Here is a 57,671-nt window from a genome sequence, read left to right as displayed (position 1 = left end):
GATCAGTTTTTTCTGGACAGCGACTAATTCTGGGTCGCCAATTTCTACACCGAGGTCACCACGAGCAACCATAACAACATCAGAGGCAAGGATAACTTCATCCATGACTTGATCATTGGCTACGGCTTCTGCTCGTTCTACTTTAGCAACAATTTGGCACTCACAACCGGCATCGCGAGCCAAACGGCGTGCATAATCTAAATCTTCACCTGAACGAGGGAATGAAACGGCTAAATAGTCAACATTAATTTTTGCTGCGGTTTTTATATCTTCTTTGTCTTTATCTGTTAATGCCTCAGCAGAAAGGCCACCACCGAGCTTATTAATACCTTTATTGTTAGATAATTGACCGCCAACAGTAACTTCTGTAAATACTTGTAACCCTTTGACTTCGAGGACTTTTAATTGAACTCGCCCATCATCAAGAAGTAAAATATCGCCTGGAACCACATCAGCAGGTAAACCTTTATAGTCGATACCCACTTTATCTTGGCAGCCTTCACCTTTGCCTAAGTTGGCATCAAGAATGAATTTATCACCAATATTTAGGAAAACTTTACCATCTTTAAACGTGGAAACTCGAATTTTAGGACCTTGTAAATCGCCGAGGATCGCAACATGACGACCTAAACGAGCGGCAATCTCACGTACCTTATTAGCACGTAATTGATGGTCTTCTGGAGTTCCGTGGGAGAAGTTAAGGCGAACAACGTTGGCACCAGCATTGATAATTTTTTCAAGATTATTATCGCGATCGGTTGCTGGACCAAGAGTTGTAACAATTTTAGTTCTTCTAAGCCGTCTAGACATGTATTACTCCGTTGACCTGTAATGGTGTTGATAAAAGAGTGAAACCATTTCACTCCATTTCGAAACCTGTTTACTGCAAATAGGGATGCTGACACGAGCACAGCTATTATATACAGCCAATTTCTTAATGCTATCAGGTCTGCAAAACTATTAAAGCCTGAAAGCAAAGAAAAGCATTAAACCTGCCAATTTATTGTCTTTAGATGCTATCAAACCGCGAATCACGTAATGCTTCTTTGACGCGCTTCAAGTTATCTCTAAATTTTTCGCCTCTTCTTAACGTAAAACCTGTAGTTAATACATCAATTACGGCGAGCTGGGCCATTCTTGATACCATTGGCATATAGATATCCGTATCCTCAGGAACATCAATAATAATAGATAAGGAAGCGGCTAGGGAGAGTGGTGAGTTTTCTGAGGTAATTGCGATGACAGTAGCGTCGTTTTCTCGAGCTAAACGTGCCATGTCAACTAATGCTTTGGTTCTTCCCGTATGGGAAATGAGCACAATAACGTCTCCTTCAGTACTATTGATGCAGCTCATACGCTGCATGACAATATCATCGAAGTATATGACAGGAATATTAAAACGAAAAAATTTATTCATTGCGTCGTGAGCGACGGCCGCGGAAGCACCAAAGCCAAAAAAACTGATTTTCCGAGCTTGAGTTAATAAATCGACAGCACGGTTAATTACCCCAATATCCAGTGTGTGTTTTACATTATCTAACCCGGCCATAGCAGATTCAAATATCTTGTAAGTATAGGTATTTACTGTATCGGTCTCTTCTATATGGCGGTTTATGTAAGGCGTACCAGTGGCTAAATTTTGTGCTAATCGTAATTTAAAATCAGGGAATCCTTTCGTATCCATTTTTCGACAAAATCGGTTTACTGTTGGTTCACTAACATCGGCTAATTGCGCTAGAGTAGCGATGCTGAGATGAATGGCATTTTGTGGCATACTTAGAATGACTTCAGCCACCTTTTTTTCTGATTTACTTAAAAAATCGAGACTTGTTTTCATTTGTTCTAAAATATTCATATAGCAAAAGCGCCTATTTCATCGAAAGGAGAAATTTTTGAGTCATCACGTTATCCTGTTGTTGATTTTAAATTTCTTACTGTGATGCTGTAATAAAGAGTGAAAATATACTATGTATGGTAGGTAAGCTATCTGAATACAGGTGATAGATAGCAGCTTTTTGTGAAACTTTGACCCGTATCTAATTTTCAGATTAGTAAACATCCCACTTATTTTGTTATTTTTTTACGAAAGCTGTCTCCATTCAGTTAAATCGCATCTTTTTAATACACTAAAAATTATTCAGTGTGTAACATAAGATTAAATAGTCAGTGTGTTGTTTTTTTCATCATAAAAACTGTGATCGGTATCATGAACATTTACTGGGCACTAGCAACAGGGTACATTAGCGGAATTAGGGCTAATTTTAACAAAATTACAATAAGGCCTATCCTAGTTAGGCCTTACATTCCGCAAATTGAGGAGAACCAATATGGCGGTACATAATGCTGCTCAAGCTTGTGACTTAATTATTTTTGGCACCAAGGGAGACCTCGCTCGTCGTAAGCTGCTGCCATCGCTTTATCAATTAGAGAAAGCAGGTTACATTCACCCTGATACGCGTATTATTGGCGTTGGCCGTGCTGAATGGAGTCAAGATGATTATGTCCACTTTGTCAAAGAAGCGTTAGAGAAGTTCTTAAAAGAAGATCTCGATTCAGCCTTATGGGAAAAACTGAGCGCGCGCTTGGATTTTTGTAACTTAGACGTTAACCAGACTGAAAGTTTTGTGCGCTTAGCTGAAATGTTAAAACAAGATGCACAACCTGCCATCCATTACTTTGCAATGCCACCGAGTACTTTTGGTGCTATGTGTCAGGGCTTAGGCCATGCTAAATTAAATAAAAAGCCAAATCGTGTTGTCATGGAAAAACCATTGGGAACGGATTTAGCATCGTCACAAGAAATAAATAATGAAGTGGCCAAGTATTTTGATGAAAGCCAAGTCTATCGCATTGACCACTATCTGGGTAAAGAAACCGTTTTAAACTTACTCGCATTGCGTTTTGCAAACTCGTTATTTATCAATAACTGGGATAACCGCACTATCGATCATGTCCAAATCACGGTTGCCGAAGAAGTGGGAATCGAAGGTCGCTGGGGGTATTTCGACCAAGCTGGCCAAATGCGTGATATGGTACAAAATCACTTGTTGCAGATCTTAACGATGATTGCCATGTCGCCACCGGCAGACTTAACCACTGACCGTATTCGTGATGAAAAAGTGAAGGTCTTGCGTTCTTTACGTCGTATTGATCATACCAATGTGCGTGAAAAAGCTGTGCGTGGGCAATATACCTCTGGTTTTGTTCAAGGCAAAAAAGTGCCTGGATATTTAGAAGAAGAGGGTGCAAATAAGCAAAGTATGACCGAGTCATTCGTTGCTTTGCGTGTTGATATTGACGATTGGCGTTGGGCCGGTGTACCTTTCTATTTGCGTACGGGGAAACGCCTACCTGCTAAATGTTCAGAAGTTGTGGTTTATTTTAAAAAACCTGCGCTGAATATTTTCTCTGAAAGTTATAAAGACCTGCCTCAGAATAAATTAACTATTCGTTTGCAGCCTGATGAAGGGATTGATATTGAAATTATGAATAAGGCACCAGGCCTTGATCATAAACACCGTTTACAAACCACTAAACTGGATTTAAGTTTCTCTGAAACTTTCAATCAAACTCACCTTGCTGATGCTTATGAGCGTTTATTACTTGAAGCCATGCGTGGCATTCAAGCATTGTTTGTTCGCCGTGATGAAGTAGAAGAAGCATGGAAATTTGTTGATTCTATTATCGATGCATGGGCAATGGACAATGAAGCGCCTAAGCCATATCAAGCAGGAACTTGGGGGCCGATTGCATCTGTCGCGATGATTGCACGTGATGGCCGCTCATGGAATGAGTTTGAATAATATTATCAACACATAAAATATTATTTAGCGTATCGATTTAAATGGCGGGATGACCCGCCATTTTTCTATGTTTACGATATTTTTATCTTTATTACATAGTGAACTAAAGGATCAGTTCACTACGTCCTGTCGCTGCCATATGAATAATTGCTTGTTCGATGCGTAAACATGCCATTTTAGCGGCATCAGGAACGGATAGCCCCGCTAATAACTGGGCGGTGAGTTCTGCACCAAATAAATCCCCCGTTCCTTTTGGAGTGACAGGGTAACGTTTATGGCGGATCACGGCCACGTTATCTTTGGTAACACAAACCACTTCAATATTATCGTCATCAGGCTGGAAAGCGCTCGTGATGATTACCCACTGTGTATTTCCCTGCAATAAGCTACGGGCTGCGGCGGTGGCATCATCCAAGTTGTTGACTTGTTTACCACTTAAAGTCATGAGTTCGAACTTGTTTGGAATAATCCCTGTGGCTAAAGGAATAACTTTATCACGGTAAACTTCGGCAATTTCGGGTGGAATATAAAAACCACTATCTTCATCACCCATGACAGGGTCAACAATAACTGGTAGTGCTGTTCGTTCTTTACGGACTAGAGTTAACCAGTTAGCTAAGTCTTGGGCTTTCTCTGGGGAGCCTAGATAGCCAGTCAAAATAGCTCTCACTGAATCTAAGCTACCACGTTCAACAAAGCCGTTTAAATAACCACGAAACCATTCTCCAGGTAACTCACCGCCATAGCAAGTTGCATAATGAGGCGTATTGCTAAGTACAACAGTCGGTACTGCTGCAACACGTAAACCTTGTTTTGTTAGCGCGGGGACGGCAATGCTATTTCCAACACTGCCATAAATAACTTGTGACTGAATGGATACAACATCATAAGGCAGTGGCGTGGCATCTGCGGCATTTTGGAAACTATTGGAGGTAAGGCTAAAGGTGTTCATGGCTCTCTCTTCGGCATGTTGCAATCATATAGCTACTATAAGAAGCTTGTTCAATCAGGTTGTCAATGTTAAAAATCGAATAGAATATCTAAGGCGTGATGAGAGTATAAAAAGTGGTAAAAAGCGATTTTTTTATAAAATAATTCCACTGAAAAGTTTATTATTGACGCTTGCTTATTCGTGTAATAGCAGATAAACCAAGGGTTAATTAGTATATTGATGAATAATTATGCATATTTCTATTCAATATAAAAAATGTTTATATTCATTGACTTAATAAAATTGGCATGCTAAAAACAAGCTGAAATTAACTATCAACATGAGGGTTCGGAGTAAATTGGGTGGATGTCTACCTGATGAAAAGAATAAGATATCATGCTTAGCTCAACTAGCGGCAAGATCAGCAAGTCCCAAAAAAGAACGACACACAGGCTTTTCCTTTCAGCTATCCTTTCCAGTGAACACTACTGGTGTGGTGCATTATAGCGTCTCTCTCGATTATTCATTTCGCTGAATAAACTCAGCAACACGTTGTTATTTATTTGAATTTTCAACAACCGCTCAATAGTAATCTGTATATGCTGTCTGTACAAAAAACAGGCTATTACGCGGCTGTACATAGAGAGATATTATAATGATTTACTGGATATTTTTAGTATTAGCTATCATAACCGAAGTTATCGGTACCCTATCAATGAAACATGCGAGTGTAAGTGGTGATTTCACTGGTATGGTGGTGATGTATGTCATGATAGCAACATCGTACATTTTACTTGCTATTGCAGTTAAAAAAGTGGCATTAGGTGTCGCCTATGCACTATGGGAAGGTATCGGTATCCTTTTTATCACAACATTTAGTGTCATGTGGTTTGGAGAAACGCTGTCGCCAATGAAAATCGGTGGATTAGTATTACTGATCACCGGTATTGGGCTGATTAAATCAGGCACCAAAAAGGTCACTGTTCGTCAATCTGCACAGAAAGTAAAACAAGTTACACAAAACGCGGTCAATGCAGCCAAAACAAATGCTTTAGTTGGACGCGAAGCTAAGTCGGAGGCGTAATATGGCCAGTCATTTTGAATGGTGGCATGCTGCGTTTTTGATCCTAGCAGTCATATTAGAAATCGCCGCTAACATTTTGTTAAAAATGTCTAATGGGTTTAAACGATATTGGATTGGTATTCTTTCACTAGTTGCGGTACTCGGCGCCTTCAGTGCTCTAGCGCAAGCAGTAAAAGGAATCGAACTTTCAATTGCTTATGCATTATGGGGAGCATTCGGGATTATCGCGACAGTAGCAGCAGGTTGGATACTTTTTAATCAACGGTTAAATTATAAAGGTTGGGGGGGAATTGTGTTATTGCTACTAGGCATGGTTCTCATCAAGATGTCGTAATGCTCGTCATATTTTGCACTGTTGCGTTGTTGGCTGCATTCGTTAACTCTAGTCACATATTTATGTAATTGGTTATATTCTCAAATTATAGCTATTCAAAATAAAATGGGCGCTCATAACTGGCGCCCATTTTCATTAAGTTAAAATGTGCCTAGTTAATCAATTGCAGCAACAACCTTAATTTCAACTTTATATTCAGGTTTCATCAGTAATGCTTGGACAGTACAACGGACAGGCGCACTTCCAGCAACAACCCATGCATCCCATGCTTGGTTCATACCTGCAAAATCGGCTTTATCAGCGAGAAAAATAGTCGCATCAAGGATTTTACTTTTGTCTGAGCCAACACGCTCAAGCATGACATCAATCGCTGCAAGCGTGTTTGCTGTTTGGGCAACAATGTCAGCATCAAGGTTTTCAGGAACACTGGTGTAGTAAATTACATTATTGTGAATAACAGCTTCAGACCAACGATTATCTGGGTCAATGCGTTTGATAGTCATAATTATTCCTTATTATACATGTAGCTCAAGAATAACAGCTTGTAGGCGGGATGAAAATCAGTTGTTCAACGAAACAATAATTACCTCAGCAGGGTTAATAAACTCATGGTAAAGTGTGTGCCCTCATTATCACTCACAAATAGGTCTTGTAGTGCACGACGATTTTTCTGCAGATGGCTTTTTAGCTAGAACAATTCCCGGTTTCCAGCCTCGAGAAGCACAAGTTACTATGTCAAACGCAGTAACTGAGTCGATTGAGCAGCAGCATGTGCTGGTGGCGGAAGCCGGCACTGGAACAGGAAAAACTTATGCATATTTAGTTCCTGCATTACGCAGTGGAAAAAAAGTTATTGTTTCAACGGGCTCAAAGGCCTTACAAGATCAGCTGTATCACCGGGACTTACCAACAATTATTGAGGCCATGAATTACACTGGGCGGGCAGCCTTGTTAAAGGGGCGCTCAAATTATTTATGTCTAGAGCGATTAGACCAACAATCCCTCGGTGGTGGTAGTCTTGAGCCGGAAATATTGTCTGCTGTTGTGAGGCTACGCAGTTGGTCCATTGAATCTGAGCTAGGTGATACAAGTACTTGCCATGATATCGCTGAAGATAGCCCGGTTTGGCCGTTGGTAACCAGCACGAATGACAATTGTCTTGGCAGTGATTGCCCGCGTTATCAAGATTGTTTTGTTTTAAAAGCACGACGCAAAGCTTTAGAAGCGGATATTGTTGTTGTAAATCACCATTTATTTATGGCTGATAGAGTGGTAAAAGACACGGGGTTTGGCGAGTTAATCCCCCAAGCAGAAGTCATGATTTTTGATGAAGCGCACCAAATCCCGGATATAGCCAGCCAATATTTTGGCCAGCAACTGAGTAGTCGCCAATTGCTGGATCTAGCGCGCGATATGATTATGACCTATCGAACAGAGCTAAAAGACCAAGTTCAGCTGCAAAAAAGTGCCGATAGACTCACGCAAAGCACGTTAGACTTTCGGCTCAATTTGGGTGAAAACAGTTTTCGTGGCAATCTACGTGACTTACTGAAACGTCCTGAAGTACAAAGGGCGTTGACGCTCCTTGATGATTCTCTTGAACTTTGTTACGAAGTGATCAAAACCACGTTAGGTCGCTCACAGAGCTTAGACTCTATTTTTGAGCGCGTCACAATATACCGAAATCGTTTAAACCGTTTAAAAGATGTGACAATTGCGGGTTACAGCTATTGGTTTGAAAGTTATGGTCGCCATTTTTTATTGGCACTAACCCCCTTAACGGTTGCAGATAAATTCAGTGAAATGATTGCAAGTACGCCGGCCAGTTGGGTATTTACATCAGCGACGTTGTCAGTAAATGAGAAACTAAGCCATTTCACTGACCGTTTAGGTTTAGTTACTGCAAAAACGTTATTATTAGCCAGTCCATTTGATTATCAAAGCCAAACTTTATTATGCGTTCCCCGTTTTTTACCCGAACCCAATCAACGAGGTTTAGCACAAAAATTGGCAACAATGCTACGACCTATGATTGAAAAAAATCAGGGGCGCTGCTTCTTTTTATGTACCTCACATCTGATGATGCGCGAATTGGCGGAAGAATTTAAATCTTCATTGACATTGCCGGTCTTAATGCAGGGGGAAAGTAGTAAAAATAAACTATTGTCTCAGTTTATTTCAGCGGGGAATGCCGTGTTAGTCGCGACGAGTAGTTTCTGGGAAGGGGTTGATGTGCGAGGGGATGAACTCACTTGTGTCATTATCGATAAACTCCCATTTACGGCCCCAGATGACCCATTATTAAGAGCCCGCATCGAAGATTGTGAATTACGAGGTGGAGATCCTTTCTCTGATGTCCAATTACCCGATGCCGTTATTACTTTAAAGCAAGGTGTGGGGCGGTTAATTCGTGATACCAGTGACTATGGTGTCATCGTTATCTGTGATAACCGTTTAGTCACTCGTCCTTATGGTGAGGTTTTTTTACGTAGTCTTCCGCCATCACCGCGGACAAGAAGTATACAAAAAGCAATTGCATTTCTTGAAGAAAAAAGGAAGGAAGCCGATAAAGCAAGCTAAATCCCATCTTGTTTTTCTGCTATTCCTACAGTCGTTTGTGCTAATATAAACGGCATCTTTTAATCAAAAACTATTAATTTGCCGGAGTTTAGGCATGTCGAGTCGTATTCTTGCTGTTGATACAGCAACAGAAGCCTGTTCAGTCGCACTTTGGTGTGATGGTGATATTATTTCGCGTTTTGCTATTTCTCCTCGGGAGCACACACAAAAAGTTTTACCAATGGTTGAGGACGTTCTTGCAGAGGCAGGAATGGGGTTGAGCCAGTTAGATGCATTGGCTTTCGGGCGTGGTCCTGGCAGTTTCACGGGTGTTCGTATTGGTGTTGGGATCGCACAAGGGCTAGCATTAGGGGCTAATTTGCCCATGATTGGCGTCTCCTCTTTGATGACACTTGCTGAGGGCGCTTTTCGTATTGCGGGGCATAAACAGGTGTTAGTGGCTATTGATGCACGTATGTCAGAAATTTATTGTGCTCAATATCAGCGAACAGCTGAAGGTCAATGGTTAGGTGAAGACAGTGAGGCGGTTCTACTTCCCGATGATTTTACAAGTCAATTTACTAAACTTTCAGGGCTGTGGGGTTATGCAGGCACCGGATGGGAAGCTTATCCTTCATTGCTGGATAAAGCGCCAGTTACATTAACTAATAGTCATATTACGCTGCCGGATGCACAAGATATGTTACCTATTGCTGCCCAATTGTGGAAGCTGGGAAAAGTGGTTGCTGTTGAAAATGTCGAACCGACTTATTTACGTAATGAGGTGACATGGAAAAAATTGCCTGGCCGTGAATAAAACACAGAAAGTGAAGTTGAATTGGTTATATCACGCGATATAACCAATAATTCATATTAAACTCATCAAATATTGATTAATAAAAATACAAATCGAATCATTTAATAATTTCAGGTATTATTAGGTAGTAATAGAACTATTATGGCGATTTTTAACATATCGTGTTTTTGTTTGCTAAATGTTATTTAAATCTGTATTACCTGAATTTATAATATAGCTAATCGGAGGTGGTCTATGAATATTGAATTAAACTGCCGTAATGCACTTAAAGGCCTTTTTGTTGCAAGCGTATTAGCACTAACAGGGTGTGTTTCTATACCAGCTTCAATTCAAGGTTCGGTTCCAAACCCAACAGACAACTTAGCATCTGTACAAAATGCACCTGAAATGTATATAGGTCAGGAAGCGCGTTTTGGTGGGAAAGTCCTTGCCGTTGAAAATGAAACTACAAGAACACGTTTAGAAATTGCGGTGATGGCATTAAATAAATATGATGCAGCACCAGAACTTAATGCACCGTCTATTGGGCGCATTTACGCTTACCTAAATGGTTTCCGTGAACCAAGTGATTTTACTAACCGTTATATCACTGTAGTGGGGAAAATCACTGGAGAACAGCAAGGGAAAGTAGGGCAAGTTCCTTATAAATATGTCACGTTAGATGTCACTGGTTTCCAACGCTGGAATGTCGCACAAAGCGTCATGCTCCCTCCGTCTGGCCCTTGGGGTTATGGCTATTACGGTGACCCGTACTTTTATCATCACCCATGGGGTTATGGTTATGGATATGGTTACCCTGGAGGGCCAGTCCCCGTACAAACTTATTTAACGGAATAACGCTTACCATATTTTCTCTAAAGGCCCTGCTTATAACAGGGCCTTTTTATTAGCACAAAAAGAATATCCAAATAAGCGTTAATAGATAAAAGTATGCAATAAAAACATTAAGTAAAATTTAATTCCAATAAAAGTGACTTCGGTTAACGTAATAGGCTAAATCCCTTCTTAAGTGGCTCGATAATCACTCCTAAAATCACGTAACATCATGTATAATTGCGCAATCTTGTACAGATTTACATCTGTTTAACTAATTTAAGACAAACTAGGCGGCTTAGTCCGCCTAGTTTTTTCTTGAAGGAACAAAATTTATTTAGTGATAGACCTCTCAACCTTGACATTGTCTGTTTTTCAAACTGGTACGCTGAGTTAATAATTTGTTAAAAGAGATGTTGAGTATAATAACTTCACTAAATTCAGGAGTAACATTTTGGAAAAAATCTGGCTAAAAAATTACCCTGCGGATGTGCCGGAAGAAATCAATCCTGATAGCTTCGCTTCTCTAGCAGAGTTACTTGAAAATGCGGTCTCTCAATTTGCCGATCAACCTGCATTCATTAACATGGGCGCGGTGATGACTTATCGGAAACTTGAAGAGAGAAGCCGTGCTTTTGCTGCCTACTTACAAAATGGACTTGGCCTTAAAAAAGGGGACCGTGTCGCGTTAATGATGCCAAACCTATTACAATATCCGATAGCCTTGTTTGGGATATTACGAGCAGGTATGGTTGTCGTAAACGTTAACCCACTCTATACCCCGAGAGAATTAGAGCATCAATTAAATGATAGCGGTGCAACCGCGATTGTGATTGTGTCGAATTTTGCGCATACACTGGAAAAAATTGTATTCAATACCAAAGTAAAACACGTCATTTTAACTCGGATGGGTGACCAGCTTTCAAGGCCTAAAGCAACAATTGTTGATTTTGTTGTCAAATATGTAAAACGCTTAGTCCCTAAATATAACTTACCAGACGCCATCTCCTTTCGCCGTGCGATGCATTATGGCTATCGTATGCAATATATTAAACCGAATATCACTGGCGATGACTTGGCCTTTTTGCAATATACGGGTGGAACGACGGGTGTTGCTAAAGGGGCGATGTTAACTCATCGCAACATGTTAGCAAATATAGAGCAGGCAAGAGCCGCTTACGGGCCTGTATTGAAATTTGGCGCCGAATTTGTTGTCACGGCGTTACCGCTGTATCACGTTTTTGCATTGACAGTAAACTGCTTACTGTTTATCACGGTAGGGGGCGTCAATTTATTGATTACCAACCCTAGAGACGTCCCCGATACTGTAAAACAATTAGGACGTTATCCCGTGACTTCAATTACGGGGGTTAACACCTTATTTAATGCATGGCTACATAATGAAGAGTTCAAAAAATTGGATTTTTCACGTTTACGCCTTTCCGTTGGCGGCGGTATGCCTGTGCAAAAAGCCGTTGCAGAAAAATGGCAGAAGCTGACAGGGAAACATTTGCTCGAAGGGTATGGACTAACAGAATGTGCACCACTAGTAACAGGTAATCCTTATACTTTAACCAGTTATAGTGGAAGCATTGGTTTACCTGTTCCGTCTACAGATGTTAAATTTCTTGATGATGAAGGCAATGAAGTTGCTAATGGTGAGCCCGGTGAAATGTGGGTCAAGGGCCCTCAAGTCATGAAAGGCTATTGGAACCGGCCTGACTCCACCGCTGATACGATAGTGGATGGTTGGTTAGCGACAGGGGATATCGCTGAAATAGATAGCGAAGGGTATATCCGCATTGTTGATCGTAAAAAAGATATGATTATCGTTTCGGGCTTTAACGTCTATCCCAATGAAATCGAAGATGTTATTTCTGCACATCCTGATGTTATAGAGTGTGCTGCAATTGGCGTACCAAGTGAAAGTACCGGCGAAGCTGTTAAAGTCTTTGTTGTAACGAAAAATGCGAATTTAACCGGTGATGAGTTAAAAACCTTTTGCCGTCGTTCATTAACCGCGTATAAAGTCCCTAAGATATTTGAATTCCGTGATGAATTACCGAAATCTAATGTGGGTAAAATTCTGCGTAAAGACCTACGTGATGAAGAAAAATTGCAAAGAGAAAAATCACAAGTATGATTGTGGTTTAGTCTTAAACTATGAATAGATGACGCCGGTTTTAGCCGGCGTCATTGTGATGAAAATAAAAAAAGAGAAACTTGTTTTGAATTATCGTTTAGTAACTACAGATAGCGAATTAGCCCAAGTATGCCAAGAGGCGAGTAATGCACCATGGCTCGCTTTGGATACCGAGTTTGTTCGTACCCGAACATATTACCCACAACTAGGGTTGCTACAGCTATATGATGGAAAGCAAGTTTCGTTAATTGACCCATTATTAATGACGGATTTTAGCCCGTTCAAAGCACTTCTAACTAATCCTGAGCAACTTAAATTTTTACATGCGGGGAGTGAAGACCTTGAAGTGTTCATGCATGATTTTGATTGTGTTCCTGAGCCGATGATCGACACGCAAGTTGTGGCGGCATTTTTGGGTTACCCCATTTCTTGTGGCTTTGCGTCATTGGTTGCTGAGCATTTAGGCATTGAACTAGATAAAAGTGAATCACGGACAGACTGGCTCGCGCGCCCACTGAGTGAAAAACAATGTGATTATGCCGCTGCTGATGTGCTGTATTTACTACCATTAGCTGAAGTTTTGATGGAAAAAGTGACTGAAGCGGGCTATTTGGAAGATGCTAAAGATGAGTGTCAACGTGTTGTGGCTCGTCGGCAAAAAGCCTTAAAGCCAGAAAAAGCGTACATGAATATTCATAATGCATGGCAGCTACGTGATGAACAGCTGGCTTGTTTGCAATTATTAGCCCAATGGCGTTTAAACCAAGCTAAAGCCCGCGATATGGCAGTTAACTTTGTGGTAAAAGAAGAGCACCTGTGGAAGGTGGCCCGTTATCTACCGGGTTCGCTCGGTGAACTCGATGCGCTTGGTTTAACGGGGCAAGAAATTCGTTGCCATGGTAAGCGCTTATTATCAATTGTCGAACAAGCTAAACAACTCGATGAGAGCCAATACCCAGCTCCTGTGTCGAATATTACTGAACAGAGCCAATACAAAAGCGTATTTAAAGAAATTAAAGCGGTGGTCAAGGATATTGCTGAAAATGAAAAGTTTAATGCAGAACTATTGGCTTCTAGGCGGCAAATCAACCAGTTATTGTCTATTCATTGGGGGCTAAAATCGTCTACAACGCCACCTGAGCTATTGGCGGGCTGGAGAGGGCGGTTACTTGCAGAGCCCATCACAAAGTTATTAGCGAACATATAATGTATTCAGGTACAAGAAGAGTGCTTCTTGTACCTAATTTAAATATCTGAGTCTATTTTATTTATCTTTATCTCCATTATTCATTCAATAAGCTTATAAAAACATATATCTTATTTGTTTTTAAATATGTTTATTTGTTTTTAATTAAAAGCTGTAATTAGTCTTAAAAATTAAACTAATTCTTAATATAAAAAGTAATAAATAAAATCACTTATTACAGGGTTTTTAATTAACCAATTAAAAAATAAAAGGTTATTTTATTTTTATGGTCTAATAATAAAAAATTGAATTATATTTCTCTCATTTGTAAATAAAAATCATTTGCATATACTCAATATCGAACATTAAAGGAAAGAATAATCTTTTATTTAATGTGTTTCTTTAATAAACCAACCTAATTCAAACTTCTATTTAAGAGGATGAATAAATGAAAAAATTATCACTAATTACAGTCGCAGTATCTTTGTCTATATTTTCTGTTGGTGTTATGGCAGAAACGGAATCAGCGCAAAGCTTAAGTTACGATCTTGACCTAACAAATATTATTGTTGGTAAAACTCAATCAACCATGGGGCCACACGGTGGTAGTATTGGCGCACCGGGTATCGGTTATCGCTTTATGAGAAATGGAAAGACAATTTCGTTCTCTGGTTTAAAAAACTTAGTCACGCAAAAACCTGACAACGTGTATGTTTTGGAAAGTGGTGGTAGCCCGCACGGTGGAATGGGTAAGTTCCAATTTAGCCAGGTTGCAGATGCCGAGGTATATTTCGGTGATTGGTCACAAACTGGGGAAGCCGATGACGCAATGCACACGGTTTATTTCTCCGGTGAGAATGCAACGACAGAAGTGCCAACCAGTGGCCAAGCGACTTATACTATAGCGGGTATTAACCAATTTGCAGGTGAAGCAAAACAGACGGGTTGGTTTAATGCTGATTTTACAGATAAATCATATACAGGTTCATTAGAAGGAACGAATAGCCACTCCATGGCAGGGGATATTAAAGAAGACGGTAAATTTAGCGGTACTGCCATTGCCAATGGAACACACCATGGTAACAGTATGGGGCAACTCTTTGGTGATAATGCTGAACACGTGGCGGGTATTCTCTCTTATGTGGATAACCGTGAGTTAGATACGGCATTTGGTGGCCAGAAAGACGAATAATTACTGAACATGTAATTAGCTAAAAACAGTAGGCAAAAGTGATTTTGTCTACTGTTTTATTTTTGTCATTAAAATGGTAGCCTAATCATGTTAATTTTTAATAAAAAAACCTATTTTATATATTTGAGTTTATTATTACTTTTCTCTCTCCCTCTCCCTTCGGTATTGTCAGCTCAAGAGTTAAAAAGAGAGGTTATTGGTGATTTAAAGGATGTTAGTAACAAAAAATATCAATTGGAAATAAATAATGTTAAATATAGTGAAAAAAATATCGACGAACTTGGTTTTATTCTTTATGATCTCATTCAGAAAAAGGATTTCGATGAAATAAATGGAATTATTGATAATTACGTTAACCACAAAGACCACGATAAAGGATTGGTTAAATACATTCATTCTGAGAAGGCAATGTTAAATAAACAGTATGATTTAGCAATTAGCCTATATAATGAAATTTTGATTCACAAGCCTAATATGTTGTTGGTTGAGTTAAAACTTGCACAAGCACTGATTTATGTTAAGCATTATGAATCAGCATTGTCAATATATCAAAGTATAAAAACAAGATATAAAGGAAGAATATCAATTCGATTAACTGAATTTATTAAAAGTAAAATAATAGATTTAGAAAATAAAAATCATTGGCAAGGTACAATTAAGCTAGGTTCAAGTTATGATTTTAATTTAAATGAAGCATCAAATAACCGAGAGATGTACTGTTTTCGAAGTAAATGTATGAATAGTAGTAACCAGTCTATCGCTGGTGGAAAGTGGCATTATTATACTAGCTTATCAAAGCGTTTTCCTCTAGTAGGAAACAACTCAGCAGTACTGTCGTTAGGTATGGTTGGGGTGGAGCCAATGAAAACAGTCACGGTCAGAAAAACAAATATATATGTTACTGGGGGGTATCAATTCGATAATGCGAATACAACGTTCCATATACAGCCCACCCTTGAGGCTAAGTGGCACGATAACCTATACTATAATTTAAGTCTAGGAGGAAAAATAGCGACAGAATACACGTTAAATCATCGGGTAACCTTGTTAGGTAATATTGAATATAAAAATAAAACTTACCCTTATAAGTATAGTTTTAATAACGGCGATAAATGGGTTTATTCAGTTACTGGTACCTATTTAATAAACCCTCGATTAATGGTTTTTGGCAGTTTTTATGGAGCCAACAGGAAAAAACAATACGATAGTGATAGCTATGCACAATATGGGGTTAGAGCTGGTTTTTTAAAAGTAACCGAACTGTGTGACCTACTTATTGCAATAGGTTATAAGCAAACAAACTTTAAACGGTTTGATGCATTTTTGAATGTAAAAAGAAAAGATCATAATGGGTATTTAAATAGCCAATTAACGTTTGATAAAAATAAAATATTAACTTTTACACCTTCTATTTATTTTAATAGCCAAGTGAATAAGAGTACGGCAGATATTATTTATTCTTTTAAGCAAAGTGAAGTCGGTGTCAATTTCACCAAGAAATTTTAATTTTCACCGGAACAGATAATGAAAATCAAAACAGTGATAGCCATTAATATCGCGACAGGGTTATCTATTGGTAGTATTGCAAATTTAGTCTATGGACAACAAAGTGCAAATATTGGCTCTATTGTAGTTAATGATAAAGCAACAACTATCAAAGAGCGTGATAGAAAAGGGGCGGATGACCAATATGATAAAGACGAATCAAATATTTATATTAGTAAAGAAGAAATTGATCGTTATAAAGGCACTAACCCCGCAGACACCATTAACCATGCAGTAGGGGTATATAGTGGTGACGCCCGTAATAGCGGGGCAATAGACCCCAATGTACGAGGGATTCAGGGGCAAGGGCGTGTCCCGGTGACTGTAGATGGTACAGAGCAAGCTATCACTGTTTGGCGTGGTTATAATGGCGCGAATAATCGTAACTATATCGACCCGAATATGATTAGTAGCATTAAGGTAATGAAAAGTGCAACACTAGACCGCAATGTGCGTACATCGACGGGGGGAGGAGTTGCTATAACAACGCTAGGCATTGATGACGTTGTGGATAAATATGAAAAATTTGGTTTTGATATTAAATTAGAAACATCGAGTAACTCGACAAAACCGAGGGTTAATCAATTAAGCCACGGTATAGATTACCGTGATGATAAGCGGCTATTGAATACGTTAGACATGCAGAAGTTTCGTGGGATTTATTTTAAAGATCACGAAATGCTTGTTGATCCTCGTAGTAAAGGTAATGCTAATTTTTTTAATCTGCAAGATAACGCAGCGCGTATTGCCGTTGGGACACGGCAAGAAAAGTTTGATTTGATGCTAGCATACAGCTATCGCAACCAAGGTAATTATTTTGCTGGGCGCCGAGGGGCGGGTAAATTTTATGACGACATCATTACTTATGACCCTAATAACCCAAATAAAGCGATAGACCCATATATGCCTTTCGTAGCTAGGATTTATGGGCCAAATAAAGAGGTGGCGAATACATCAAATGAAATGTCGACATGGTTAGCTAAATTAAATTTAATGCTACCTAATTCACAGGACTTATCCCTTGGTTATATGCATACATCAAGTCATTATGGCGAAATCATGCCATCGCAAATTCGTTATCATGATTTAGAGGGAAAAATTCCACAATGGCCTTTAGCTAACTTGGCGTTAAATACTTTTTACGCCAATTATTCGTTCAAACCTGAGTCCATTGGTTGGATTGACTTTCGATTAGGCTATTGGTTGACAAAAACTAATTTAAACTCAAATACCGCAGGTGGCCAACCTAGGGAACCAGTGGAAAGGGATTGGAATTATGAATTTGGTCGAGATAAAAATGTAGCTAAAAATCCTGCTATCAATGGCACCTTAGTTGATGGGATTAAATTAAACCAACTAAACGATCGCTATGGTGTTTCATTATCCAATAAATTTCAAATTACACCTGAATTTAAAGTGACTTTAATGGGAAGCTTAATTGATGAAACTATTGGTAGCCGTGAAGATATCTTTAATTCGGATTCTAGCCCAAAGGGTAACATGTTCCGAGCTATCCCAAGGGAAGGTAAGCGTCAAGAATATAATGGGACTATTCGCTTTGATTGGCAGCCTACTGATTGGTTAAGTCTGAATGCAGGGGCTCAATATATTAGCTACTGGTCAAGAGATTTATTAAAAGAGAGGCGCATTGCGGCTAAAGATATAAATTATGCACCTTATAGCCATATAACGGCGAGAAATTTCCTATTATCCCGTTTATTAAGCGCTGAAGAATATCAAACAATAAAACAGTATATTGATGATAAAGGGAATACATATAATGATATAAAAGAAAAAAAACATGAGAGAAGAATTTTTATCGAGCAAGCATTAAAAATGAAAAAGGATTCGTTACGTGATGTTGGATTAATAGGGAAAAAGTTAGAATTTAGAATCACAGAAGTTAACCATATAGTGAAATGGAAAGTGGATGAAAATAACCGATTTACAGCCAAAAATAATCCATTTTATAATGGAGAGGTTGATTTAAAAGAAGAAAAAATAGACCCTGTCACCGGTTTAAAAGCCAAAAGATATCTCGTTGACCGCGATATTAATAACACTCAAGATGAAGTGAAGTATTCCAATAAACAAAAATTTAAAGCGCCAAAAAGAAATGAAGAATCAGCTTGGGCTCCGGCATTAGGGGCAACAATTTACTTAACAGAGAACGATCGAATATTTGGGCGTTATTTAGAAACCGTTAGGATGCCAAGTATCTTTGAAGACACTATTGGTTTTTCGGGGGGAAGAGAGCCGAATTACACACCACCGGTTTATTTGCCAGAACGCAGCCACACGATAGAACTGGGATATGTGCGTAATTTCCAAGATCTCGTTGCGGCAGAAAATCATGCTGACTTACGCATAAATTACTACAACACAGTAGTCACAAATGCCTTTGATAGGAACGATAGGTTAGTCTTTACGCAGGTTGATAAACATAACACGGCCGGTTTGGAACTATTGGCACGTTATGATAATGGCTGGGTATTTGGTGACTTAGGGGTAGATTATCGTTTAAAAAATGAAGTTTGTGATGAAGTGTCATTGATGGTAATGGATCCCTATAACAAATTTGGTGGCTCAGAGTGTACAACAGCAGGCTTCCCTGGCGGCTATTTGCGGACTCAATTGCAACCTAAGTACAGCATCCATGCCAACTTAGGTTTGCGCTTCTTAGATGAACGTTTAGAAGTGGGGAGTCGTTTGCGTTATCACAGCAAGGCAAAAAATGAAGATGAGGCGGAAATGATGGACAAATACCCGTACCAGTATGCACCATTAAACAATGACCCGATGAGTTGGAATGCCGTGTTTACCGGTGATGCTTATGTTAATTATCAGTTTAATAAAGACCTATCATTTGAATTATTAGCCACCAATTTATTTGATGAATATTATATAGACCCATTAACCCGCAGTATGATGCCTGCACCGGGTAGGACTATACGTTTCAATGTAACAAGTCGCTTCTAAAAGGGATCCCCTTCGCTGATGCCGCTGTATTTTGGTATTGGCGAAGGGTTGTTAGGGATATTAAAATGATTACTCTACGTTTTAATCTTGCTGTGATGGTTTCTTTATTATTTCATTTCGGCATCGTTTTTTATTGTTTAAATATAGAGAAAACACGTTCTGCACAAATTTACACACCAATATATGCGGCTATCGTCTCTGTTGCATTGACACAAAATGTAATTGAAAAACAAACAAATGACGTCACATTAGATAATAAGCTAGCGGGAGGCTTACTTGCAGAGTCACAACAAAATGAAAATGCTGTAATTAAAGTTGCTAATAAAAAAAATACGCGTAGTGATGAAAATAAAGTGTCAGAAAAACAAAAAAAAATTATCGAGAAAAAAGAACAAAAACAACCAAATAAAAAAGTGATTAAGCAGAAAGAACAGGAACAAAAAAGTGATGATGTAAAACAAGAACAGCGTGTAGGTAAAAACGATAGCCAATCTTATGCAGCAGGCCAAGCGGGAGCACAAAGAACGGCCTCGGTAGGAAACGCAACAGATTCAAACTACCAAAGTTATATTGACAAATTACGTAGTGAAATTGAACGACATAAACGTTACCCAAGAAAAGCGAGAAATACCAATGTTCAAGGAACGGTTCTGGTGAATTTTACGCTTACGCCATTGGGGGAGATCACAAAGGTGAGTATTGCAAAGTCTTCTATGCATGTTCAACTGGACGAAGCCGCGTTAGCTGCAACACTAAAGAGCCGCTCTGTGGGAGTGCCACCGGAAGGTCTAAGAAAACAGCACACGTTGGAAATTAAATTTGAGCTATAAAGAGATTAAAAACATAACTCTGATTAATCAGGGTAAATTACGTAGTAAAAAGCAAGCCGCCATAATGTATAGCGGCTTCTTTGCGAATTATTTTTCTGCTGTCGTGGTTTTAATTTCATCACCTTCAGGAAGTGTGACATTTAATTCCAAAACAGAAATATCATCGTCTTTTTGTTCAAATTGCAATGACAACATTTCAGGGTCAATTTGCACATATTTACAGATAACTTGCAAAATATCGCGTTTCATATCAGCAAGATATGGGGGCTCGCTATCACCACGGCGACGTTCAGCGACGATGATTTGTAATCGCTCTTTTGCGATATTCGCTGTCGTTTTTTTTCTCGACAGAAAGAAATCCAATAAAGCCATTATTTACCCCCCAAATAGGCGTTTTAAGAAACCTTTTTTCTCTTCTTCAATGAAACGGATAGGGCGATCTTCACCTAAAATACGCGCAACACAATCATCATAGGCTTGGCCTGCATCAGATTCTGTATCCAAAATGACCGGCTCACCTTGGTTAGAGGAGCGCAGTACAGATTGGTCTTCAGGAATTACACCAATCAAAGGAATACATAGAATTTCCAGAACATCTTCCATGCTTAGCATATCGCCGCGCGTTACACGACCGGGGTTATAGCGTGTTAATAATAAGTGTTCTTTAATTGGCGTATCGCCTTTTTCTGCACGACGTGATTTTGACGCTAAAATACCTAAAATACGGTCAGAGTCACGAACGGAAGAAACTTCTGGATTGGTTGTAATAATGGCTTCATCAGCAAAATAGAGTGCCATTAAGGCACCACTTTCAATGCCGGCAGGGGAATCACAAACAATAAAATCAAAACCAAGGTCGTCACTCAATTCATCAAGAATTTTGCCAACGCCTTCACGCGTTAATGCGTCTTTATCGCGCGTTTGTGAAGCGGGTAAAATAAATAAATTCTCGGTGCGCTTATCTTTAATTAAAGCCTGATTAAGGGTTGCATCACCTTGAATAACGTTTACGAAGTCATAGACTACTCGACGTTCACACCCCATGATAAGGTCAAGGTTACGTAGGCCGATATCAAAATCGATCACTACCGTTTTGTTCCCTTTTTGTGCCAGGCCAGTAGCTATGGCCGCGCTTGAAGTGGTTTTACCAACGCCACCTTTACCTGAAGTCACTACAATTATGCGTGCCATGAATAATTCCTTGTAAATAAGGTCTAATTTAAATATTCGATGTTAAGTTTATTATCAACTAAACAAAGTTTAGCTGCTTTGGCGAGAAATTCAGCAGGGATTTGATCGCTCAGCCAATATTCACCTGCAATTGAGACCAGTTCAGCTTGCAAATGAGTACAATAAATCTGACTTTCAATATCACCAGAGGCTCCAGCTAATGCACGGCCTCGCATCACGCCATAAATATGAATATTACCATCTGCTAATAGTTCTGCACCTGCACTAACATTGCTTGTGACGATCAGATCACTATTTGGTGCATAAATACGTTGCCCAGAACGAACAGGGGTATTGATAATACGAGTTTTACGATATAAAGGTTCAGCTTGAACTGTCGCAGTCTGAGGTTCAGGCTGAATTTCAACAGGCTTTTGACTTTTACCTTCATTTAAAATCGGTAAACCCGCATCGTTTACTTTTTTCCGTATCTGTGGGTCAGTACATCCACTGACCCCAACAATACGCAATCCCGCAGAAATAACAGATTTATGAATACTCTGTAAATCGGCATTTGGGGATAATTCAGCAATGTTAATCACGACAGGGGCATTCTTAAAGAAATCAGGAGCCTGATTTACTTTATCTTGCAGCGCTTTTTTGATGAGTTTAGGCTCTTCACTGTATAAGTGAATTACTGAAAGAGTAAAACTGCTGCCTTTAAGTTCTATTGGCGATTGTGGCATCTATCCAGACTCAGCAAATTAAAATTTCCGAAACAATCCTCGGGTGAAGATATTCTGTAAAACAATAGCATGTTATAGTTACTATATACTTCAAGCAAGCTAATGAACTAAGAAAAAGAGTTAAATATAATGATTTGTGCAATTTATAGAAGCCCTAAGCGTGACCAAACTTATCTTTATATTGAGAAGAAAGATGATTTTTCACGTGTTCCTGATGAATTATTAGCTCAATTTGGAACACCTCAATTTGCCATGCTTATCTCATTAGATAAACGTGAAAGGCTCGCCAATGCTGACTTGGCAAAGGTTAAATTAGACCTCTTAGAAGTTGGTTATTACTTACAGTTCCCACCTCCGGTGGAGGATTTGCTTTCAGAACATAAAGAACTGAATAACTAGAGCAAATTAAGAAAATCCTGAAAAGCAAAGATAGTCTGGAGGAGACGAATGAAACCAACGTTATTATATACATTAGTCGCTGGCTTATTTTTAACAAGTTGTTCTGCAACACAGAATGAATCAGTTGTTACTTACCCGATTACCGCAGAACAAAATGCGGCTATAGCCCAAGAAGTCTCTGCTTTAGATAAAGCATTCCCTATTGAACAACGTGAACCATCACAATTTCCTGCTTATGTGGAATTATTGAAAGAACATGCTATTGCTCAGGGGATTAAACCTGCCACCATTGAGCGTGCTTTTGCTAATATTCATTTTATTGAGCGTGTTGTGAAAGCAGATAAAGGCCAACCAGAGAAAAGGGCGACGGTTACGTTAGCAAGCTATCTAAAAAATGTACTCCCACAATCGCGTATCAATGCTGGCTATAACAAATATTTAGAAAATAAACCCACTCTAGATGCTATCAGTGATAAATATGGCGTCCCACCTCAGTTTATAGTTTCGTTATGGGGATTAGAAAGTGGTTTTGGGCGCTCGCAAGGTAAAGAAGATGTTGTTTCTGCGCTTGCAACACTGTCATTTGAAGGCCGCAGAGAAGCGCTTTTTAGCAAGCAATTATTAGCTGCACTTGAGATAATGGACAAAGGTTATATTTCAGAAGATCAACAGCTCAAAGGTTCATGGGCTGGCGCCATGGGCCAAAGCCAATTTATGCCAACCTCTTATTTGTCCTACGCAGCAGATGGTGACGGTGATGGCAAAATGGATATTTGGAATAATAAATCTGATGTGTTTGCATCCATTGCTAATTATTTATCAACAGAAGGTTGGCAAGCTCAATTACCATGGGGTTACCAAGTTAATTTACCCATAGATTTTAATAAAACGTTGGAAGGCGTAAAAGCGGAACAAGGGAAATCTGTTCGTGAATGGCAAGAATTAGGCGTTACATTACCTGCATTTGCTCAATTGTCTTCAGACGTAAAAACCTGGGTAGTTATCCCTGATGATCCTGAAGGCAGAGCATTTTTAGTGACTGAAAATTTCCGTACCATTATGCATTGGAACCGCTCATATTATTTTGCATTGAGTGTATGCATGATGGCAGATGGTATCGCTAATAAAATACAATAACGATAATAGGAGTACTATTATGTATCAACATCGTGACTGGCAAGGTGCGTTACTTGATTTCCCTGCAAATAAAGTTGTTTGTGTTGGTAGTAATTATGCAAAGCATATAAAAGAAATGGGATCTGCTACACCGGAAGAACCTGTTATTTTTATTAAGCCAGAAACTGCTTTGTGTGATATTACTCAATCCATTGTTATTCCAAAAGATTTTGGCGCTGTTCATCATGAAATTGAGATGGCAATTTTAATTGGTATGCCATTAAAAAATGCAGATGAAGACCGCGTATCACGTTCTATTGCAGGTTATGCGGTTGCATTAGATTTAACCTTACGTGACTTGCAAGCTAAGTTTAAAAAAGCAGGTCAGCCATGGGAAAAAAGCAAATCATTTGATGGTTCATGCCCAATTTCTGGTTTTATTCCTGTTAGTAGCCCGAATGACTTACAAAATGTTCAGCTTTCACTGGAAATCAACGGTGAAGTTCGCCAAGAGGGTTCGACGCGTGATATGATCACACCAATTTTACCGCTGATTAGCTACATGTCCCGTTTTTTCACACTACGTGCAGGGGATGTCATCTTAACGGGAACACCTGAAGGTGTTGGCCCATTAGTTTCTGGTGATATGCTAAAATTATCAATTAATGATCACTCGCTGACTACTCGGGTTATTTAAATATAGGATTAATAAGTATTATGTCGCAGTTCTGGCAAGTTAAAACTTTAGATGAAATGACAGATGAAGAATGGGAATCTCTCTGTGATGGTTGCGGGCAATGCTGCTTGCACAAATTAATGGATGAAGATACCGATGAAATTTATTTTACTAATGTTGCCTGTAATCAGCTAAATTTAAAAACTTGCCAGTGTAAGCATTATGAAGACCGGTTCAGTTATGAAGCGGATTGTATAAAGCTTAATCGTTATAACTTAGAAACATTTGAATGGTTGCCAAGCACTTGTGCTTACCGGTTGTTATTAGAAGGAAAATCTCTTCCTGCTTGGCACCCATTAAAAACAGGCTCTAAAGCGGCAATGCATAATGAAGGTGTGTCTGTTCGCCATATTGCTGTCAGAGAAATTGATGTGGTGGATTGGGAGGAACACATAATGAATAGGCCCATGATAGGAAGAGGCTAGTAGTAATACCTCAAATATACAGTAAATCATTATGTAAATATCTTTGCCAGCAGTAGGCTTATTTGCCATTTTAAATATTGCCATTTTGCCTGCAATATTCTCTTTTTTTGAAAAATTTAGCCAAGCTACATTGATGATGGTCTATACATTTTAATCGCGGTATCATGCGGTTTTATATGAAAGAAAATAATAATCACATTCAGACTGGGTGTGATTATTTTCGTTATTAATAATAAGAATTATTTCTAATAAATACTCGATGTTAACCCTCTAATATTAAGTTTCCTGACTTAAAAGTTTGAGTATATGAAAATCCATCTTTAAAACTGTCTACCCACTAATTTTTACGCGTTGTAGGTTAAGCTGCAAAGTTTTCATTTAAGAAAATATTATATAATTTGTGACCTCTCATTTTGCTTTTCTCAAAATACTTGGCTAATCTATTTTGGTAAAAGCGACATAAGGGGATAGAAATGAAAACATTTGGGGTGGTGCTCACAATTATTGGTCTCGTTACTGCGATTATCTCTTACAATATGGATGTGAGCATTCCTATTGTATATGGGGAGAGTGTGAAAGATACAGGGCTGGCATTTGATAGACAGAATTATATCATTGGTAGCTTGCTGGTCGCATTTTTTGGCGTTTTAATTGTCCTATTTGACAATAAGCGACGCAAGTGAGTTTATTAATACAACCCAGATATTGATAGATATAAGCAGAGCATCAATAATTGCTTTTTTAGTGACCGTTACCGATACAATATTGAACACTTAATGCGATATTGTTTCATTTCTGAATGAAATTGAGTTTATATTGGTTTCGCTCGATTATAATAAATGATGTTTCAAATTAATCAGAAGAATATCTCTTATGAAGAAAATACTTGTGTTAGCTGGTTTGGTTGTTCTTTCTGGATGTGTTTCCAATAATACTGAAATGGAGCCAAAGAATGTAGGCATGGCAAATCCCGCATCAGTATATTGTGAGCAAATTGGGGGGGCACTAGAAATTTTGAATACAGAGGATGGGCAAGTAGGGTACTGTATTTTACCATCAGGCGAAAAAGTAGAGGAATGGGCTCTATACCGGCAGAACAAACACTAGTCAATCTTTCACTTCTTAACAGCTATCAGCAGAAATATTTTGTGAGATTTTTGCTGTAGTTCCTCTCTAATAATTTTTCTATTCTATATTAATCAGTTCTTGAAATTAGCCGATATTACTATTTCCAGTATAACTTCTAGTGTTGGGTATATTTTCATATGTTGATCAACAAGATAACGGTGTTAATGCACATGGAAAATACGCAATAAACACATTATAAGAGATCTTTACGACATTTTGATGGTTGCATATGGATTTAGTAAGGTGGTCAGGAGCTTTCTATGCCAAATTATTGATATAAAATATTTTTATCCACTAATGTCTCATAACCCGTAATTTGTTGTACTAAAATAGAAACAGCTACCTTATGTTATGTAATCGCCAGATAAACTGGGCTTATTAGAAGGATTGATTCACTAAAAAGACGCTAAACTATCCTGATAGTAGAAAATGGCAGAAGAGAAAAGCATCTTTTATCGATGACTTATTGTATTGGATCACACTTTAATGCACTAAAAGAGCTATTTAGGAATATTCTTAATGCCAAATTTTGTAATCCGGTTCGGTTTTTTACAAGATATCCGTTTTAACAAAATATGCATATTTTCATAAGGTTATAAAACAAGAAAATTGACATCTTGTAGATTATAGTTTGTACAGTTGATCCGGTTTTCTTATTCTATATCAAAAATAATGATAATTTTTTTTAACATGGGTATTGGCTAAATACTTTGATATTCCAATTTTTACGTCAACAGCATATTGAATGAATAAAGAATTATATTGCGATTTTATCACTATTCCTTCTATCTAATTTATTTCCCATATTCCATTTATTTTGAAATCTAGGTTAAAATAGATGTTTATATCGTAATATATTTTTTTTTAAGTTTTAATTTTAACTAAAGTAGACTGTTAATATAAAAAAGTATATATACACTCATAATGTGTTAATTTGATATTCAAGCATAATAATGCGAAATTCAAGGTTTATCATTGTTAGATATGACATATATTCATAAGTCGCAAATCATTAACATAAATAATGTATGATTCTTAAATGGACGATCAATAAGTGATGTGTTTCGCGCTTACTTTGCAACAAAAAGTATCAATATATTAATGAAAATAGAAATCTAATCTAAATGTGGTGTTTTTTGCCGTTTTTAATAATCTAAATATTTATGATTTTTTGTTTTTTTTTGTCGTAAATACGTATTTTGTTTGCGTTTAAATCTAAATGTTAATCCGTTTACGAGTAAATTAGTGAAAGCTAACTATCAGGTAATCCAATCAATAGATCATTTTTAATAGTCCTTGCCTATCAAAAAATAAATAAGTGATGAAAAAAACGATTTAATAAAACTTAAGTTATTATGTATCCTCTCATCGAAATCATATAGAGCATATGATTATAAATTCTAAATAGGACTAATTAAGAAATATATTTATTTGCATTAATACAAATGGTTCAAAGTGAAACGTAAACTGCAAATCATACTCTATGTATGAGCAGATTTTTATTTTTTACTTACCAATAACCAAAACTTAATCAGTTCTTTTTAATGTAAAAATAAATACCCTCATATTAGGAAATAAAAATGAAGAAAGTACTACTGACTGCGATTGCAACAACTATTATTGGTTTATCAACAGCTAACGCTGCAAGCACCAACGTTGGTGGCGGCCAAGTTAACTTTCACGGTAAAGTAACAGATGTTTCTTGTACTGTTTCTGTTGATGGTCAAGGCAGCGATGCCAGCGTTTACTTAGCACCTGTATCATTAGCAGAAGTACGTGATGGTGGTGCGGATACATTGTTAAAACCAAAGTCTTTTGTTATTGACGTAACGAACTGTGTTGCAGCAGATGTTAAAGATGTTACTAATGATTCCGCTATTGATAAAACATTATTAAATGTTAATTGGACTGGCGGTAACTTACTGCAGGGTGCATCAGGTAACTCAGAAGGTTATTTAGCAAATACTGAAACTACAGGTGCTAAAAATATTCAATTAGCACTTTCAACTGATGATAGTTCTGATTTATCGGGTAAAATCATTCCTGGTAACCCATCTCAGAAAAAAGTTAAAGGCGATTTGGATAAAGTTGAAAATGGAGCTCGCTTCCAATATTACGTTGGCTACGCAACTTCTACACCAAAAGATGTAACAACAGGTGAAGTTAAAAGTTATGCAACTTATGAAATTACTTATCAATAATAAACTAGTCAGTTAATTTCTTATTGGTTTTGGTTAAGTAGGTATTCTTTAGATATTAATTTAAATAGCTTTACTTTGATAAGCGGTAGGTATACTGCCGCTTTTATTTTGAGGTTCAAATGAAAGCAATAGTATTTATCTTCTGTTTTATTTTTAGTATGCATTCATTTGCGAATAACATTATTGTTAACGGTACACGGTTTATTTATCCAGGAAATGAAAAAGAAATTACCGTGCAATTAAATAATACTGCCGAGCGTCCTGCAATCGCACAAGCGTGGCTTGATACAGGTGATGCGTCAGAAACACCAGACACGATAAAAACACCATTTCAGATCACACCTCCCATATCTCGTGTAGAAGCTAAAGGAGGGCAAACTTTACGAATCAAACTAATGGATAAAGAAAGTATCCCTCAAGATCGTGAAAGCTTGTGGTGGTTGAATATATTAGATATTCCCCCTATGGCTAAAGCTAAAGATGGGGATAATCAAAATGTATTACAATTAGCGATTCGTTCTAGATTTAAATTTTTTTATCGTCCAACAGGTTTGAGTAGCCGTGAATTAGCACCAGAGCAGCTTGTTATAAAAGCCAATGGTAAGAGTATTATTATAGATAATCCAACGCCTTACTATATTACTATTACAAAAATTTCAACGGATGGTAGATCTGGGTTGAATGAAAAAACAATTTTATTAGAACCAAAAAATCAAGAAATAGTTGAATTAAAAAAAATCGTAAGGTCAGGAACTCATATCGTAATTAATAATATCAATGATTATGGTTCAGATATTGCGGTGAAAACCACCGTTAAATAGGAATATATAATGAAACAGCGAGAGTTAATAAATAAATATAGCAATACGCTCTCTGTGACTTGCTTTGTCACTGCATGCATAGTGCCTACGTTTTATGCTTGGGGTGAAGAAGATACAACCTATGAGTTTAATAGTGGTTTTATTATAGGTAGCAAAGAAGATGTTGATTTAACACGATTCAATTCTTCAGGGATTAGCCCCGGAAAATATTCAGTTGATGTATATACAAATAATAATTGGAAGGGACGCTACGATCTTAATTTTGAAGAACAAAAAAATGGCCAATTAGCTGTGTGTTATACACCAGAAATGCTTTCTAATTTTGGCATTAATATTGAAAAACTAAACCCTACCATGGGTAAAGATAGCAATACTTGTTTACCTTTGAAGGACTGGAATGATCACAAAGATGTCGTTGATACATTTCATTCTTCTACATTGCGCTTAGATATTTCTGTTCCGCAAATATATGAACAGAGAGTTTCCCGTGGATATGTTTCCCCTCAATTTTGGGATACAGGTATTCCTGCATTAAATATAGGCTATATGGCTAACTATTATGATAACCATACTAGTGGTTCGAAAGGAACAAATAACGCTAGTGCGTATTTAGGGTTAAATGCGGGTTTAAGTTTTGATGGTTGGTTATTGAAACATATTGGAAACCTTAATTGGCAGCGCCATGGTGGGACGAATTGGAATAGTAATCAAACATATCTGCAAAAGCCAATTGCTGAACTAAAGTCAAAAGCGACAGCAGGGCAGTTTTATACGGATGGTGATCTCTTTGACAGCATTAGTTTACGTGGTGCAAAAATAGCAACAGATGACAATATGTATCCTGATGGAACGGCAACATATGCACCAGAAATCAGAGGAATAGCACAAAGTAATGCTTTAGTAACAGTAATGCAGAATAACGCTATTATTTATCAAACAACAGTTGCACCAGGGCCTTTTAGTTTAACGGACGTCTATCCATCCGGTTACGGAAATGATTTGGTTGTTACAGTAAAAGAAGCTGATGGAAGTGAAAGTAGCTTTAGCGTGCCATATTCATCTTTAGCACAATTATTACGCCCTGGATTTACACGTTATCAAGTTGCTGGTGGTAAAGCAGATTCTGATGGATTGAGAAATCGACCATTCATTATGCAAGGCACTATCCAGCACGGCTTAAATAATACATTTACGCTCTATGGTGGTGTTACTGCATTTGACGATTATCAAGCTTATTTAGTGGGTACTGGTGTTAACACCGGCTATGGAGCTGTTGCTGTAGATTTAACTCAGTCGAGAACTGTATTCAAATATAGAACAGAAACTGGGCAAAGTTACCGTTTCACATTTAGTCGGTTATTTACCCAAACTGATACTAACTTAGTATTAGCTGCTTATCGGTATTCAACGAAGGATTACTATAACGTCAGTAATGCACTATATGCGATAGATAATGATAAGCGTGGTGTAGAGAATACCTTAGGGCGTGAGAAAAATGGTTTTAGCTATACAGTGAATCAAAATCTTCCTGATGGTTATGGTGGGATTTATTTTACAGGCCGTATTTCTAATTACTGGGATAAGTCGGGGACAGAAAAGCAATATCAACTAAGTTATAACAATAACTTTAACCGCCTTTCTTATGGTGTCGCCCTTATGAGAGTTTATGCAGATAATACAAATAATAAAAAAGATGATCGTATCAATATAAACTTTAGCTACCCACTGTATTTTGGTGAAAGTCAGAGTGCAACATTAACCTCAAATACGGTATTTAATAATGAAAAATTTGGGGCAAGCCAAATAGGTGCGAGTGGTTCATTTGATAGAGATAATAATTGGACTTACGGCATAAATACTTCAGTTGCAAATGGTGGGCAAAAAAATATTGGTCTGAATACTGGTTATCGAGCACCATTTGTTAATACGAATGCGAATTATAGTCAAGGCCAGGGATATCGTCAGTTTGGTCTCGGTGCAAATGGTTCAGTTATTGTGCACTCTGAAGGTGTAACATTAACACCAAATACATCAACAACATTAGCTCTGATTGAAGCGAAAGGGGCTGAAGGTGCGTCAATTATGGGGGCTCCTGGAACTCGAATTGATGGAAATGGTTATGCAGTTGCTCCTTATGTTAGAGCATATCGCATAAATAATGTTGAAATCGATCCAAAAGGAAGCCCCGAAGATATTGTTTTTGATAATACGTCTACACAAGTTGTTCCTTATGAAGGAAGTATCGTTAAAGTTAAATTTGGTACTAAAGTCGAAAAGAATATTGCATTTAATGTTATAAGACCCGGAAATAAACCATTGCCATTTGGGGCTAATGTAACTGATAGCGATGGTGAGTCCATAGGTATTGTTGGCCAAGGTGGAACCGTATTTATTAGTAGTGAAACCGCAAGAATTGCAATTATAAAGTGGGAAAATGGACAATGTGTATTTTCTTTAGAAGCTGGCGATAGTAAGGAAAGTTTATGTCAATAACGAAACAAATTCGCTTGTATATCGGAGTTGGTGTGCTTCTTACCGCTAGTTATGCTTCTGCGTATTGTAATAGAACCTCAACTCATACTTATGTATTAAATATGCAGATGGGGAGAGTCGTGGTAGACCCTAACTTAAATGTTGGTGATACCATTGCGGAGCAAACTTGGGATATGCGTGAAAACTCAAGTGCTATATATGCGTATTGTACTAGAAATACACCGATAACGGCTTCGGTGACTATGCCTAGTCTAGTTCCAGTGGGTAATAAAATTTACCAGACAAATGTTCCAGGAATTGGTATGAAATTTCACCGAGAAGGTGCGGTGAGAATGACGTATCCGGACACATTTTATGCACCAAGCTCAAGTAACTATTATCTCGCGGGATCAAAGTTTATTTTAACATTGGTGAAAACAGCTCCTGTTACGGGATCTGGAACTATAGCTAGTGGTCTTTATACATCTTATGGCTATATTCCAAATAATGACCCATTTTTGATTACTAAATTAGATGCAGAAGCCATAACAATCGTTTCTCCTTCTTGCCAAGTTGAAGGGGGAACGGAAAAAAATGTTTATCTTGACCCAATTAAACGATCACAATTGAATGGTACTGGAACAACTGCGGGTGAAAAAGATTTTGATATTCGCTTAATATGCAGTGGAGGGGTTAGTATTTCAGGTTTTGCAAATGTTAATATGACTTTCAGCGGTGAGATTCCAAAAAATATGAATAACCGACAAGGGGTTTTGGTTAATCAAAATAAATCTTCCAGTGGAGCTGCGGGAGTTGGCATACAAGTTTTAGAGCGTAACCGTAATAAACCACTTATGTTTAATGAAAAATATAAAGTTGGAAATTTAGTTGACAAGCAAACCAAGTATCTTGACTTAAATTATAAGGCTCGTTATTACCAATATGAGCGAGCAATCTCTGCTGGAGAAGTTAACTCTAAAATGGTTTTCAATATTACCTATGATTAAAGTTTTATATATTAAATTTATTAATAATACTGTTGGCTAATTTTATAAAATTTGAGAAATGGCTAATCCTCATGTAGAGGATTAGCCATTTTTTATTTATATAAAAGTAAGTAAAGTGAAAGTAACATGGCATACAATAGCTATGCTACTTGTATTTTATTTATATGAAATTAATATTTCATATCGATTAATAATGATCTTTAGAAGGGACGATAACTGTTTCAGCTGTGTATCTTAGCTCTTGACTTATCTCTTTGGATAGTTCATTTTTATTTAATTTTGAATTGCTTACGTAACCTTGAAAAAACCATTCAATCGGGCAATTTAATGCTTCAGCGATATCAACTAAATGATTAATTGGAATTTTGTTAATGCCATTTTCATAACGTGATATTTGTTGTTGGCTTAAATTTAATTTTTCAGCTAAATTAGCGCCTGATAGACCGAGTTCTTTTCTCCGGTTTTTTATTTTAATACCAATTATAGTATGAATGTCCATATGACATCCTCAATTTTATAGGAAAAATTATTATTTAATGCACTTAATTTAAATTACGCTTAATAGTATATTAAAAAACAAACGAATTTAAAAGTTTTAATGAACATAATTATGATGAGAATCTCTATTTATAATTTGAACATTTGCAATATAATGACATTATTTTTATTATGGTTATTATTGGTGAATAAGTAAATATATCTATATTTATTTCTCCATACAAAAGAGTGTTTAAATTTAATTTTTTAAAATTTTATTTTGTTTTTTTGACTGCAGATTTTATCTTTAATTTAAAATCAGTTGGTTATGATAGGCTGACAATGTTACATCTATAGATTTAAGGTTAATTTATTGTTCTGTCATGTTAATTTTTTGGTTTTTAAAAATTTAATATAAATAATCGTGTATTAAAAGCAAAGAAAGAAATTAATAACATCTATTATATATCAATTAAATTGATATATAATAAACCTTTAAATCATCTCAAATGATTACTTAGAGAATAGGTTATGTTCAGTATTTTGATTTCATATGTATTCCATTTTAAGTGCAATACTATTTGCGATAGTTTGAAGTTGCCATAACAATTGATTATTAAGTTAAATTATTCGCGATAAAACTATCTGGTGCTTCAATAGGTTAGATGACATCAAAGGTTTCAATATTATCAAAAAGGATAATTGCCATAGATTTTAACAGCATATTCTACTCAGGTATTGTCATTGCTGAGTATATTGTGGCATGTCCTATATTCTTTTTTTGGGATTTTGTGCACTTAACATATTTATTTTCCTAGTGTTAGACAAAATTTCATAAGCGTGATAAAGCATAAATATGGGCACTGAAGTATACTGTATAAAACCTATTGGGCTTTTAATACCAAACTAGCGAGGTTAACAATGAAATTATATATTTATGATCACTGTCCATTTTGTGTCAGAGCAAGAATGATTTTTGGTTTAAAAAAGTTAGCGGTAGAGCAAATTGTGTTATTCGATGATGACATCGAAACACCGACAAAAATGATTGGTCGGAAAATGCTGCCTATTCTACAAAAAGATGATGGGAGTTATTTACCTGAAAGCTTAGATATTGTTCATTATGTGGATAGTATTAATGAACCTAAATATGCTGGTGGGAGTATCGCGCCAGAAATAGAGGCTTGGTCTAAAGCGGTTTCTGCTGTGGTATATAAGCTTGTGACACCACGTTTTACACAAACTGATTTCCCTGAAATTAGTACAGCAGAAGCCAGAGCTGCATATATCGCTAGAACATCAAAATCTTATGGTGATTTAAACGAGCTTAAAAAAGAAACGCATACGCTGTTAGTTGAATTAGAGCCCCAACTGTCGTTATTAGATGCGTGGCTAGAAACACGGGGTGAAGTCATTGATATTAATGATTTTATTATTTTTCCAACTTTACGTAGCTTGAGCATAGTTGAGCACTTAGCATTTAGCACAAACATTCGCAACTATATGGAACGAATTGCAGAATCCTCGAATATTAATTTGTTATTTGATAAGGCTAAATAGTCTATCTAGCTGCCAGTTTAGTGTTTCTTGGCAAACGTTTACCGCCTCTAAAAGAGGCGGGATGTATTCGTTAATTGACGTAGTCGCGTAGTGTATAAACTAACTTGTAATGGCCTTGAGTTAATACGAGCTTGTTGTTTTTCAATGAAATTATCGCACCTTCAGACAGTGCTCGATTTATCACTGAATCCCATTTGGATAAATCTTCATCAACGCATTCGAGTTCAGTCCTACTTAAGTTTTTTACGGTAATTTTTGCGTTTTTGATATCGCCAAACCCGTTGAAATCATTACACATTGATGCAGAAACAAACATTTTTTCGCCAAAAGCAAGGAAAGGGGCGGTCTGTTTACTGTTAATCGTTTTACCATTTACTTCAGTTAAAATAAAACGGTGGTGCATCAATTTATTTTCAAGTGCTTGGTCATCATTACGCGCATTGACTTGATGAGTTTGGCATGCTGCTAGCAATAAACCCAAAATAGTAAGTGGAATTAGGCGTTTCATAATCCCAGATCCAACTATGCGTTAACAATATTAGGGCAAGCTTCCCCACAACTAATTTGACGGATATTATTTAGCGTAGTTTGACTGATACTTGTTAATGCTTCTTCTGTTAAAAACGCTTGATGCCCAGTAAATAATACATTATGACAAGAAGAAAGTCGGCGAAAAACATCATCTTGTATTACGTCATTAGATTTATCTTCGAAGAATAAATCACGTTCATTTTCATATACATCCATACCTAATGCGCCAATTTTTTGTGATTTTAGTGCATTGATGGCGGCAACAGAATCGACTAACGCACCTCGACTTGTATTGATGATCATGACCCCATTTTTCATCTTCTTGAATGCATTTTCATCGAGTAGGTGATGATTTTCAGGTGTTAATGGGCAATGAAGAGAAATAATATCTGATTGTTCATATAGAGTATCTAAGTCAACATATTCAGCACCCAAATCTAAAACAGCTTGGTTCGGGTATGGGTCATGTGCGAGTAAACGCATTCCAAAGCCCTTTAAAATACGTAGCGTCGCTTGGCCAATTTTCCCGGTACCGATAATGCCAGCGGTGCGGTTATGCATATTAAAACCGGTTAATCCCTCAAGAGAGAAATTTGCATCTCGCGTACGCTGGTACGCCCGGTGGATCCGGCGATTAAGGCATAGCATCATCCCAACTGCGTGTTCTGCAACGGCTTCAGGAGAATAAGCAGGGACTCGAACAACTTGGATACCTAATTCTTTAGCTGCTTGTAAATCAACATTGTTAAAACCAGCACAACGTAAAGCTAAAATTCGAATATTGAGTGCGGCAAGTTCTTCTAAAACAGCACGATTAGCTTCGTCGTTAACGAAAATACAGACAGCGTCGGCACCAACAGCATTTTTAGCTGTCTGAACCGTCAATGGAAAATCAAAATATTCAATACTAAAATTAAATCCAGAATTTTGATTAACTTGTTCCATGTGCTTGCGGTCATACTGTTTGGTACTATAAGAAACAATTTTCATCATAAAGACTCCAATTTTTAGGAACCAATTAGAAAAGAGTAGGTAAAAAGGTGTACCTACAAAATATAAACTCAGAATAAGACAATTAAGTTTGTAAATCACCTATAAATTAAGAAAATAGGTATCTGTTTACGATTGAATGTGGTTTATCTTTGTGAGTATCGCGTTTAATGAGACGATTTTGTTGAAATTTATCATTTGCGCTACAGAACAATTCAAACAAGGGACGTAGTAATGCAGTTAATGAAAAGAGCATTCAGAATATTACTCTGCTTTTTGGGTGGAAGCATTGCTCTCTTAATACTTTTATGGATAACGATATCCCATTGGGCTCCTGTTGTTGCATCATACTATCTTCCTAAGCCATTTAAACTGTCGTTTTCAGAACCAAGAATTAGTCATGGCCAATTAGGTATAGCAAATATCAGTATAACAGCAAATGATTGCACATTAGTTCAGTTGAATAGCACAAGGCTTTCAATCTTTCCCTTGCATGCTATTGTGGATAGCCTTGATGTTAAAACTGAATGTTTGAGTGCTCTTGAGCCAACGAATGAAACAGATAATGATCCGATTAATATTGCAGACGTTATCGGTAATATTCCTGTTTTTTCATTAGTTATAAATAATGCCAACATACAGCCATGGAGTGATTACCAAGGCAGTATCTGGTTACGTAAAAATCAGGCTAACCCTCTAGAATTTGATTTTAGCGGCGACAATCTAAGGTTGTCATCTTTAATAAACAGGGAACACCAATTAGTCATTCAAAATTTTTTAGCATTTCTACCAGAACAAAAGCAAACAATAGAATTATTTGGTGATGTGCAACTCCCCTTAATGGCAAATCAGCTTCCAGAAAAAGGCGAGCTGAATGCTTATTTTAAGTTAATCAACCCAGAAAAATTCTTACAAGCTAAATTCAGTTGGTTGAATGACCAAGGCGTCTTTAGTGTCATGGATACAGACACAAAGGAAGAATTGCTTTATTTACCATGGTTACTATCGCCTTCTAGAATACAAATAGCGCAAGGGAAGTGGCAATGGAAAGAAGCAGATATTCCTTTACAAGGCGGTATCAGCCTTCAAGTTGATAACTGGAATAATACATTAAGTGAAATGGTATTTTCTGGGCGCATTAACATGCTCACACAAGCAAAGAAAGGGAAAGCCAATATTGTCTTAGCGGTGCCATCTACCCAGATAAATTTACTCGATGCTGATATTAACTTTAGGCTACATGGCCAAGTTAAATATGATGATATGGTGCTGGATATTAATTTACCAGCCAAGGTTTCAGGCCAGTTAGCCACACCAAAAGTCTCTTTTTTATCCAGTTCATTATTAAGAGCTTATGGTCGGCTTTCTGAAACACTTATTCTTAATGAAGTTAGATTGCCACTCGCAGGGACATCGTTAAGTGAAGAAGGTATTTCAGGGCGTTTGCAAGCTATCCTTAAGGTTAAAGAACAGTACTGGGGAGATTTCGATATTCATTTGGATGGTAAAGCCAATAAATTTGCATTAGATAAGGGAAAATGGATTTGGAATTATTGGGGAAATGCCAACTTGCCGTCATTATCGGCTAATTGGGACATTAAGGGTAATGGGAGTTGGCAGGACACTTTAATCACATTAAATAGCTTAAATACAGGTTTTGACCAAATACAATATGGGCTCTTATCGATGAGGGCTCCGCGTTTACAACTAAGTAAGCCATTAGTTTGGCAACGTGATCAGAATAAAGCCAATTTTAATGGACAATTACAGCTTACCAGTGAACGAATGCAATTTGGTACTGAAAGTTATCTACCAAAAGTTACATTAAATGCGGATCTTAGTGGAAAATCTCCTGCTGAATTTCAACTTAAAGGTGATTTAAGCACTAAAGATGTCGGGCCAATCGTCATATTTGGGCGCTGGGATGGTGAAAGATTAAGAGGGGAAGCTCGTTGGCCTGAGCAGTCAGTCACGGCTTTTCAAACATTAATTCCTGCTGATCTTGGAATTGAATTAAAACAAGGAAAATTATTTTCTCAAGCTGCTTTCTCAATAACACCAGAAGATGGTTTTATTGCAGGAGGACACTGGCGTGTAGAAAATACGAGCCTTTGGTTAAAAGATGGTGAGTTATCAGGATTAGATTTTGTTTTACCATGGCGTTTAAAACAAAGTACCTGGACTTTAGGGGGGAAGGGACCTGTTGAGTTACGTATTAAAAAGCTCAATAATTTATTTGAATTGACGGATATTAAAGCCGATCTTGCTGGTTCATATCCACCAACGGAAAACAGGCCATTAAAACTGACTAATGTGGGCTTTAAAACCTTAGGGGGTGAGGTATCGATGGATTTACTACGCTGGCCACAAACCCATGCCTCTTCGATAAAATTAAGACAGATTGAACTTAGTCAGTTATTTACCATATTAAAAGTGTCACAGTTTGCTGTTTCAGGTAAAGTTAATGGTGAGTTACCTTTTTATTTAAATAATCCAGAGTGGATAGTTAAAGATGGGTGGTTAGAAAATAGTGGGCCATTAACGTTACGGTTAGATACTCAATTTGTTGATTCCATCCGAGAGGATAATATATCTGCGGGTTCCGCTATGGGGTGGCTACAATATTTGGAAATAAAACGCAGCCGTACAGACGTTAATGTTACAAACTTAGGGTTGTTAAATATGAAAACAATCCTTGAAGGGTATAACACGCAAGAAAAGAAAAAACGTGAAGTTCATTTGCATTATCAACATGAAGAAAATATCTTTCAATTATGGCGTAGTTTACGATTTGGTAGCTCTTTAGAAGAGTGGTTGGAAAAAAATTTATAATGAGCATAAGAATGAACGTGAAAATATTAAAATTTACTACAGCTATATCGATTGCGTTATTGTTATCAGCTTGCTTACGAGTTGAGGTCGCAACACCGGATAAGCCCATCAATATTAATATGAACGTAAAAATTGAACATGAAATCCAAATAAAAGCGGATAGACAAGTAGAAGAGTTATTAAAAGAAAATAGTGATTTATTCGGAGAGGTAAATCCCAAATGAGTCGAATTATCAAAGTACTAGCGCTATGTTCATTATTGACTACTTTTCAGGCTGTAGCAATTACAGTGGATGAAGCCAAAGAAACGGGTCTATTGGGGGAAACATTGTCAGGGTATTTAGCCCCAATTAATACAAATAATCAGGAGGCCACCAAGCTAGCAGCACAAATAAACCAAGAACGGGAAAAAAGATATAGTGAAATTGCGGCAAAAAATAACCTAAAAACTAATGACGTTGCAAGGATAGCAGGGCAGAAGCTCGTAGAAAGGGCGAACTCTGGGGAATTTGTACGTGGAATTAATGGTCAATGGCTACAAAAGAAATAAAAAGCACACTCAGAAAGTGCGCAAAATATAACAATGGTAGTTTTGAGTCTTAATAATATATTACTTAGAAAGTCTAGATCTTAAGCAATAATCGTATTTATATGGCTTTGTGCTTGTTGATGCGCTCGTTCGACTGACTCTTGGCCTAACGACGTGCCTTCAGCAAAAATAAACTCAACGTCGGTAATACCAATGAAATTTAGAAATAGTGTTAAATAAGGCACCATGGTGTCTGTTGGTGTGTCTTTGTAGATACCGCCTCGGCTCGTTAATATATAGGCACGTTTGTCTTTTAATAAGCCGACAGAACCTTGTTCTGTATATTTAAACGTGTGGCCTGAGCGAGCGATAAAGTCGAAGTAATGTTTTAAATGGGAAGAAATCGTAAAGTTATACATTGGGGCTGCAATAACAATCACATCGTGAGCCTTAATTTCCTCAATCAACGCATTTGACAGGTCCAAATGTGCTTGTTGTTGTTCTGTTTTCGTGTCACTTGGGCCAAAAGCTGCTAAAATTTCACCGTCAATCGCTGGAATTGGTTCTTTGACTAAATCTCGTACAGTTACTGTATCTGCTGAGTGTTTTTCCTGCCATTGTTGAATAAAGTAATCTGCCATTTTATTGCTTTGTGAATAGTCAGCCAGAATGCTTGATTTCAATAGTAATACTTTACTCATGTGTTCCTCTATGTTTAGGTGAAATTTTATTGGTAATGATACGTGAGGTGTAACTGATTGATAGGAAAAAAATTAGATAGCCTTCTTCAAAAAAATTGATGGTATTTTTATGTGATAACAACAATTAAAAATAAAAACAAAATTTAGCCCTCACAAATTGCGAAGTGGATTGGCTAGCGTGCATTGAAATTTATTAAAGATAAGGATTTAACAGGTGAAATCCATACTGACAGCATTAACCGCTGATATTGGACAAACTTCATTACGTGACCAATGGTTACTGAAAAAAAGAGTGCAAGGTATTGCAAAGATCCAGAACGAAAAATCGCGCTCTGCGGTACTTGACGCTATTAAAATAGATATTGAGAAAGCCAAACAAAGAGTTGAACTTAAACGATTAAACTCACCTAAAATTGTATATCCAGATAATTTACCAGTTAGCCAGAAAAAAGACGTTATTTTAGATGCCATTAAAAAGCATCAAGTTGTTATTATTGCAGGTGAAACTGGATCAGGTAAAACAACGCAGATCCCAAAAATTTGCCTTGAACTTGGCAGAGGGGTTCTAGGGTTTATTGGGCATACTCAACCAAGACGGTTAGCTGCACGTTCAGTCGCAACACGTCTTGCTCAAGAGCTTGAATGTGAATTAGGTTCAAATGTTGGTTATAAAGTCCGTTTTAGTGACCAAGTGAGTGAAACGACTCAAGTCAAATTGATGACTGATGGTATTTTGCTTGCAGAATTACAAAATGACAAATTGCTGTTGCAATATGACACTATTATTATCGATGAGGCTCACGAAAGAAGCCTTAATATCGACTTTATTTTAGGTTACTTGCGTCAATTATTACCGAGACGCCCTGATTTAAAAGTGATTATTACATCGGCAACCATTGACCCTGAGCGTTTTTCGAAGCACTTTAGTCACGCTCCGATTGTTGAAGTATCTGGGCGAACTTATCCCGTTGAAGTTCGTTATCGCCCTATTATTGGAGAGCAAAACGATAGTGACCGTGACCAAATTGATGGGATCATAGATGCGGTAAATGAACTGTCGGTTGAAGGTAATGGCGATATACTGATTTTTATGAGCGGTGAGCGGGAGATCCGTGATACTGCCGATGCGTTATCAAAACTTTCTTTACGCCACACTGAAATATTACCTCTTTTCGCAAGGCTTTCTAATAGTGAGCAAAATCGTATCTTCCATCCTCATGGGGGGCGGCGGATCATTCTTGCAACAAACGTAGCAGAAACATCATTAACTGTACCAGGTATCAAATATGTTATTGATACTGGCTATGCGCGTATTAGTCGTTATAGCTACCGTACTAAAGTGCAACGCCTACCTGTTGAAGCTATTTCTCAGGCTTCAGCTAACCAACGTAAAGGGCGCTGTGGCCGTGTTTCTGATGGGATTTGTATTCGTTTATACTCAGAAGATGACTTTCTATCACGTCCAGAGTTCACGGACCCAGAAATTTTACGGACGAATTTGGCATCAGTTATATTACAAATGACTTCTATTGGTCTTGGTGATATCTCTGCATTTCCATTTGTGGAGGCTCCTGATAAACGTAACATCCAAGATGGTGTGAAATTACTGGAAGAGCTAGGTGCAATTAAGTCCCACAAACAAGCAGATAAAGGGTATCAATTAACGGATACCGGTAGGCAGCTTGCCCAGCTTCCTGTAGATCCAAGGCTTGCTCGAATGGTGATTGAAGCACGTAGACATGGTGCAGTACGTGAGACAATGGTGATTGTTTCTGCATTATCAATTCAAGACCCGAGAGAGAGGCCATTAGAGAAACAGCAAGCTGCTGATGAAAAACATCGGCGTTTCCATGATAAACAATCAGATTTCTTAGCCTTTTTAAACCTTTGGGATTACTTAAAGGAACAACAAACACAGCTTTCTAACGCCCAATTTAGAAAAATGTGTCGCCAAGACTTTCTCAATTACTTACGTATTCGAGAATGGCAAGATTTGTATACCCAATTGCGGCAAGTGGTGAAAGAACAAGGTTTTGCCATTAATAGCTCTAAGGCTGATTTTCGGAGTATTCATGTTTCGTTATTGGCTGGCTTGCTTTCACATATTGGCCAAAAAGACGCGGATAAACACGAGTTCACTGGGGCTAGAAATGCACGTTTTACTATTTTTCCAGGGTCGGGGCTGTTTAAAAAACCACCAAAATGGGCAATGGTCGCGGAACTTGTTGAGACATCTAAATTATGGGGAAGAATTGCCGCATCCATCGATGTTGAGTGGGTTGAACCTTTAGCTGAACATTTAACTAAACATAGTTATAGTGAGCCTCATTGGTCAAAATCTGAAGGTGCGGTAATGGCATCAGAAAAAGTGACGCTATATGGGCTACCTATTGTTGCATCAAGGCAGGTTAATTATGGAAATATTGACCCATTACTGTGCCGTGAATTGTTTATTCGTCATGCATTAGTTGAAGGGGATTGGGTTACTCGTCACGCATTCTTTAAAGAAAATCTGAAGTTATTATCTGAAGTTGAAGATTTGGAGCATAAATCACGTCGGCGTGACATTTTAGTTGATGATGAAACTCTATTTGCATTTTATGACCAACGGATCCCGAATGATGTGATTTCCTCCCGTCATTTTGATAATTGGTGGAAAACGGCATCTAAGCAACAATCTGACTTGTTAAGCTTTGAAAAAAGCATGCTGATTAAAGATGACGCCAGTACTGTTTCAGCACTTGATTATCCTAACTATTGGCATCAAGGGGATTTAAAATTTCGCTTGAGTTACCAATTTGAACCTGGAACTGATGCTGATGGTGTGACAGTACATATACCTCTTGCTGTATTAAATCAGGTTCAGAATATTGGCTTTGAATGGCAAGTTCCTGGTTTGCGTCATGAGCTAATCGTTGCTTTAATTAAATCGTTACCTAAACCAATTAGACGAAATTTTGTCCCTGCACCTAATTATGCTTCTGCATTTTTAGAACGAGTGCAAGAGCCTGAAGGGAGTGTATTGGATAAACTTGAACGTGAATTACGTCGTATGACAGGTGTGACTGTTGAACGTGATTCATGGCAATTAGAGCAGCTCCCAGCTCATTTGAAAATGACGTATCGTGTTGTGGGCGACAAAAATAAAACTGTTGCGGAAGGGCAAAACCTTGATGAGTTAAAAAATAGCTTAAAAGAAAAAGTGCAAGAAACGTTGTCTGAAGTTGTGGATGATGGCATTGAGCAACACGGGTTACATATTTGGAGTTTTGGTGAATTACCTCAACGTTATGAGCAAAAAAGGGGGGGATATTCCGTTAAGGCTTACCCTGCATTAGTTGATGAAAGAAATAGCGTAGGTATCAAGGTATTTGAAACGGAACTGGAACAACAGCAAGCAATGTGGGCAGGAGTACGTCGATTGTTGCTGTTAAATATTCCATCGCCAATTAAGTATTTGCATGAAAAACTACCAAACAAATCAAAATTAGGTTTGTATTTTAACCCCTATGGCAAGGTATTAGAGTTAATTGATGACTGTATTGCTTGTGGTGTTGACCAATTAATTGCTAATTTTGGTGGTGCGGTTTGGAATGAAGTGCAGTTTGAAAAATTGAAAGAGTTTGCACGAGTAGAATTAAATGATGTGGTTGTTAATATTGCTAAGCAAGTTGAACAAATATTAACAGCGGTGTTTGCGATCAACAAACGTCTAAAAGGGCGGGTCGATTTTTCGATGGCAATAGCGTTATCGGATATAAAAACACAAATGTCGAATCTGGTGTTTAAAGGTTTTGTGACCACTCATGGTTGGAAACGCTTGCCTGATATTCTTCGTTATTTAAATGGGATAGAGCGGCGACTAGAAAAGCTGGCTATTGACCCTAACCGAGATCGTGCTCAAATGAGTAAAGTCGAGCATGTTCAGAATATGTGGCAACAATGGCTAGTAAAATTATCTCCGATTCAGAAAAATATGCCAGAAGTTCAAGAAATTCGCTGGATGATTGAAGAACTGCGAGTTAGCTTGTTTGCCCAACAGCTTGGAACGCCATATCCAATTTCGGATAAGCGAATTATGCAGGCGATGGAACAGTTGTCCCAACAACTGTAAGTATTATTTTGACTAATTGGCGCTTCACGTATTTTGTATGTGAAGCGTTTTTTATTTTTAGTTTAACTGGCGCTTTAGTTACAACATACAGGTGAGGGGGAATCATATGAGCACCGAAGATCGTACAACAGTAATTTTAACCAGTATAAGGGAAGAGAAATGGTAATAGGGGTTAATACTAGAAGGTTATTGAGGTATTGAGTATGTGGAAAATAGGAAATTACAGTAAATAGGGCTTAAATTTACGCATCAAAATTAAGCCCTTTGGTACAAAGCTAAACAACCAAATAATAGAGTGCTGGAATAGCAGCGATAGCAATAGCATATGCCATGATTTTTTCAATCATCTTTAATGGTATTTGGTTGGTTTGCTGCTGGCGAGCATAGAAAAACACCAAAATACCGGGGGCATATAAAACGACGGATAATAGTAAATTAATTAACCCTGAAGCATAAATCAGCCATAGGCCATAAAGGCTAGCAATAGATCCAACAGCAAGTAATGCCTTATTATGACGTTCAAAAGCAACCTTGACTAAAAATGCACCGACGAGGAAATAGGGGACTAATATCATTTCAGAGGCGATAGTAAGTAATGTATTGTAATTACTTCCACTAAGCCAAATAAGAACCAAAGAGAGCTGTACTGCACCATTAGTGAGCCATAGAGACGAAGATGGTGCATCATTTTTATTTAGTTTGTTGAATATTTTAGGAAATGATTGATATTGTGCTGCGATATAAGGCACTTCAGCGGCCATAATAGTCCAACTTAAATAAGCACCACAAACAGAGATAATGAGGCCAGCCGCAATAATAATATCACCACTCGAACCAATTAAATCTATCATAAGAGGGGCCATGGATGGGTTTTTTATTTCTGCAAGCTCAGCTCTTGGCATGATCCCAAGAGAAAGTAAGGTAACGAGAATATAGATAATTAAAGCAGAACTCACAGCGAAAATTGTTGCTAAGCCAACATCTCGGCGGTTTTTTGCTCTAGCTGAAACAACAACGGCCCCTTCGATACCAATAAATACCCACAATGTAATCAACATAGTATCTTTGACTTGCTCCCAAACAGGAACGCCAAATTCGATACCGCTGAAATCTGCATTGAAAATATCAAGTCTAAAGGCCAAAAAAGCTAATACAATAAATAAGCCAAGGGGAACTAATTTTGCCATTGTAGCGAGTTTATTAATTCCAGCGGCTGTTTGTACTCCACGAAGCACTAAATAGTGAACAAACCAGAGAAGTATTGATTCTCCGATCAGTGCTTGCCATGTATTTCCATCACCAAAAATGATGTTATCAGGTGTATCAGTAAAAAAACTGATCGCGGCAAATACGATAACGAGATAAGACACATTGGCCACGACTGCACATAGCCAATACCCCCACGCAGAGCAAAAACCAATTAATTCCCCGAAACCGACTTTTGCATAAGTAAATATTCCACCGTCAAGGTCAGGGCGTATCCGCGAAAGCAACAATAAGGCAAATGCCAAAAAGAGGATACCCACACCAGTAATGGACCAACCGATTATTAATGCGAGCGGGCTAGCCACTTCAGCCATATTTTGAGGGAGACTAAAAACACCGGCACCAACCATCGAGCTAAGAACTAGCGCCGTTAGAGCGGTAAGACTCAAAGTATTTTTCAAAGTAAATCCTGAACGTTCAGAAATCAAAAGTTAAAATGACGTTAAAATGCCATTACAATAATTAGTTTAACTAGCAGCCATGAAAAAAGTAGATAGAATGACTGCATGTTTTCAGTGTGTGGATTCTACGAACGAAACGACAGATATGCAATGGTAATGTATGCATTTTTTAAGGTGTTTTATGCACTTTTTTAAAAGAATGAAGGTGGATAGTGTGTGAGATGTGATTTAACGTAAACGAAGTAAATAAAAACAAAAAAACCAGCCGAGAAGGCTGGTTTTAGTATCACAGAATATTGAACTATTTAAACAAGTCAGCACTGATGGTGACACTTCCACCATTAGATTGCCATTCTCTTGTAATATGGAAATATTTAGCCCCTTTTGCTTCCGCACGTTTTGCTATTTGGTAACGTACTTCAGGCGTATTGGTGTAATATCCAGAGAATGTTATAGAGTCAAATGGAACCATTTGAGCCGCGGCTGTTTTGTTGACTTCTTCGATAACATAACCACTTGGCAGGGTCACACTAGTACGACCCGGTTGACTACTAGAGGTTTCAAAGAAGCGTCCGACTGCGGTTGTTGGTTCTTCAGAAGATGCAACACCAGGAATGCGAACTTTTTTAGCCGCTTCACCGCCTTCAGCTAATAGAGCACGGCCAGCGTCTGAATCAGCAGGAACCACTGCGTCTTCATTCAGTACTTGTCGCTTCGGCGCATCTTTCTTATAGATATAAGCTGTCGCTAGTGTGTTTCCGCCATCATTCATTGCGATATTACGAACCACATAGAACGAAGCTGCATTCTTCTCAAGGGCTTTTTTAGCAATAGCCTCATACAAGTCCGGTTGGGAAGGATAAAAACCGCTTACCGTAACGGTATCAAAAGGCTCGTATTCGGTTGCATCCGTTTTTGACATTTCCTCAACACCACCGAATACACGACGCTTCGGTGAATCAACTTCTGGTGCATCTTTTGCGTACACGTCTGCAACAACACGCATGTTGCCGCTATCACCTACATCATCAAGGCTTTGAATGTAAAAGGCATATGCCCCCATTTTATCAGCCCTACGGGAGACTGCATCGGATGCTTCATAAATAGCATTAAAGCGCCCGGTAACTGTTATACGCTCATAAGGTTTTAATTCAGTAGCCTGTTTTGGCGTCAATTCAACAGCCGCCTGAGTAGCAGTTATACTAGTTAATGACAGCACCGCGGCTGCGATGACCGTAGTTTTCAGCTTCATACAAAATCCTTCCGCCTTGCGCAATTTATTATAAACATGCTGAATCTTAGTTGTATCACATGTACGTGATTATTACACGTAACAGAACCTGTTGTCTCATGATTTTATTTTTATGAGAAATAAATATTTATTGACTAGTTAAATTTACCAGATTTTTTAAAGTATCCAGTATTTTATTGACCTAAAACTAAGATTTTCACAGCGAATTCCATTTACTGTCTAAGAATCGAGATCAATTATGGATCAGGACGCTTATTTTCAGTAGGTTATTAGAACATTAAAAATCTGTTTATGCACAAAATAAGACTTTTCTCTGTGATGATGGTCATTATTTTAGCAAACAGCCTATTAACAACATTACTTCAAGCATTAAAAAGGGAACATTATGCGTATTGGTATACCAAGAGAACGACTTGCCAATGAAGCGCGTGTTGCTGCTACGCCATCAACAGTGACTCAACTACTTAAGTTGGGTTTTTCTGTGTGTGTAGAGCAAAATGCGGGTCATTTAGCCAGTTTTGATGATGTAGCATATGAGCAAGTGGGTGCCGAAATCGTTGATCGTGACACTGCATTTGCTGCGGATATTGTTTTTAAAGTCAACGCACCTCTGGATGATGAAATTCCTTTGTTAAAAGAAGGAGCAACATTGGTGAGTTTCATTTGGCCGGCCCAGAATGCTGAGCTAATGGAAGCTTTAAAAGCTAGGAATATTAACGTGATGGCGATGGATGCGGTACCACGTATTTCACGAGCTCAGTCGCTTGATGCGCTGAGTTCAATGGCAAATATTGCAGGTTACCGTGCAATTGTTGAAGCTGCTCATGAATTTGGCCGTTTCTTTACGGGGCAAATCACTGCGGCAGGTAAGGTGCCACCAGCGAAAGTTATGGTTATTGGTGCTGGGGTTGCTGGCCTTGCTGCAATTGGTGCTGCGGGTAGCTTGGGCGCCATTGTACGAGCCTTTGATACTCGGCCTGAGGTAAAAGAGCAGGTTCAGAGTATGGGTGCTGAATTTCTTGAGCTCGATTTCAAGGAAGAGGCTGGCAGTGGCGATGGTTACGCCAAAGTGATGTCAGAAGCATTTATAAAAGCGGAGATGGAACTGTTCGCTGCACAGGCGAAAGAAGTCGACATTATTGTGACCACGGCACTGATTCCAGGCAAACCAGCGCCTAAATTGATTACCAAGGAAATGGTTGAATCAATGAAGCCGGGAAGTGTGGTTGTCGACTTAGCGGCTCAAACGGGTGGTAACTGCGAATTAACCCAAGCTGACAAATTAGTCGTGACCGACAATGGTGTGAAAATTATTGGTTACACAGATTTGCCAAGCCGTTTGCCAACACAATCATCCCAGTTATATGGCACCAACCTTGTTAACCTGATGAAACTACTGTGCAAAGAAAAAGATGGCGAAATTAATATTGATTTCGACGATTTGGTTATTCGCGGTGTTACGGTGATTAAACAAGGTGAAATCACGTGGCCAGCGCCCCCAATTCAGGTATCTGCTCAGCCGCAGGCGAAACCGCAAGCGGTGGAAAAAGTTAAAGCGCCTGAGAAAAAGATGTCACCGACGGTAAAATATGGCTTGATGGCATTAGCTATCATCTTGTTTGGTTGGTTCGCTAATTCAGCGCCAAAAGAGTTTTTATCGCACTTTACTGTATTTGCATTAGCTTGTGTGGTTGGTTATTACGTGGTGTGGAATGTGACTCATGCATTACATACACCGTTAATGTCAGTCACTAATGCTATTTCAGGGATCATCGTCGTGGGCGCCTTGCTTCAGATTGGAAGCGGTGGCTGGGTAAGCTTCTTATCCTTTATCGCCATATTGATCGCGAGTATCAATATTTTCGGTGGGTTTACTGTAACTCAACGCATGTTAAAAATGTTTCGTAAAGGATAAGGGGTAACTTATGTTGTCGAGTGGAATTGTGACAGCAGCTTACATCGTTGCTGCTATCCTGTTTATTTTCAGCCTTGCAGGGCTATCACGTCATGAAAGCTCCCAACGAGGGAATACTTACGGCATCATCGGGATGGCTATTGCATTGATAGCCACCATTTTAGGCCCTCACAGTGCAAATGTGGGCTGGATGATCGTTGCGATGGTTATTGGTGCGGTTATCGGTATTCGCTTAGCGAAAAAAGTTGAAATGACAGAAATGCCTGAACTGGTGGCTATTTTACATAGCTTCGTCGGTTTAGCTGCAGTTTTGGTTGGTTTTAACAGTTTTATTGCAAGTGAAGGGCACGCTGATGTTGTTATGGAAAACATTCATTTAACTGAAGTTTTCTTGGGGATTTTCATTGGTGCAGTTACCTTTACAGGTTCAGTGGTCGCTTATGGTAAATTATCAGGGAAAATGTCATCAAAACCGATGATGTTACCTAATCGCCATAAACTGAATTTAGCGGCGTTAGTTGTTTCATTTATTCTGTTAGTCATTTTCGTTAAAACAGAAAGTGTCGGCTTACAAGTCTTCTTGATGCTCATCATGACAGCGATTGCTTTAGCTTTTGGCTGGCATTTAGTGGCATCAATTGGTGGGGCGGACATGCCTGTGGTTGTTTCAATGCTGAACTCGTATTCAGGTTGGGCTGCTGCAGCGGCAGGTTTCATGTTAAGTAATGACTTGCTGATCGTCACAGGGGCATTGGTCGGTTCTTCAGGTGCGATTCTGTCTTATATTATGTGTAAGGCGATGAACCGTTCATTTATCAGTGTCATTGCAGGAGGCTTCGGTACAGATGGCTCTTCAACAGGCTCTGAGGAAGAAATGGGCGAATACCGTGAAATTACAGCAGAGGAAGTCGCTGAAATGTTGAAAAACTCAACATCAGTGATAATCACTCCGGGCTATGGTATGGCCGTGGCACAAGCACAATACCCTGTGGCAGATATTACGACTAAATTACGTGAGCGTGGTATCAATGTGCGTTTTGGTATTCACCCTGTTGCTGGGCGTTTACCAGGGCATATGAATGTCTTACTCGCAGAAGCTAAAGTGCCTTACGATGTCGTATTAGAAATGGATGAAATCAATGATGATTTCTCTGATACCGATACTGTACTTGTCATTGGTGCTAACGATACGGTTAACCCAGCGGCTCAAGATGACCCAAATAGCCCAATTGCAGGTATGCCAGTTCTTGAAGTTTGGAAAGCAAGCAATGTCATTGTATTTAAACGTTCAATGAATACGGGCTATGCTGGGGTACAAAACCCATTATTCTTCAAAGAAAATACACAGATGTTGTTTGGTGATGCGAAAGATAGCGTCGATGCAATCTTACGTGCATTGTAATTTAATGAGTCACTAATTCATTTAAAAATAATTAGTAAAGTAAATAAGAAGGGGGGATTGGTTAATTCCAATCCCCCCTTCTTGATATTTGAGAGCTAAATCAATTCATATGATGCAGTCTTATAAACGCATCATTTGAGGCAAAATCGTGCACAATTGGTTAGCCCTCGAGCAAAAGTAAACACTAATAAAAACGCAAATGCAGATATAGTCAGCATGCTCATCATGAGAACTCCGCCATTGAAATGGTCCATGACGTATCCTCCCACTAGACTACCAATGGTAATTAGAATTAAAAACATAAAGGTAATAAGGGCGGAACCTTTTTCGGTTAATTCTGGGACATGAACGTGCATCCACATATTGATTGTTGCAGGAACCATACCCGCAGCGATCCCCCATGAAGAAACGAATATGATACTGGTCGCCCAATTAAAATCTAAAACAGATAATGCGAGAAACGCTAAGGCTAATAAAAGTGCACTAATCGCGAAATTATAACGAACATTATATTTTCCGACATAACCCGCCAGTATATTGCCAACTACGCTGGCTACCCCAAAAAAGAGCAATAATGCTGAAATTTGTCCTTCGATAAAACCTGCGGTTTGTTTAAAGAACACCGTAAAATAATTATAGGCAGAGAAATGTGCTAAAAAAATCAGTGTGAATATAATTAACCCTTTACGTGCAATAGGGTGCGAAGGCATCAATAACAGTTCTTTCCATTGCATAGACGAAGAAGGTTTTAATGATGGTAAAGAGAAATATTGCATTAAAAATGCGACAGCACCTGCAATAACCAACGCAATATAAGGCATTCTCCAACCATAGTTATCAGATAACCAAGCGCCTAGAGGTACTCCGAGCACGGTAACTAATGTGACGGCCGAAAAGAATATTGTTACGGATGTGGTAATTGACATATTTTTAGGTGCTAGACGTATTACTAAGCCTGCTGCAACTCCCCAAAAACCCCCTAGTGCAATTCCTAATGCGAATCTACCTAATAAAACTAAGCTAAAATTAGATGCGAAAGCCGTAATTGCATTAGCTAATATCATGAGAGCAACTAAGAAAAGTAAGGCTTGGCGTCTATCAATATTTTTTGCATAGATGGGGACAAATAGAGAGGATGCCATACCTGCGATAGATGTGACAGTGACTGTAAGTCCTGCGGTACCTGTTGATATTTGAAAATCATAAGCGATGTTATTTAGCACACTAATGGCTAAAAACTCACCAGTAACAATAATGAAGCAAGCAAAAGTTGCAGATAATAGTGAAAGCCAGTTACCATTGTGCGAAGAAATATGAGTTGTTGTCATGCGCTTTCCATGAAAATTAAGTAGTTTACAAAAAAGAATGATTTTATAGTGATCGCTATAAAATCATGGCGCTATTGTTTATGTGAATTTAGGCGTTGTCAATTATTTTTATAATGATCACTATAAAATAGTTGTGGCATAGTGAATTGACTGCGAGTAAAGTGAGAATATGAATCAAATAAAACGCGGGCGGCCTAAAGGCTTTGACCAACAAGATGCACTAGCTAAAGCCATGCTATTGTTTTGGCGAAATGGTTATGTTGCAACCTCAATCAGCGATTTAACTCAAGAGCTAGGTATCACAGCGCCTAGCCTTTATTGTGCTTTTGGTGATAAAGCATCGTTGTTTAATCAATGTATTGATTATTATTTGATGAATGAAGCTTGTCCTATTTTGTCTATTGTAAAGCAAGCCAAAACAGCGAAAATTGCAATTGAATTGCTGATGTATGAAAGCGCTAAAAGGCTAATTCAGCCAAACAAGCCTGCAGGTTGTATGCTGATTACAGCGACAATGAATGGGTCAAAGCAAATCGAAGATGTGCAATTAAACGTCCAAGAAAAACGGAAAAGTTATCAGGAAATTTTACTGGCACGTATGCGTAAAGGCATTGATGATGGTGATGTTGCTCCAGATGCGCCGATTGAAGCTATCGTTGATTTTTATATAACGGTAATTGATGGTTTTACCATACAAGCTTGTGATGGAATTGATCTTGAAAGACTTAATCAAGTCATTTTTAATGCTATGCAAGCTTGGCCGATACTTAGTCAAAGTTCAGTTCAGCAATAACTTAGCCATGATAAAACTAGGTCCCAATAACATAAATATTATTGGGACCTAATAAGTTTTAGATGATTAGCTAATCATCATCAGCAGGGTTAATAGGACAAACAAAACCGTCAGGTTTAATCGCTAATAAATCACATTTTAGCTTATCGATGACATGCTCCGCGGTATTCCCTAAGAAAGCCGCTGAAATGCCTGTACGGCCCAAAATACCCAGTACCACAACCCCAGCGTGCAATTCTTCACACATATCTGGAATAATTTTTTCAGGTAGGCCTTCACGGACATGGGTATATTTTTCATCAATCCCAAATTTTTGCCGTAACTCTTTCATGGCAATTAAATGTTGGCCGCGTAGTGCATTGTTATATAAGCTCGGATCGAAATCAGGTAACTCTATGGCAATATTCATAGGAGCAACAGGATACGCACTCACTAAATGGATTTCCTGTTCTTTAATAATACGCGTTGCTAAGTCTTTTGTTTTTTCGACCAGTTTGATATTGAGGTCATCGTGATAAGATTCCTCATTTGATAAGTTAACGGCGACAACCACTGAACCGTGATCAGGCCATACTTTGTCTTTTACCATCCAAACGGGAGCAGGGCATTTTCGGAGTAAATGCCAGTCTAGTGGGGTAAAAATAATCGACTCAAAATTATCGGTTTGATGTGCCATTTTCAGTAACAGGTCATGTTCACCATTTATTACTTCCTGAATAATGGCCTCATATGGCTTGTTATGCCAAATAACTTTAATTTCAATATCAATGCCCGCTTCAAGATAGAAATGAGCTTGCTGTTTGATCCAAGCCATTTTTTGGCTTATTACACCTTTACGCATGGCATTACGTTCTTCAGGCGAAAGTAATGTTGTCATATCATATGAAAGGTCGTAAATAGGTAAAAACGCTTTTATCCGTCCACCATTACGCTGCACGATGTAGACAGCACGTCTTAATGCAGGTTGATCATCCTGATTTGGGTCAATTGCAACTAGCAGATTTTTATAGTTTGCCATATTGAAATCCTCTTGATACACGGATGTTTCCATATAGATAAACTATGATATTGAGATTAAATAGGCAAGAAATCTGGGAAAAAAAATGGAAACGGATCACTGATAACGTGATCCGTTTAGGGATATTAACATGTAATGGCTGAAACTTTACCTGCAATATCAGTCAGTTTTGTCATATCTTCGATAGTGATGTATTTACCTTTAACACTCAGCATGCCACTTTTTTGGAAACGACCTAAAAGGCGGCTAATGGTTTCAACGGTTAATCCAAGATAGTTACCGATATCCCCACGAGTCATGGTCAATCTAAATTCTCTTGGTGAAAAACCACGTTCTGCAAAGCGGTGGGATAAGTTAAGAATAAATGCAGCTAAACGTTCTTCTGCGTTCTTTTTGGATAATAAAAGGATCATTTCTTGATCGCCTTTAATTTCACCGCTCATTAAACGCATAATTTGCTGACGTAAATTAGGCATTTTGCCTGATAAATCGTCTAGAGTCTCAAATGGTATTTCACAAACCATTGAGGTTTCAAGTGCTTGTGCAAAACTTGGGTGCTGTGTATGAATGATAGCATCAAAACCAACAAGGTCTCCAGCCAAGTGAAAACCGGTAATCTGCTCATCGCCTTCTTCGGTTATTGTATAGCTTTTTATTGTACCTGAGCGGATGGCATATAATGAACGCAATTCATCACCAGCTTTAAATAAAGCTTGGCCTTTTTGAATAGGTTTTTTGCGCTCGATGATATTATCAAGTTGATCCAGTTCATGTTCATTCAGCGTAAAAGGAATGCAAAGTTGGCTAATACTGCAGTCCTGGCAATGAATAGCACAACCACCAGACTGGATGCGACGAACAACTCTTTTTTCTGGGATCATATTTAAGGCTCAATCAAGTTAAAATTATTGATATGAGTCAATTTTAACATAAGATGATGCAACTGGTAAGTAGTAAAGTATGACAGAATCGACTTAATAAACAAAAAAGCCTATCAGAGAAACTGCAAGAGATTTGTGAATTTAGATGTTAATGCTAATTTAAAGAAAATTGTTAAATATAAAGTTTGATGTAGATTAAATTTCAACCTTTAAACGATAAAAAAATGACATGTAGTGCTATTGTGATTAATACTTAAATTAATGCTAATAAAGCACGAAACATTAAACTAATTAGCATTAATTTAACACGAAAATAAATTTATGAATATCAATTTTTCAAATTAACCTCAAAAAGGAGAATATAATGACACTTACTCAACAGTCTTTACCCACTTCAATGACGGTTGTTGACATTATAGAGCCTGGCGGGCCAGAAAAACTGCGATTAATTGATAAACCATTACCTAGAGTGTCTGCAGGATATTTGCTTGTTAAAGTGGAAGCTGCTGGAGTTAATCGCCCTGATATTTTTCAGCGTAAGGGATCTTACCCTCCACCGGCAGATGCATCACCGATTATGGGACTTGAAATCGCAGGAACGATTGTTGCCAAAGCGGATGATGTAGATGAATGGCAGTTAGGCGATAAGGTTTGTGGGCTGGTGGCTGGAGGAGGTTATGCAGAATATTGTTTAGTACATAAAAACATCGCATTACCATTAGGAAGTCTTTCTTTTATCGAAGGGGCTGCGATACCTGAAAATTTTTTTACTGTATGGGCAAATGTTTTTCAAATAGGAAAACTTAAGAGAGATGAAACTGTACTTATCCATGGTGGGACATCGGGTATTGGCAGTGTGGCGATCATGTTAGCGAAAGCTTTTGGTGCAAAAGTATTAACGACGGTTGGTTCTGAAGAAAAAGTGGATGCAGCAAAACGACTTGGTGCAGATTGTGTTATTAACTATAAAAAAGATGATTTTGTTGAGGCGACGCTTAATTACACTTCTTCTTTAGGTGTTGATATGGTTGTTGATATTATTGGTGGAGACTATGTCGCTAAAAATTATCAAGTTGCCGCGAAATGTGGGCGAATTATCCAAATTGGGATGATGAAAGGTAACCCTAAAGAGTTAAATATGATGCCTTTAATGGTAAAAAGACTAACTCATACAGGTTCAACTATGCGCTCTCGGACTATTGAAGAAAAAGCATTGATCGCCCAAGAACTGAGAAAACAAGTCTGGGGTTTGTTACAAAATAGTAAAATTAAACCTATCATTAACAAAACCTATGATTTATCACAGGTGAAAGATGCTCATAAGCATATGGAGTCTGGGGATCTTATTGGTAAGATAGTTTTACTAAACAGTTAGTTGGCTCTACTTTTTGTGGTTTTTACTATTTAAGAATAACTAAAACAGAATAGTAAAAATCACATCCTCTATAACAATTTTTTTACATATTCAAGCTTTTTTAGCGTAAAAATCTCTTTACAGTTGACTAAATTTTGATTTTTTGTGCTTGCCCACAAATCAGAACGAAATTAGAAGGAGTTTGTTAATAATTTAATAGAGATCGATTATACCTATGAATAAGTTGGCCATTAACGGTTTGTTTATCAATAAATAATGTTTAAATGATATTTTTAAATGCATATCATTAATATATTGATATATCTTATAAACATAGTCCGTTATGCACTTTCCAATGATATTAAGTTAACTAACTTAAGTGCAATTAGCACGCGTTAATTGTAGTTTGAAGGTGTAGTAATGATGAATAATTTTAAAAACTCAAAAATAAATGTTGATGCATTATTTTTAGGTCCTAAATCTGAAAATGCTGTCTTTTTCAAAGAAATGATGGAGTATTCAGTTAGTGAACATATGCATTGGCGCTCTAGCTACCATCCTGAAGATCCTGAACTTATCTCTACCGTTGACCGTTATGCTCCCGAATACCGAGATACGCTTTATCGTACTGAAGGCATTCTTAATCAACTCTCTTCAAAATTAAAAACAACATCGGTTCCGTGGTTTTCTCCCCGTTATATGGGACATATGAATGCAGACACGTTGATGATTTCTAATTTGGCTTATGTCATGGCAATGATGTATAACCCCAATAATTGTGCACAAGAATCGTCACCAACGACAACGGTTTTGGAAATAGAAGCAGGGTTAGATTTATGTGCCATGTTTGGTTATGACGTACAACATGCTTGGGGGCATATTACATCTGGCGGAACGGTAGCTAACTACGAAGGGCTATGGGTAGCTAGAAATATTAAAACCCTTCCATTGGCGATTATGCAACATCCGCAATCCCAAGATCTATTAAAGGATAAAACTGAAAAAGAGTTACTCAACCTCTCTGTTTCTGAGGTTTTAGATTTAATTGATGAATTAAAGAAACGGCACATTTTCGAAGAAATTCGTGATTTGACCTGCCGTGGTGTTGGAATAGAGCAAGGAAAACTCGGTAAGTTATTGGTACCGCAGTCTAAACACTATTCATGGATGAAAGCGATGGATATTCTTGGTTTAGGCCAACAGAATATTGTGCAACTACCCGTTGATGCAAGTTATCGAACGGATGCGCATAAAATGCGGGAAACCGTATTTGCATTGATTGAGCAAGGGGAGCCAATTTTAGCCGTAGTTGCCGTTGTTGGAACCACAGAGACTGGTGCAATAGACAATGTAAAAGAAGTCATTGAGCTACGACGTGAATGTGAACAACGTTTTGGGGTTTCCTTCTATGTGCATATTGATGCCGCTTATGCGGGATACGCTTGCGCGATGTTTCGTGATGAAGAAAATCAATTTATGGAGTATGAGAACGTAATCCAACGTTATCATAGTGAAGGAATTTTTCCTGAAAACATGGTGTGGCCAAAGCGCGATGTTTATGAAAGCTTTAAAGCATTAAGCCAAGCTGACTCTATAACTGTTGATCCTCATAAAGTGGGGTTTATTCCGTATGCCGCAGGTGCCATCTGTATGAAGGATAAGCGGATTGTGGATTTAGTGTCTTATCATGCCGCATATGTATTTGAAGAAGTAGAAGAAAAACAGCGTAAAACAGAAAAAGCGCAGAATGTATTACTTGGCTCTTCTATTATGGAAGGGTCAAAAGCAGGGGCAACTGCAGCCGCGGTATGGGCTGCACATCGTTTAGTCCCGTTAAATATTTTAGGGTATGGAAAAGTAATTGCGGCAGGGATCACCACAGCCAATTGG

General features: G+C 38.0%; 48 protein-coding genes (2 of these 48 cut by a window edge). 32 read left to right on the top strand and 16 right to left on the bottom strand.

Going from position 1 to position 57,671, the window contains the following annotated elements; translation table 11 throughout:
* Together pyk and PSF42_RS07190 are read right to left on the bottom strand one after the other, a co-directional pair.
* Positions 1-810 carry the 5' portion of a pyruvate kinase gene (gene pyk / locus PSF42_RS07195; protein ID WP_125894851.1) on the bottom strand. Its footprint begins 633 nt before the window's first position, so the window shows 810 of its 1,443 coding nt (coding positions 1-810); the start codon lies at positions 808-810; its stop codon lies off the left edge, out of view.
* Positions 811-1,009: 199 nt separating this feature from the next.
* Complete coding sequence (locus PSF42_RS07190; protein WP_213912781.1) at positions 1,010-1,855, bottom strand: MurR/RpiR family transcriptional regulator; 846 nt, start codon at positions 1,853-1,855, stop codon at positions 1,010-1,012.
* A gap of 472 nt (positions 1,856-2,327) precedes the next feature.
* On the opposite strand from PSF42_RS07190, the gene zwf reads away from it, so the two are divergent.
* Positions 2,328-3,803, top strand: coding sequence for a glucose-6-phosphate dehydrogenase (gene zwf, locus PSF42_RS07185; RefSeq protein ID WP_272679722.1), 1,476 nt, complete (start codon positions 2,328-2,330; stop codon positions 3,801-3,803).
* 103 nt (positions 3,804-3,906) lie between these two features.
* On the opposite strand, the gene pdxK is transcribed toward zwf, so the two are convergent.
* Positions 3,907-4,755, bottom strand: a complete 849-nt coding sequence (pdxK, locus tag PSF42_RS07180) for a pyridoxine/pyridoxal/pyridoxamine kinase (protein WP_125894845.1) — start codon at positions 4,753-4,755, stop codon at positions 3,907-3,909.
* Positions 4,756-5,389: 634 nt separating this feature from the next.
* Between pdxK and mdtJ the strand changes: the two genes are divergently transcribed.
* On the top strand, positions 5,390-5,818 hold the full coding sequence (mdtJ, locus tag PSF42_RS07175; protein WP_125894843.1) for a multidrug/spermidine efflux SMR transporter subunit MdtJ: 429 nt from the start codon (positions 5,390-5,392) through the stop codon (positions 5,816-5,818).
* A 1-nt stretch (position 5,819) separates the two neighbouring features.
* Positions 5,820-6,152, top strand: coding sequence for a multidrug/spermidine efflux SMR transporter subunit MdtI (mdtI, locus tag PSF42_RS07170; RefSeq protein ID WP_125894841.1), 333 nt, complete (start codon positions 5,820-5,822; stop codon positions 6,150-6,152).
* Between the two features lie 155 nt (positions 6,153-6,307).
* Here the strand turns inward: mdtI and PSF42_RS07165 are convergent, their stop codons facing one another.
* Positions 6,308-6,655 carry a RidA family protein gene (locus tag PSF42_RS07165; protein ID WP_110591678.1) on the bottom strand — a complete coding sequence of 116 codons (348 nt, stop codon included), beginning with the start codon at positions 6,653-6,655 and terminating at the stop codon, positions 6,308-6,310.
* A 151-nt stretch (positions 6,656-6,806) separates the two neighbouring features.
* On the opposite strand from PSF42_RS07165, the gene PSF42_RS07160 reads away from it, so the two are divergent.
* From PSF42_RS07160 to PSF42_RS07120, 9 genes are all read left to right on the top strand, one after another.
* Positions 6,807-8,732, top strand: coding sequence for an ATP-dependent DNA helicase (locus PSF42_RS07160; protein ID WP_125894839.1), 1,926 nt, complete (start codon positions 6,807-6,809; stop codon positions 8,730-8,732).
* Between the two features lie 94 nt (positions 8,733-8,826).
* On the top strand, positions 8,827-9,528 hold the full coding sequence (tsaB, locus tag PSF42_RS07155) for a tRNA (adenosine(37)-N6)-threonylcarbamoyltransferase complex dimerization subunit type 1 TsaB (RefSeq protein ID WP_272679721.1): 702 nt from the start codon (positions 8,827-8,829) through the stop codon (positions 9,526-9,528).
* A 234-nt stretch (positions 9,529-9,762) separates the two neighbouring features.
* Positions 9,763-10,365 (top strand): Slp family lipoprotein, encoded by a 603-nt coding sequence (locus tag PSF42_RS07150; protein WP_125894834.1) that lies wholly within the window; start codon positions 9,763-9,765, stop codon positions 10,363-10,365.
* Between the two features lie 430 nt (positions 10,366-10,795).
* Complete coding sequence (fadD, locus tag PSF42_RS07145) at positions 10,796-12,484, top strand: long-chain-fatty-acid--CoA ligase FadD (protein ID WP_125894832.1); 1,689 nt, start codon at positions 10,796-10,798, stop codon at positions 12,482-12,484.
* An 85-nt stretch (positions 12,485-12,569) separates the two neighbouring features.
* Entirely contained in the window at positions 12,570-13,691 is a 1,122-nt protein-coding gene (gene rnd / locus PSF42_RS07140) for a ribonuclease D (protein ID WP_272679757.1), read from the top strand.
* A 427-nt stretch (positions 13,692-14,118) separates the two neighbouring features.
* A complete protein-coding gene (locus tag PSF42_RS07135) occupies positions 14,119-14,862 on the top strand; it encodes a Slam-dependent surface lipoprotein (protein ID WP_125894828.1) in 744 nt (247 codons plus the stop codon).
* A gap of 87 nt (positions 14,863-14,949) precedes the next feature.
* The gene (locus PSF42_RS07130) at positions 14,950-16,368 is read left to right on the top strand and encodes a surface lipoprotein assembly modifier (RefSeq protein ID WP_125894826.1); all 1,419 of its coding nucleotides are present in this window, start codon (positions 14,950-14,952) and stop codon (positions 16,366-16,368) included.
* Positions 16,369-16,386: 18 nt separating this feature from the next.
* A complete protein-coding gene (locus PSF42_RS07125) occupies positions 16,387-19,386 on the top strand; it encodes a TonB-dependent receptor domain-containing protein (protein WP_272679720.1) in 3,000 nt (999 codons plus the stop codon).
* 65 nt (positions 19,387-19,451) lie between these two features.
* Positions 19,452-20,216: a TonB family protein gene (locus tag PSF42_RS07120; protein ID WP_125894822.1), complete on the top strand. Its 765-nt coding sequence runs from the start codon at positions 19,452-19,454 to the stop codon at positions 20,214-20,216.
* Positions 20,217-20,303: 87 nt separating this feature from the next.
* Here PSF42_RS07120 and minE read toward each other — a convergent pair whose 3' ends face one another.
* The 3 genes from minE to minC are packed head-to-tail and all read right to left on the bottom strand — an operon-like array spanning position 20,304 to position 22,132.
* The gene (gene minE, locus PSF42_RS07115) at positions 20,304-20,588 is read right to left on the bottom strand and encodes a cell division topological specificity factor MinE (RefSeq protein WP_125894820.1); all 285 of its coding nucleotides are present in this window, start codon (positions 20,586-20,588) and stop codon (positions 20,304-20,306) included.
* A 3-nt stretch (positions 20,589-20,591) separates the two neighbouring features.
* Complete coding sequence (minD, locus tag PSF42_RS07110; RefSeq protein WP_125894818.1) at positions 20,592-21,407, bottom strand: septum site-determining protein MinD; 816 nt, start codon at positions 21,405-21,407, stop codon at positions 20,592-20,594.
* Positions 21,408-21,430: 23 nt separating this feature from the next.
* Positions 21,431-22,132: a septum site-determining protein MinC gene (gene minC, locus PSF42_RS07105; RefSeq protein WP_125894816.1), complete on the bottom strand. Its 702-nt coding sequence runs from the start codon at positions 22,130-22,132 to the stop codon at positions 21,431-21,433.
* Between the two features lie 129 nt (positions 22,133-22,261).
* Between minC and PSF42_RS07100 the strand changes: the two genes are divergently transcribed.
* From PSF42_RS07100 to PSF42_RS07055, 10 genes are all read left to right on the top strand, one after another.
* Complete coding sequence (locus PSF42_RS07100; RefSeq protein ID WP_102140656.1) at positions 22,262-22,531, top strand: YcgL domain-containing protein; 270 nt, start codon at positions 22,262-22,264, stop codon at positions 22,529-22,531.
* Between the two features lie 48 nt (positions 22,532-22,579).
* Complete coding sequence (locus PSF42_RS07095) at positions 22,580-23,668, top strand: lytic murein transglycosylase (protein ID WP_272679719.1); 1,089 nt, start codon at positions 22,580-22,582, stop codon at positions 23,666-23,668.
* 19 nt (positions 23,669-23,687) lie between these two features.
* On the top strand, positions 23,688-24,344 hold the full coding sequence (locus tag PSF42_RS07090; RefSeq protein ID WP_272679718.1) for a fumarylacetoacetate hydrolase family protein: 657 nt from the start codon (positions 23,688-23,690) through the stop codon (positions 24,342-24,344).
* A 20-nt stretch (positions 24,345-24,364) separates the two neighbouring features.
* Positions 24,365-24,808 carry a YcgN family cysteine cluster protein gene (locus PSF42_RS07085; protein WP_102140653.1) on the top strand — a complete coding sequence of 148 codons (444 nt, stop codon included), beginning with the start codon at positions 24,365-24,367 and terminating at the stop codon, positions 24,806-24,808.
* 473 nt (positions 24,809-25,281) lie between these two features.
* Positions 25,282-25,491, top strand: a complete 210-nt coding sequence (locus PSF42_RS07080) for a hypothetical protein (protein WP_102140652.1) — start codon at positions 25,282-25,284, stop codon at positions 25,489-25,491.
* A gap of 190 nt (positions 25,492-25,681) precedes the next feature.
* Positions 25,682-25,915, top strand: coding sequence for a putative hemolysin (locus PSF42_RS07075; RefSeq protein ID WP_125894810.1), 234 nt, complete (start codon positions 25,682-25,684; stop codon positions 25,913-25,915).
* Between the two features lie 1,601 nt (positions 25,916-27,516).
* Positions 27,517-28,137 (top strand): fimbrial protein, encoded by a 621-nt coding sequence (locus PSF42_RS07070; RefSeq protein WP_213912771.1) that lies wholly within the window; start codon positions 27,517-27,519, stop codon positions 28,135-28,137.
* Between the two features lie 119 nt (positions 28,138-28,256).
* A complete protein-coding gene (locus PSF42_RS07065; protein ID WP_272679717.1) occupies positions 28,257-28,958 on the top strand; it encodes a fimbrial biogenesis chaperone in 702 nt (233 codons plus the stop codon).
* A gap of 9 nt (positions 28,959-28,967) precedes the next feature.
* Positions 28,968-31,451 carry a fimbria/pilus outer membrane usher protein gene (locus PSF42_RS07060; protein WP_272679716.1) on the top strand — a complete coding sequence of 828 codons (2,484 nt, stop codon included), beginning with the start codon at positions 28,968-28,970 and terminating at the stop codon, positions 31,449-31,451.
* Positions 31,442-32,437 carry a fimbrial protein gene (locus tag PSF42_RS07055; protein ID WP_272679715.1) on the top strand — a complete coding sequence of 332 codons (996 nt, stop codon included), beginning with the start codon at positions 31,442-31,444 and terminating at the stop codon, positions 32,435-32,437. The genes PSF42_RS07060 and PSF42_RS07055 overlap by 10 nt, the downstream gene beginning before the upstream one ends.
* A gap of 187 nt (positions 32,438-32,624) precedes the next feature.
* On the opposite strand, the gene PSF42_RS07050 is transcribed toward PSF42_RS07055, so the two are convergent.
* On the bottom strand, positions 32,625-32,936 hold the full coding sequence (locus tag PSF42_RS07050) for a helix-turn-helix domain-containing protein (RefSeq protein ID WP_272679714.1): 312 nt from the start codon (positions 32,934-32,936) through the stop codon (positions 32,625-32,627).
* An 899-nt stretch (positions 32,937-33,835) separates the two neighbouring features.
* On the opposite strand from PSF42_RS07050, the gene grxB reads away from it, so the two are divergent.
* A complete protein-coding gene (grxB, locus tag PSF42_RS07045; protein WP_125894800.1) occupies positions 33,836-34,474 on the top strand; it encodes a glutaredoxin 2 in 639 nt (212 codons plus the stop codon).
* 70 nt (positions 34,475-34,544) lie between these two features.
* Here the strand turns inward: grxB and PSF42_RS07040 are convergent, their stop codons facing one another.
* Together PSF42_RS07040 and PSF42_RS07035 are read right to left on the bottom strand one after the other, a co-directional pair.
* Complete coding sequence (locus PSF42_RS07040) at positions 34,545-34,982, bottom strand: META domain-containing protein (RefSeq protein ID WP_272679713.1); 438 nt, start codon at positions 34,980-34,982, stop codon at positions 34,545-34,547.
* 14 nt (positions 34,983-34,996) lie between these two features.
* A complete protein-coding gene (locus PSF42_RS07035; RefSeq protein WP_125894861.1) occupies positions 34,997-35,995 on the bottom strand; it encodes a 2-hydroxyacid dehydrogenase in 999 nt (332 codons plus the stop codon).
* Positions 35,996-36,229: 234 nt separating this feature from the next.
* Between PSF42_RS07035 and PSF42_RS07030 the strand changes: the two genes are divergently transcribed.
* The 3 genes from PSF42_RS07030 to PSF42_RS07020 are packed head-to-tail and all read left to right on the top strand — an operon-like array spanning position 36,230 to position 39,377.
* The gene (locus tag PSF42_RS07030; protein ID WP_272679712.1) at positions 36,230-38,827 is read left to right on the top strand and encodes a YdbH family protein; all 2,598 of its coding nucleotides are present in this window, start codon (positions 36,230-36,232) and stop codon (positions 38,825-38,827) included.
* Positions 38,828-38,838: 11 nt separating this feature from the next.
* Positions 38,839-39,051 carry a YnbE family lipoprotein gene (locus tag PSF42_RS07025; RefSeq protein WP_102140371.1) on the top strand — a complete coding sequence of 71 codons (213 nt, stop codon included), beginning with the start codon at positions 38,839-38,841 and terminating at the stop codon, positions 39,049-39,051.
* Positions 39,048-39,377, top strand: a complete 330-nt coding sequence (locus tag PSF42_RS07020; RefSeq protein WP_125894796.1) for a YdbL family protein — start codon at positions 39,048-39,050, stop codon at positions 39,375-39,377. The genes PSF42_RS07025 and PSF42_RS07020 overlap by 4 nt, the downstream gene beginning before the upstream one ends.
* An 80-nt stretch (positions 39,378-39,457) precedes the next feature.
* Here PSF42_RS07020 and PSF42_RS07015 read toward each other — a convergent pair whose 3' ends face one another.
* Positions 39,458-40,057, bottom strand: a complete 600-nt coding sequence (locus tag PSF42_RS07015) for an FMN-dependent NADH-azoreductase (protein ID WP_125894794.1) — start codon at positions 40,055-40,057, stop codon at positions 39,458-39,460.
* A 214-nt stretch (positions 40,058-40,271) separates the two neighbouring features.
* Between PSF42_RS07015 and hrpA the strand changes: the two genes are divergently transcribed.
* Positions 40,272-44,171, top strand: coding sequence for an ATP-dependent RNA helicase HrpA (gene hrpA / locus PSF42_RS07010; RefSeq protein ID WP_272679711.1), 3,900 nt, complete (start codon positions 40,272-40,274; stop codon positions 44,169-44,171).
* A gap of 275 nt (positions 44,172-44,446) precedes the next feature.
* Here the strand turns inward: hrpA and PSF42_RS07005 are convergent, their stop codons facing one another.
* Together PSF42_RS07005 and ydgH are read right to left on the bottom strand one after the other, a co-directional pair.
* Positions 44,447-45,787 carry a basic amino acid/polyamine antiporter gene (locus PSF42_RS07005; RefSeq protein WP_423811142.1) on the bottom strand — a complete coding sequence of 447 codons (1,341 nt, stop codon included), beginning with the start codon at positions 45,785-45,787 and terminating at the stop codon, positions 44,447-44,449.
* A gap of 352 nt (positions 45,788-46,139) precedes the next feature.
* Positions 46,140-47,090, bottom strand: coding sequence for a DUF1471 family protein YdgH (gene ydgH, locus PSF42_RS07000; protein WP_125894788.1), 951 nt, complete (start codon positions 47,088-47,090; stop codon positions 46,140-46,142).
* A gap of 385 nt (positions 47,091-47,475) precedes the next feature.
* On the opposite strand from ydgH, the gene pntA reads away from it, so the two are divergent.
* Both pntA and pntB read left to right on the top strand, forming a co-directional pair.
* The gene (pntA, locus tag PSF42_RS06995) at positions 47,476-49,005 is read left to right on the top strand and encodes a Re/Si-specific NAD(P)(+) transhydrogenase subunit alpha (RefSeq protein WP_125894786.1); all 1,530 of its coding nucleotides are present in this window, start codon (positions 47,476-47,478) and stop codon (positions 49,003-49,005) included.
* Positions 49,006-49,018: 13 nt separating this feature from the next.
* Positions 49,019-50,407 carry a Re/Si-specific NAD(P)(+) transhydrogenase subunit beta gene (gene pntB, locus PSF42_RS06990; RefSeq protein ID WP_213912844.1) on the top strand — a complete coding sequence of 463 codons (1,389 nt, stop codon included), beginning with the start codon at positions 49,019-49,021 and terminating at the stop codon, positions 50,405-50,407.
* A gap of 131 nt (positions 50,408-50,538) precedes the next feature.
* Here pntB and PSF42_RS06985 read toward each other — a convergent pair whose 3' ends face one another.
* Complete coding sequence (locus PSF42_RS06985) at positions 50,539-51,735, bottom strand: MFS transporter (RefSeq protein WP_272679710.1); 1,197 nt, start codon at positions 51,733-51,735, stop codon at positions 50,539-50,541.
* A gap of 169 nt (positions 51,736-51,904) precedes the next feature.
* On the opposite strand from PSF42_RS06985, the gene PSF42_RS06980 reads away from it, so the two are divergent.
* Complete coding sequence (locus PSF42_RS06980; protein ID WP_004254827.1) at positions 51,905-52,528, top strand: TetR/AcrR family transcriptional regulator; 624 nt, start codon at positions 51,905-51,907, stop codon at positions 52,526-52,528.
* Between the two features lie 70 nt (positions 52,529-52,598).
* Here PSF42_RS06980 and uspE read toward each other — a convergent pair whose 3' ends face one another.
* Together uspE and PSF42_RS06970 are read right to left on the bottom strand one after the other, a co-directional pair.
* Positions 52,599-53,546 carry a universal stress protein UspE gene (uspE, locus tag PSF42_RS06975; protein ID WP_125894780.1) on the bottom strand — a complete coding sequence of 316 codons (948 nt, stop codon included), beginning with the start codon at positions 53,544-53,546 and terminating at the stop codon, positions 52,599-52,601.
* A 125-nt stretch (positions 53,547-53,671) separates the two neighbouring features.
* Positions 53,672-54,427, bottom strand: a complete 756-nt coding sequence (locus PSF42_RS06970) for an FNR family transcription factor (RefSeq protein WP_068443675.1) — start codon at positions 54,425-54,427, stop codon at positions 53,672-53,674.
* Between the two features lie 364 nt (positions 54,428-54,791).
* Between PSF42_RS06970 and PSF42_RS06965 the strand changes: the two genes are divergently transcribed.
* Both PSF42_RS06965 and PSF42_RS06960 read left to right on the top strand, forming a co-directional pair.
* Positions 54,792-55,802, top strand: coding sequence for an NAD(P)H-quinone oxidoreductase (locus PSF42_RS06965; RefSeq protein ID WP_213912762.1), 1,011 nt, complete (start codon positions 54,792-54,794; stop codon positions 55,800-55,802).
* 402 nt (positions 55,803-56,204) lie between these two features.
* Positions 56,205-57,671, top strand: the 5' portion of a protein-coding gene (locus PSF42_RS06960) for a pyridoxal phosphate-dependent decarboxylase family protein (protein WP_272679756.1). The gene runs 474 nt beyond the window's last position; 1,467 of the gene's 1,941 nt are visible here — the first part of the coding sequence; it begins with the start codon at positions 56,205-56,207; its stop codon lies off the right edge, out of view.

The sequence above is a fragment of the Providencia sp. PROV032 genome (genome assembly GCF_028484875.1).
Taxonomy (GTDB): Bacteria; Pseudomonadota; Gammaproteobacteria; order Enterobacterales; family Enterobacteriaceae; genus Providencia; species Providencia rettgeri_E.
This window is presented reverse-complemented; position numbering and strand designations above follow the sequence as displayed.

Excerpts from the sequence above, each read along its gene's own strand:
- PSF42_RS07035 (WP_125894861.1), bottom strand. The coding sequence starts at position 35,995 with ATGAAAATTGTTTCTTATAGTACCAAACAGTATGACCGCAAGCACATG.
- minD (WP_125894818.1), bottom strand. The coding sequence starts at position 21,407 with ATGGCACGCATAATTGTAGTGACTTCAGGTAAAGGTGGCGTTGGTAAA.
- minC (WP_125894816.1), bottom strand. The coding sequence starts at position 22,132 with ATGCCACAATCGCCAATAGAACTTAAAGGCAGCAGTTTTACTCTTTCA.
- PSF42_RS06965 (WP_213912762.1), top strand. The coding sequence starts at position 54,792 with ATGACACTTACTCAACAGTCTTTACCCACTTCAATGACGGTTGTTGAC.
- PSF42_RS07085 (WP_102140653.1), top strand. The coding sequence starts at position 24,365 with ATGTCGCAGTTCTGGCAAGTTAAAACTTTAGATGAAATGACAGATGAA.
- PSF42_RS07050 (WP_272679714.1), bottom strand. The coding sequence starts at position 32,936 with ATGGACATTCATACTATAATTGGTATTAAAATAAAAAACCGGAGAAAA.
- PSF42_RS07040 (WP_272679713.1), bottom strand. The coding sequence starts at position 34,982 with ATGAAACGCCTAATTCCACTTACTATTTTGGGTTTATTGCTAGCAGCA.
- PSF42_RS07165 (WP_110591678.1), bottom strand. The coding sequence starts at position 6,655 with ATGACTATCAAACGCATTGACCCAGATAATCGTTGGTCTGAAGCTGTT.
- zwf (WP_272679722.1), top strand. The coding sequence starts at position 2,328 with ATGGCGGTACATAATGCTGCTCAAGCTTGTGACTTAATTATTTTTGGC.
- uspE (WP_125894780.1), bottom strand. The coding sequence starts at position 53,546 with ATGGCAAACTATAAAAATCTGCTAGTTGCAATTGACCCAAATCAGGAT.
- PSF42_RS07100 (WP_102140656.1), top strand. The coding sequence starts at position 22,262 with ATGATTTGTGCAATTTATAGAAGCCCTAAGCGTGACCAAACTTATCTT.
- PSF42_RS07120 (WP_125894822.1), top strand. The coding sequence starts at position 19,452 with ATGATTACTCTACGTTTTAATCTTGCTGTGATGGTTTCTTTATTATTT.
- PSF42_RS07130 (WP_125894826.1), top strand. The coding sequence starts at position 14,950 with ATGTTAATTTTTAATAAAAAAACCTATTTTATATATTTGAGTTTATTA.
- PSF42_RS07090 (WP_272679718.1), top strand. The coding sequence starts at position 23,688 with ATGTATCAACATCGTGACTGGCAAGGTGCGTTACTTGATTTCCCTGCA.
- PSF42_RS07030 (WP_272679712.1), top strand. The coding sequence starts at position 36,230 with ATGCAGTTAATGAAAAGAGCATTCAGAATATTACTCTGCTTTTTGGGT.
- PSF42_RS07150 (WP_125894834.1), top strand. The coding sequence starts at position 9,763 with ATGAATATTGAATTAAACTGCCGTAATGCACTTAAAGGCCTTTTTGTT.
- PSF42_RS07025 (WP_102140371.1), top strand. The coding sequence starts at position 38,839 with ATGAACGTGAAAATATTAAAATTTACTACAGCTATATCGATTGCGTTA.
- grxB (WP_125894800.1), top strand. The coding sequence starts at position 33,836 with ATGAAATTATATATTTATGATCACTGTCCATTTTGTGTCAGAGCAAGA.
- PSF42_RS07005 (WP_423811142.1), bottom strand. The coding sequence starts at position 45,787 with ATGGTTGGTGCCGGTGTTTTTAGTCTCCCTCAAAATATGGCTGAAGTG.
- PSF42_RS06980 (WP_004254827.1), top strand. The coding sequence starts at position 51,905 with ATGAATCAAATAAAACGCGGGCGGCCTAAAGGCTTTGACCAACAAGAT.
- PSF42_RS07125 (WP_272679720.1), top strand. The coding sequence starts at position 16,387 with ATGAAAATCAAAACAGTGATAGCCATTAATATCGCGACAGGGTTATCT.
- minE (WP_125894820.1), bottom strand. The coding sequence starts at position 20,588 with ATGGCTTTATTGGATTTCTTTCTGTCGAGAAAAAAAACGACAGCGAAT.
- PSF42_RS07060 (WP_272679716.1), top strand. The coding sequence starts at position 28,968 with ATGAAACAGCGAGAGTTAATAAATAAATATAGCAATACGCTCTCTGTG.
- PSF42_RS07095 (WP_272679719.1), top strand. The coding sequence starts at position 22,580 with ATGAAACCAACGTTATTATATACATTAGTCGCTGGCTTATTTTTAACA.
- mdtJ (WP_125894843.1), top strand. The coding sequence starts at position 5,390 with ATGATTTACTGGATATTTTTAGTATTAGCTATCATAACCGAAGTTATC.
- tsaB (WP_272679721.1), top strand. The coding sequence starts at position 8,827 with ATGTCGAGTCGTATTCTTGCTGTTGATACAGCAACAGAAGCCTGTTCA.
- PSF42_RS07070 (WP_213912771.1), top strand. The coding sequence starts at position 27,517 with ATGAAGAAAGTACTACTGACTGCGATTGCAACAACTATTATTGGTTTA.
- PSF42_RS06970 (WP_068443675.1), bottom strand. The coding sequence starts at position 54,427 with ATGATCCCAGAAAAAAGAGTTGTTCGTCGCATCCAGTCTGGTGGTTGT.
- PSF42_RS07015 (WP_125894794.1), bottom strand. The coding sequence starts at position 40,057 with ATGAGTAAAGTATTACTATTGAAATCAAGCATTCTGGCTGACTATTCA.
- mdtI (WP_125894841.1), top strand. The coding sequence starts at position 5,820 with ATGGCCAGTCATTTTGAATGGTGGCATGCTGCGTTTTTGATCCTAGCA.
- PSF42_RS07075 (WP_125894810.1), top strand. The coding sequence starts at position 25,682 with ATGAAGAAAATACTTGTGTTAGCTGGTTTGGTTGTTCTTTCTGGATGT.
- PSF42_RS07020 (WP_125894796.1), top strand. The coding sequence starts at position 39,048 with ATGAGTCGAATTATCAAAGTACTAGCGCTATGTTCATTATTGACTACT.
- PSF42_RS07080 (WP_102140652.1), top strand. The coding sequence starts at position 25,282 with ATGAAAACATTTGGGGTGGTGCTCACAATTATTGGTCTCGTTACTGCG.
- pdxK (WP_125894845.1), bottom strand. The coding sequence starts at position 4,755 with ATGAACACCTTTAGCCTTACCTCCAATAGTTTCCAAAATGCCGCAGAT.
- PSF42_RS07065 (WP_272679717.1), top strand. The coding sequence starts at position 28,257 with ATGAAAGCAATAGTATTTATCTTCTGTTTTATTTTTAGTATGCATTCA.
- PSF42_RS07190 (WP_213912781.1), bottom strand. The coding sequence starts at position 1,855 with ATGAATATTTTAGAACAAATGAAAACAAGTCTCGATTTTTTAAGTAAA.
- pntA (WP_125894786.1), top strand. The coding sequence starts at position 47,476 with ATGCGTATTGGTATACCAAGAGAACGACTTGCCAATGAAGCGCGTGTT.
- PSF42_RS07135 (WP_125894828.1), top strand. The coding sequence starts at position 14,119 with ATGAAAAAATTATCACTAATTACAGTCGCAGTATCTTTGTCTATATTT.
- PSF42_RS06985 (WP_272679710.1), bottom strand. The coding sequence starts at position 51,735 with ATGACAACAACTCATATTTCTTCGCACAATGGTAACTGGCTTTCACTA.
- ydgH (WP_125894788.1), bottom strand. The coding sequence starts at position 47,090 with ATGAAGCTGAAAACTACGGTCATCGCAGCCGCGGTGCTGTCATTAACT.
- PSF42_RS07055 (WP_272679715.1), top strand. The coding sequence starts at position 31,442 with ATGTCAATAACGAAACAAATTCGCTTGTATATCGGAGTTGGTGTGCTT.